The following is a 57,671-nucleotide window of genomic DNA, read 5'->3' as shown; positions in this document are numbered from 1 at the left end:
CTGTGGCAGATCGCTACAACCTGCGTTTCGGAAATAGTGGCAAACGTTGTCCACTTTGAGGTACTCTCTCCGGGACGGAAACGTTCCGGCACGAATCAAGGGAGATCACATGCACGAGGAAGCGACGCGGGCAGGGGTGCGCGCCCGGCTGGGCCGCCGTTCGCACTGGCTCGCCGGAGGGGCGGCGCTGGCCGTCACGGCGCTCGCACTCACCGGCTGCACCGGTGCGGCGAGCGGCGACGGAGGCGCGGCATCCGAGAAGACCACCATCCGGTTCCTGTACGCGACCGGCGACGAGACCTGGAACTCGGTCGTCGATGCCGTCGTCGAGGCGTTCAACGAGCAGAGCGAGACCACGACGGTGCAGCTCGATCCGCTTCCGGCGGGCAGCGACTACGCGACGGCGCTCAAGACGATGGATGCCACGGGCAACTGGCCGGCCGTCGTCGACATGCGCGACACCCTCACGTACATCAACGCCGGCAAGCTCGCGCCGATCCCCGAGTCGGTGACCGAGCTCATCGAGCCGGAGGCCGTGGGCAGCGCGTCGGACGGAAACGTCTACACCGTGCCGTACAGCGCGCTCAACGGCGAGATCGGCATCAACATCGTCTACAACAAGGACTACTTCGAGGAGAACGACCTCGAGGCGCCCGAGACCTACGACGACTTCATCGACCTGATGGCCGAGATCAAGTCGAACGGCGACGCCCCGCTGGCGACCGCGGCAGCCGAGGTCTGGCCGAGCGACCAGCTGTGGAAGCTGCTCGCCGCGCCGACGTTCGCCGAGTGGAGCGACCAGGGCGGGTTCTGGACGGCTGCCGAGAACGGCGAGGCGACCATCGAAGACCTGCGCGAGCCGCTCCAGGAGCTGCTCGACATCACGAACGAGTACGTGCTCGAGGGATGGCAGTCCACCGCCGACGCGCAGACGACCACCCTGCTGGTGAACGACATGGCCGTCATGGCGACGTCGTCAGCCGGAATCGGGCGCCTGAACGACATCAACAAGGTCGACGCCGACTTCAACGCCGGGCTGTTCATCGTCCCCGACGAGGACGGCGCGATCAACGTGCTGAAGAACGCGGTGAACGGCGACACCGCCGGCGGCCTCGCCATCTCGGCGCAGGCGGCCGAGGACGACGCGCAGTACGAGTCGGCGACGGAGTTCCTGGAGTTCTTCTACCAGGTCGACACCGCCAACCTCATGGAGGAGAACGGCTGGCTCGCGCCGAACATCGTCGCGGCCGACGAGATCGAGCGCAACACGTCGATCCCCGGTGCGGAGGACTACTTCGCCCTCCTCGAGAACCCGAACCTCGTCTGGTACGAGAACGTGTCGGACCTCTCCACCTTCAGCGCGTTCAACACCTTCTTCCGCCAGGCGCGGATCGAGATGCAGGACGGCCAGAGCTCGATCGACGACACCATCGCCAAGGTGCAGGCCGAGTTCGACAAGACGGTCGCCGCGGGCTGACCCACACGTGTCGGGGTGCCCGGGCGTTGCCCGGGCACCCCGGCCGGAGCCGAGGAGGTCTCCATGACTGATCAGAGCGCCCTGCAGGGGCAGACAGAGGTGGTCGGCACCGCCGTCCGCCTTCGGGGCGAGGCCCCGCTCGACGGTGCGCCCGATGGTGCCCCCGACGACGTCTCGCTCGTGCCGACGGGGCCTGAGCGGGAGAAGCGGCGGACCGGGCGGTTCCGCTCCGCCCGCTGGATCATGCTCGGCTTCATCGCGCCGGCCCTGGTGATCTACCTGCTCATGGTGATCATCCCGTCGGTGCAGTCGCTGCAGCTGAGCTTCACGAACTGGGACGGCATCAGCCCCGGCTACGACTACGTCGGCACGCGCAACTACGAGGAGATCCTGACGAGCGGGCGCTTCTGGAACGCCGTCAAGAACACCCTCATCCTCGGGCTCGGCTCGGCGCTCATCATCAATGCGATCTCGCTCGGCGTCGCGCTCATGCTCGACAAGGTGACCGGGCGGTGGCAGGGGCTCTTCCGCACCGCGGTCTACCTGCCGTCGCTCGTCAGCGCCTTCATCCTCGCGACGGTGTGGAAGTACCTGCTGAACTACAACTTCGGAGCCGTCAACACGTTCCTCCGCGACTTCGGGCTGCCGGAGTGGGCGCGGGACTGGCTCGGCGACAGCAGCATCGTCGTCTGGGTCATCCTCTTCATCACGTGCTTCACCCTCGGCGGGAACACGACCCTCATCTACCTCGCCAACCTGCAGTCGGTGCCCCAGGAGCTCGTCGAGGCGGCGCGCATCGACGGCGCCAACAGCCGCCAGGTGTTCCGTCACGTCACGTGGCCGATGCTCGCCGGCGCGGTCACCGTCAACATGACGCTCGCGATGATCGCGGGCTGGACCATCTTCGACCAGGTCATGGTGCTGACCGCGGGCGGTCCCGGGTTCGTCAGCGAGACCATGGCGTTCTTCATCTACAAGGTCGGGTTCGGCGAGTACCGCGCCGGCTTCGGCAGCGCCGCCGCCATCGTGCTGTTCCTGGTGGTCATCGTCAGCACCGTCGCGGCCAACGCCTACATGCGCAAGAGGGAGATCCAGGCATGAGCACCGAGACAGAGCTCGTCGTCGCGCCGGGGCGGGCGCAACGTGACACGCGCCGCGCCGAGCGCCGCGCCGAGCGCAAGAAGAAGGTGACGCCCGGCCAGGTGGTCGTCATGATCGTGCTGGCGGTGCTCGTCGTGATCGTCGCGAGCCCGGTGCTGTACGCGCTGCTGAACTCGTTCCGCTCGTACTCCGAGATCACCGTCGACCCGATGGGGCTTCCCACCGCGTTCACCCTCGACAACTACGTGCAGCTGTTCCAGCAGACCGACTACGGCGAGGCGCTGGTCAACACGCTGATCATCACGGTCGTCACGGTCGTGCTGCTCGTCGCCATCGTGCCGATGGCCGCGTACGGCATCGAGCGCATCGGCGGGCGCAGCGCGCGGTGGCTCTACATCCTCTTCATCGCGGGTCTGATGATCCCCTTCCAGGTGCGCATGATCCCCCTGGTCAAGGGCTTCGACGACGTCGGCCTGTACAGCACGCTGACCAGCGTCATCCTCGTGCACCTCGGCGGGGCGGCGAGCTTCGGCATCCTGCTGTACTGCAGCTTCATCAAGGGCATCCCGGTGGAGGTCGAAGAGGCCGCGTTCGTCGACGGCGCCGGACGGTTCCGCACGTTCTGGTCGATCGTCTTCCCGATGCTGCTCCCGGTGACGTCGGCGTTCGTCATCATCCAGGCGCTGGGACTGTGGAACGACTTCTTCATCCCGCTGGTGTTCCTCGACTCGTCGTCGGCGGGCACGATCAACGTCGCCATCAACCGCATGGTGGGGCTGCTCACGTCGCAGTGGCAGCTGATCTACACCGGGGCGATCCTGGCGATCATCCCGTCGGTCGCGATCTTCGCCGCCTTCCAGCGGTACTTCATCAAGGGCATGTCGATCGGGGCGGTGAAGGGATGACCGCCCACTCCACCCCGTCGCGTCCGGGCGGCCTCGTGGGGTACATCCGCACGGTGCTCGCGCTCGACGGTGCACTCGCGACGACGGCGCTCACCGTCTTCCAGTACTTCGTGGTGTCGGTGTCGTTCTTCGGATGCCTCGTACCCACGGTCGCCTTCACCCTGCTGGTGGGCTGGCAGCCGACGCATCTCGCCCTGTGCCTGGGTGCGGCGTCGCTCCTGCCGCTGGCCCCCGCGGTCTTCGCGCTCCTGCGGAGCACCCGGGCACTGCTCGAGCGCCGCGCCGACGCGCGGGGCGGGCGGAGCTTCTGGCTCGCCTTCGGGGCAGGGTGGCGCAGCCTGTGGTGGGCGGCGGCAGGCACCAGCCTGATGACGCTCCTGCTGTCGTACGACCTCGCGCTGTTCGGCGCCGCCGACGCCATGCTGCTGTTCGTCGCCGCGGCCGGCGCGGTCGTGGCGGTGCTGCTCATCGCGGTGTGCGCCGCCGCGGCCGCGAACCCCGGCCTGCGCCCGGTCGCCGCGCTCAGTGTCGCCGCGGCGGCGCTCGCTCGCCGCCCGCACGTCGGGCTGAGCTGGCTGCTGCTGATCGGGCTGGGCATCGCAGCGGCGTCGCTGCCCCTCATCGGCTCGGCGCTCGCACTGTTCCTGCCGGCCCTCCTCGGCGCCGGCATCCACATCTTCAACGACGCCCTGCGCATGCCGCTGACCGACGAGACGAGACGAGCTTCGTGACCGACACCTTCCCCCCTCCCGCCACGATCGACATCGCGAGAAAGGAAGACACCGCCGAGGCCGTCCCCGCCACGCGGCGCGCCCGCGTCGGCGCGTTCGAACTGCGGTGGTCGGCCGACGCCCCGCTCTCGCTCGTGGCGCTGTCGTCGACGCACGCCGGGCGTCAGGGAATCGGTCTCGTGGAGGTGTTCACCTCGGCCGAGCAGCGGGCGCGCACCAGTCAGGCCTACTGGCGGTCCGCGGTCGGCGAACGCCTGCGCGTGCAAGGATCGCAGGTCACCACCGACGCCGGCGCGACCCGGGCGATCGTCGTGCAGGCCGACGCCGTCAGCGGGCTCGAAGTGCGCACGACCGTCACCGCGCCCGTCGGGACCGCCGCGGTGCGGATCGAGAACGAGGTGCGCAACGCCGGGGAGGAGCCCGTGGTGGTCACCGCGGTCAGCTCGGCGACGATCGGGATCGGCGCCACGGCTGCCGACCTCGACGGGGTCGTATGGGGGAGGGCTGCGAGCGAATGGCTCGCCGAGGCCCGGTGGCAAGAGGTGCCGCTGCGCGACGAGCTGCCCGAGCTCGCTCTCGACCTCCACGGCCAGGACGGCCGCGGCCACGCGAGCCTCTCGAGTCACGGCGCATGGTCGAGCGGGGAGCATCTGCCGTGCGGCTACCTCGCGCGTCCCGACGGCGAGGCGCTCGCCTGGCAGCTCGAGACCAGCGCGGGCTGGCACGTCGACCTCTGCCAGACGCGCGGCGGTGGGGTGCTGTCTCTGCTCGGCCCGACAGACCAGGAGCACCAGTTCGCCAACGAGCTGCTCCCCGGCGAGACCTTCGCGGCCGTGCCCGTCGCGGTCGCGGCATCCGCTCACCGTCGCGACGGCGCGATCGCGGAGCTGACGCGCTACCGGCGCTGGCTGCGGGGGTCGGCCCAGGATCAGCACCTGCCCGTCGTGTACAACGACTTCATGAACACGCTGATGGGGCAGCCGACCACCGAGCAGCTGCTGCCGCTCGTGCGACGCGCGGCCGAGGCGGGCGCCGAGGTTTTCTGCATCGACGCCGGGTGGTTCGCCGACCCCGCGATCGGCGATTGGTGGTCGACCGTCGGCGAGTGGCGCGAGGCGCCGTCGCGGTTCCCCGAGGGTGGGCTGCGCCGCGTCATCGACGCGATCCGGCTGGCGGGGATGGCGCCGGGGCTCTGGCTCGAGCCCGAGGTCGTCGGCGTGCACAGCCCCGCGGCGACGCGGCTGCCCGATGACGCGTTCTTCCAGCGGTTCGGCCGGCGTGTGCAGGAGGACCGCCGGTACCACCTCGACTTCCGCCATCCCGCGGCGCGCGCCCACCTCGACGCGACCGTCGACCACCTCGTCGAGGACTACGGCATCGAGTACCTGAAACTCGACTACAACATCAACCCCGGCGCCGGAACCGAGCGCGACGCGACGACCGCCGGCGACGGGCTGCTGGCCCACACCCGGGCGTTCCGCGAGTGGCTGGTCGGCGTGCAGCAGCGGCATCCGTCCCTGCGCATCGAGAACTGCAGCTCCGGCGCCATGCGCGCGGACTACTCCCTCCTCGCCGTGACGCACCTGCAGTCGACCAGCGATCAGCAGGACTTCCGGCTGTACCCGCCGATCGCGGCGTCGTCGCCGGCCTCGATCCTGCCCGAGCAGTGCGGCAACTGGGCCTACCCGGCGCGGGAGATGAGCGACGACGACACGGTGTTCACGCTCGTCACGGGCCTCAGCGGGCGGCTGTACCTCTCGGGCTTCCTCGACGACCTGCGCCCCGCGCAGCGGGCGCGTGTGGCCGAGGCCGTCGAGCTGCACAAGGCGCTGCGCGACGACCTGGCCGACGCGACGCCGTTCTGGCCGCTCGGCCTGCCGGCCTGGGATGCGCCCACCGTGTGCCTCGGCCTGCACACGAGCGAACGCGACCTGCTGTTCGTGTGGGATCGGGATGCCGCGCCCGCCGCCTTCACGCTCCCGGGCGTCGGCGAGGCCGAGGCGATCTTCCCCGCCGGCGGAGAGCCGTGGGCGTTCGCAGCGACGGGGGACGGGCTCTCGGTCAGCACCCCCGCGGGCATCGGCGCGCGCGTGCTGCAGGTGCGGCATGGCTGAGCGCGGCACGATCCGGCCCGGCCGCGTCTTCGTCGACGACCGCGGGCGGACGGCACAGCTTCACGGGATCGGCCTGCAGCGTGTCGACGACCGCTGGTTCGCGTGGGGAGAGGACAAGACGGCCGGCGACCGGTTCACCGCCGTCGCCTGCTACTCGTCGACCGACCTCGCCTCGTGGCGCTACGAGGGCGACGCGCTCCGCGCGGACGACGGCGACATCGGCCCGGACCGGGTGGTCGAACGACCGAAGGTGCTGCAGCGCCCCGACGGGCGGTGGGTCATGCTCCTCCACGTCGACTCCGCGGACTACTCGTTCGCGCGCGTCGGGTACGCGATCGCCGACCGCCCCGAGGGTCCGTACCGGTACGTGGGCAGCGAGCGGCCGCTGGGCAACCTCAGCCGCGACATCGGCGTCTTCCAGGAGGACGGCGTCGGCTACCTCCTCGCGGAGGATCGCGACAACGGGCTGCACATCTACCGCCTCCGCGAGGACCACCTCGGGGTGGAGTCGCTGGTGGCGACCCTCCGCCAGCAGGCTCGGCCCGAGATCGGGTACGAGTCGCCCGCCGTCGTCACCAGCGGAGGTCGCTACTACCTGTTCGGCTCGGATCTCACCGGATGGAGCATGAACGACAACGTGTGGACGAGCGCTCCGGCCCTCGACGGGCCCTGGGACGACTGGCGGCTCCTGGCGCCGCTCGGAACGAACACCTTCGAGTCGCAGGTGAGCGTCGTCGCGCCCGTCGGCGACGGGTTCGTCTACATCGGCGACCGATGGACGCCCGACGCGCTCGCCGAATCGCCCGCGGTGTGGCTGCCGCTGCACATCGAGGGCGGACGGGTGCGCCTGGAGTGGCGCGACGCCTGGAGCATCGAGGAGCTGAACGCATGAGAGCCGCACTGCTCATGGATCCCGCGCTGGTGCCGTTCGTCTTCGGCGACGACGAACGGGCCCGGCTCGCCGAGATCCTCGAGATCGACATGACGGATGCCGCCACCTCCCTCGCCGGCATCGCCTCGCCGTCGGGGGTCGAGGTTCTCATCACCGGGTGGGGCGTGCCCGTGATCGACAGCGAAGGGCTCGACGCCTTCCCGGCGCTGCGCGCCATCGTCCACTGGGGCGGCGGGATCGGGTTCCTGGACGAGGCGGCGTCGGCGCGCGGCATCCGCATCTCGTCCGCCCGCTCCGCCAACGCCGTCCCGGTGGCGGAGTTCACGCAGGCGATGATCACGCTCGCCGCCAAGGACGCGTTCTGGCTCTCGCGGCAGTACTGCGCCGAGCAGAGGTTCATCGACCGCGAGGCGACGGCGCCCCATGCCGGACTGTTCCGCACGACCGTCGGCATCGTCGGCGCCTCGACGATCGGCACCATGGTGATCGAGAAGCTCCGCGCGAGCGACGTCGAGGTGCTGCTGTACGACCCCTACGCGACGCCCGAGACCGCCCAACGGCTCGGCGCCGAGCTGATCGACGACCTCGAGGAGCTCGCCCGGCGAAGCCGCATCCTGTCGGTGCACGCCCCCGAGACGCCCCGCACCGCCGGCATAATCTCGCGCGCGGTGCTCGCCGCGCTGCCCGACGGCGCCACCCTGGTCAACACCGCGCGGGGCGCGCTGGTCGACCAGGACGCGCTGGTCGACGAGCTGCAGCGCGGCCGCCTGCGCGCCGTGCTCGACGTCACCGAGCCGGACGTGCTCGAGGCGGGGCATCCGCTGTACACCCTCCCGAACGTGTTCCTCACGCCGCACCTCGCCGGATCGATGGGGGTGGAGCTGCGCCGCCTCGGTGAGTCCGCCCTCGCCGAGGTCGAGCGCTTCGTCGCGGGCGCGCCGTTCGAGAACCCGATGCAGCCGGCGGCGTCCTGATCGTCCGACCCCGTGGAGGAGAGACCGCCGTGCCGGTGATCCGCAACCCCGTCCTGCGGGGGTTCAACCCCGACCCGTCGATCCTCCGGGTCGGCGGCGACTACTACATTGCGACGAGCACCTTCGAGTACCACCCGGCTGTCCGGCTGCACCACTCGACCGATCTCGTGCACTGGACGACGCTCGGTCACGCGCTGGACGGCATCGATCTGCGCGGGGTCCCCGACTCGGGAGGGGTGTGGGCGCCGAGCCTGTCGCACGCCGATGGCCGGTTCTGGCTCGCGTACTCGATCGTGCGCACCATGGACGGCGACGACAAGGACATCGACAACTACCTCGTCACCGCCGAATCGGTGACCGGACCCTGGAGCGAGCCCGTCCACCTCGGTTCGCGAGGATTCGACTTCTCGTTCTTCCACGACACCGACGGCACCCACTGGATCGTCGGCGTACAGTGGGACCAGCGGCCGGAGCATCCGTCGTTCTCGGGTCTCGTCGTCGAGCAGTACCTGCCCGGCGAGCGCCGCACCACCGGCGAGGCCACCGTCATCTACCGCGAGGACGGCCTCGTCGAGGGGCCGAACCTGTATCGGATCGGCGAGTGGTACCACCTGCTCATCGCCGCGGGCGGCACGGGGTGGAACCACGGCATCACCGTCGCCCGCTCGCGCAGCCTGCTCGGGCCCTACCAGCGCGACGAGCGGGAGGCGGTGCTCACGACGCGCGATGCGCCGGGGCATCCGCTTCAGAAGGCCGGCCACGGCGAGCTCGTGCAGACGCCCGGCGGCGACTGGGTGCTCGCGCATCTGGCGAGCCGCCCCGCGCTGCACCTCGGGGAGCGCTACTGCACCCTCGGGCGCGAGACGTGCCTCCAGCGGGTGGTGTTCGACGACGACGGGTGGCTGCGTCTCGCCGATGGGGGCCATCACCCGAGCGTCGACGTGGAGCTCGCCGCCGGGTCGGGGGAGCGTGCGGCGACGGGCCGCGGTGATGCACCGGCACCGGGAGGAGACACGGATGCCGCGGCCGGCGTCCGTGCCTGGACCGACGACTTCGACGCGCCCGGGCTGGATTCCCGGCGCTGGTCGACGCTGCGCCGCGCACTGCCGCAGGACGTCGCGGATCTCGGCGCGAGGACGGGATGGCTGCGATTGCGGGGCGGCCACTCGGCGGCATCCGTCTTCGATCAGTCGATGGTCCTCACGCGCGTCGAGGAACGGCAGGCCCAGTTCGAGGCGGTCATCGACGCCGAGCCGAGGACCCCGCGCGAAGCGGCCGGAGTCATCGCGTGGTACGACCGGTCGGGGTGGATCTGGCTGCAGGTGACCTTCGATGCCGAGAACGGCCGGCACCTGCGGGTGGTGCGTCGGGACGGCGCGGTCACCACGAGGTCCGCGCCGGTCGCCGCGCCGGAAGGTCCCCTGCGGCTGCGCGCGTCGCTGGACGGGCCCTGCCTGGGCTTCGCGGTCGCGGGCGACGACGGGGCGTGGCGCGAGGTGCCGGACGTTCACCCGGCGTGGACGCTCTCGGACGACCATGGGGCGCGACTGCGGTTCACGGGGATGTTCCTCGGCGTGCGCGCCGATGACCTCGACGGTCGCGGATGGACCGTCGACATCGATCGTGCGGGCGTGCGGTTCCTCCCGTCGCAGGCATCCTGACGTCTTCGCAGATCGGGCCTTGACGTCGCGCGGCGATGCCGTCATCGTTAAGTGGCAAACGCTATCCACCTCCCCACCCGCCGTCGGTGACGCCGGCGGCGAAGAGAAGAGAGATCGATGAGGATCGAGCAAAGACACCGCACGCGCCGCGTGATCGGGGTGCTCATAGCCGGGGTGCTGGCAGCCGCCGGCGCGCTCACCGCCACGCAGCCCGCCGTCGCGCAGGAGACGCCCGCACCCCCGCAGATCGTGCGGACCGTCAGCGAGGCCGGCTTCGCCCACCCGGGCGTCGGCTTCAGCGCGGACCACCTCGAGAACATGCGGACCCAGGTGCTCGCGGGCGTCGACCCCTGGACGGGCTACTACGACGCGATGACGCAGACGCGGTACGCCGCGCGCGACTTCCGGGCCGAGAACGCCCAGCCGGGGACCGACACACCGAAGAACGACGCGTACGCGACGGCCGGGATGCGCGCCAGCGCCCTGCGCGACAGCCTCGGCGCGATGGCCCAGACGCTCGAGTACGTCGTTACCGGCGACGAGCAGTACAGGGCGAACGCCCTGCACGTGCTGCGCACGTGGAGCAGCCTCGACCCGGCGAAGTACGCGTACTTCGCCGACGCCCACATCCACACCGGGGTGCCGCTGTACTACATGCTGATCGCGGCCGAGGTGCTGCGCGGCACGGAGCCGGCGACGGAGTCTCTGAACGGCTACGACCTGCGGTGGACCGCCGAGGACCAGCAGCGCATCGAGGACAACCTGGTGCGGCCGGTCCTCGAGACGTTCCTGTACTCGAAGAACCGCCTGTGGAACCAGCACCTGTACGGCGTCATCGGCATGGTCGCCGCGGCCATCTTCCTCGACGACGCCGAGCTGTACGCCGAGCGGGTGGAGTGGTTCACCGTCAACGCCGGGTACGAGAGCGAGCACGACCTCTACGGCGGCGACGTGAACGGTGCGCTCGCATCGATCTTCCGCGAGATCCCCGCCGACGACCCGCGCAACACCACCGGTGAATCCTTCGTCCAGCACATGGAGATGCTGCGGGACCAGGCGCACGGGCAGGGCGACGTCGACCTCCTCGTGGCGCTCGCGCGCCTCGTCGACACGCAGGGCACGACGATCGACCCCGTCGCGGGGACGGTCTCGGACGCGCCCGACGCGGTGTCGCCGTATCACTTCCTCGACAACCGGATCCTCGCCGGAGCCGACACGTTCTACGCCTTCATGATGGGCGAGGAGGTGCCCTACGTACCTGCGAACGAGGGCGGCATGATCTCGCAGGCCTACCGAGGGCGCCTGCAGGACCCGCTCAGCGAGACGTACCTCCAGTACCGGTACGTCGCCGGCGTGGACGTCGAGGCCGAGGCTCCGCACGTCGCTGAGCTGTATGCCGACCGCGACGGCCCGCTCTACTACTACGGGAGCGGCATCCAGAACTTCTGGAACGACCGCGGCTCGGACTACACCGGCGCCGAGTACTGGGTGGCCTTCCCGCCCGAGCTCGCAGACGTCGAGGGCTCGGTCGCGCCGCTCGCCGACGGTCCCGAGCTCTCGGTAGAGACGTTCGGCACGACCCTCGGGTCGGGAGCCCAGCACCAGGAGGACGCCGACGGCACCGCCTTCGTGCGGCTCGACGCCGCAGCCGACGACGCGCAGCTCGCGGTCCGCCGGGCTGTCTGGGGCGACCGCACCAAGACGTCGCTGGTCGGGGTCAAGGTGCGCAGCGACGGCGCCGCCACGCTCGAGGCATCCCGCACGTCGGCCGAGGCGCCGTTCGCCGAGATCGTCGTGCCCGACACCGGCGGCCAGTGGCGATACGTGTGGCTCGACCTCCACGTCGAGAAGACGCCCGGAGCCGTCGGCGACGCCATCGTGTTCCTGCGGGCGACCGGGTCTGCCGCCCAGGTCGACGTGGCCGGCGTGCTCGCCCAGGCCAACGGCGTGCTGACGCCGCCGGTCTTCGCCGACGCGCCGTCGGTGGACGTCGTCGTCGTGAAGGGCGAGCCGTGGAGCCGCGGCTTCCCGGTGACGGATGCCGCGAACGACCCGGTCGAGCTCTCGCTGCAGAACGGCCCGCAGGGTGCCCAGCTGTCGGGCGACGAGCTGACCTGGACGCCGGCGAAGCCCGGCGTGCACGAGGCGCTCGTGGTCGCGACGGACGGCACCGCCGTCACGGCCCTGCCGGTCACCATCACGGTGGCGGCGACCCGCGCCGCGGCGATGGGCACGCTCTTCGACCGCATCGGCGACGAGGCGAGCTTCACGTCGGCGACATGGGACGCGGTGGCGGACCTCGTGGAGCAGGTGAAGAAGGCTCGCGCGACCGCCGGTGACGCGGAGTTCGCCGACCTGCTCGCCCGGCTCGGAGAGGCGATCGACGCGCTCGAGCCGCTGAGCCCGCGACTGGCGGACGGCTCGCTCGACTTCACCGGGATCGTGAGCGCACCCTCGCTCAGCAGTTCGCAGCTGCGCGCCCTGACGGACGGCGACAACCAGACGTCGTGGGGCGACCAGCGGGTCACCGGCATCGTGTTCGACTTCGGGTCGGCATACCGGGTGAGCGCCGACCGTTTCGGCTTCCAGGCTCGCGACACGTTCCCCAACCGCGCGGAGGGCACGAACGTGTACGGGTCCGATGACGGCGCCGAGTGGACGCTGCTCACCGAGCATCCGAACACCGGCCAGGACGCGGACGTGGAGTGGATCGCCTCGCGCGACGAGGTCCGCGATCAGCGCTTCCGGTTCCTGAAGTTCCAGGTCGACGAGCCCGGTGTGCCGTCGGATCCCGCGTACCCGGGGATCTGGAGCATCGCCGAGATCCGCATCGACGGTGCGCGGAGCGAGGCCGTGGGCGTGATGGACACCGTGTCGCTCTCGTCACCCGACGCAGTCGCGGGTCGCGTCGTCGCGGGGGACGTCGTCGAGGTCCGGATGACCGGGCCGACGGAGAACTCCGACGTGCACGTGACGCTCTTCGGGCGGCCGGCCGCGGTGACATCGCCGAATCCCGGCGAATGGGTGGCATCCGCACCCGTGCCGGAGAGCGCGGAGGCCGGCGGCGTGGTCGACTTCGCCATCGGCTTCACGACGCCGGACGGGAAGGCCGCGGACCCCATCGCCGCCACCAGCGACGGGTCGAAGCTCTTCCTCTCGAGCGATGTCGGGCTCGTCGATGCGGCGTTCCGCGCCGCGGTCTCGCTGCGGCCCGACGGCGCGGTCGACGCCGGGTGGACGCAGTACGCCGCTCGCATGCTCGACGGCGATGCCGCCACGCATTCGGACACGCGGCTCAACTCCGGGATCTACGCGAACGTGTGGGACTTCGGAGCCGATCGCGTGACCCTCACGGGCGCGGAGCTGCTCGTGCGCCAGGACGGCTACGGCACGTCGCGCATCGCGGATATGCGGCTGGAGGGCTCGAACGACTTCCAGACGTGGACCCGGCTCACGCCCGCCGTGCCCGCGAAGACGCTCGAGTGGCAGAAGTGGACCGTGACGGCGGGCGACTCCTACCGTTACATCCGGATTGCGAACGGCCAGATCCTCAATGTGGCCGAGCTTCGCCTGTTCGGGGAGGTCGTTTCTGCAGAGTGAGCCCTTGCGACGAGGAGGCCGGTCGTAGGACCGGCCTCCTCGTCGTTTCCCCCCGCATGGGAACAGAGCTACGAATGTCTGAGGTCGATGCCATGATCAGATATGGCATTCTTCTCCGATCTCGCGCAGCATCTCGAGGTGCTGCGCGATGCCCTCGGAGGTGATGTCGAAGCCGAGCTGCTGCCCCTCGCACTGGATCGCCTCAGCGACGACGGGGTGGTCGCTGCGCTCGAAGCCGCGACCGGTCTGGTGCGCGCCGGAGAGAAGGTGCGTATCGCGGCGTCGGGTGCGGCCGCTGCGCGATCGACCCGCGAGGCGGGTCACACCGGGCTCGCGCAGAAGCGCGGCCACCGCAATCCGGCGTCGCTGATCCAGGAGATCACCGGGGCCACGAGAGCCGAGGCGGCCAAGCACGTCCGGCTCGGCGAATCGCTGCGCACGCTGGCCGGCATCGATCCCGGGCGCGATGCGATGACGGATGCCTCGGACCCGGCGGTTCCGCCGTGTGAAGGGGCGGGAGCCGGGGTCGGCGTGGGACCGGGGCCGAGGGCCGGGGTTGGGGCCGGCGGGGAGCCCGAGCCGTGGCACGCTCCGCTCGGACGGGCGCTGCTGGCCGGAGCGATCGGGTCGGCCCAGCACGACGCGATCCTGCGGGGACTCGGCGAGCCACCCGAGCCCGATCCGCTCGCCGCCTCCAGCCAAGACGACGGGCTCGACGCCGTCGCGCGGGCGCGCGAGGCTTGGCGCGAGGCGTGGATGCTGGCAGCCCAGCAGCTCATCGCCGAGGCGCGGGAACGCACGGTCGAAGAGCTCGGCCGAGCCGCCCGGACGATCCGCGATCAACTCGACCCGGCAGGCGCCCAGCGGCGGTTCGACCAGCGGTTCGAGGGACGCGCCTTCCGGCTGTGGCGCGATGCCGACGGTGTGCGGCGCGGCTCGATCGTCTTCGACGACCTCGGCGGCGCGTGGGCGCAGACCATCTGGGATTCGGCGCTCCGGCCCCGACGAGGCGGCCCGCGGTTCGTCGACTCCGAAGAGAAGGCGCGCGCCGAAGAGCTCGTCGCCGACCCGCGCACGAACGACCAGCTCGCGTACGACCTCTTCCTCGACCTGCTGTGCGCCGGCGCCCTCGCCGACGCGGCGACGGTGTTCGGCGCCCGCCAGGCCGGCGTGCGCATCGTGGTGCCCGCCGACGCGATCGTCCAGGAGCGCTCGGGTGCGCCGACGGTGGCGCTGATCGAAGACGACCAGACGGTGCTGCCAGCCTGGCTGGCCGCCCAGCACATGTGCGACACGGCCACCCGTCACGTCACCGTCGACGGAGGCGGCAATCCGCTCGACCTCGGGCGCGAGGCGCGGCTGTACCGCCCCAACCAGAAGATCGCCCTCGCGATCCGCGACGGTGGGTGCCGGTGGCGAGGCTGCGACCGGCCGGCGTCCTACTGCGAAGCGCATCACATCGATGAGTGGGTGCGTGACGAGGGCAGGACCGACATCGACCGCGGCATCCTCCTCTGCAGGTTCCACCATATGGAGTTGCATCACGGTGGCTGGCGCATCACCCGCGAGGGGCTCGGCGACTTCGTCCTTCATCCGCCGCCGGGGAGGGGCGATCCGCTCGTGCTGGTCCCCCGGCTCGCGCTCCGCCTTGCTGTGTTCGACATCGAACCGCCTCCGAGAAGGTTCCGCCTGGCCGGCTGAGCCATGCCGGCTGAGCGTGGCTGGGCCATGCTCAACCGGGCGTCCTCAACGTCGCTCGCCGCGTCGTCTCCGCATCGATCCAGACTTCGCACTTGACGCCGAGCGCGACAGCGGTTCATAATCAGTTTCGTTCGATAAATCGATTTAGCACGAGGGAGTGTCGACGATGGCCCGGGCTCGGATCTCAGACGTGGCGGCGGCAGCCGGTGTGTCTGTGACGACCGTGTCCCTCGTCATGAACGACGTCGAATCCCGCATCTCGGAGGAGACCAGGGCACGCGTCCGCGAGGCCGCCCGCTCCATCGGATACGCTCCGAGCTCGGTCGCCCGCGGGCTGCGCACCCAGCAGACCCGAACCGTCGGACTCATCTCGGACCAGATCGCGACGACGCCGTTCGCCGGCGACATGCTCGCCGGCGCGCAGGACGCCGCGCGCGAGAACGACCACCTGCTCTTCCTCATCGACACCGGCGGCGACAGCGCCATCGAAGCGGACGCGATCCGCGCACTGTCCGCGCAGCAGGTCGACGCGATCATCTACGCGTGCATGTGGCACCAGATCGTCCCGGCCCCGACCGGACTCCCTGCGGCGGCGGTCTTCCTCGACTGTCGGCCCGAGGGCGGGGGATTCCGCTCCGTCGTCCCCGACGACCGCGCCGGGGGCGCGGCGGCCGTGCGCGAACTGGTCGCCGCGGGGCATCGGCGCATCGCCTACATCGACACCGACGACAACCCCATCGCCTCGACGCTGCGCCACGAAGGCTACCTCGAGGTCCTCGCCGAGGCCGGCATCCCCGTCGACCCCGCGCTCCACGTGCACGGTGAGACGACCGCCCGCGGCGGACGCGCCGCATTCGAGCGGCTGCTCGAGCTTCCCGAGGAGCAGCGCCCCACCGCAGTCTTCTGCTTCAACGACCGTATGGCGGTGGGCGTGTACATCGCCGCACACCGCCGCGGCCTCGACATCCCGCGGGATCTGTCGGTCGTCGGGTACGACGACCAGCAGCTCGTCGCCGCGGAACAGGATCCCCCTCTGACCACCATCGCGCTGCCCCATTACGACATGGGTCGCTGGGCGATGGAGGTCGCACTCGGCGTCCGTGCGGAAGGGGATGAGGACGCCGCGCACCTGATGGAGTGTCCCGTCATCCGACGAGACTCCGTGGGCCCGCCGCCGGCACACGTCGGCAAACAGAACCGGCGACGGGCTTGACACAACGAGCGGCCGCCGAAGGCGGCCCCCGACCGATGACCTACGCAGGCGTAGGTCACAAGAAAAGGAAACCACAACCATGCGCACAAGGACCCCGATCCTCGTGTCTGCCGGACTGGTCTCGGCCCTTGCCCTGACCGGCTGCGGGCAGGCCGGTGAAGGCGAGACCACGACCGATGACGGCCGCACCCAGTTGACGATGTGGACCCACTCCGCCGGCAACCCGGCAGAGCTCGAGGTCTACGAGCGGATCATCTCGGACTTCAACGACTCCCAGGACCAGTACCAGGTCGTGCACGAGTCGTTCCCGCAGGGCGCCTACAACGACGCGATCGTCGCGGCCGCGGCATCCGGCGATCTTCCCTGCCTTCTCGACCTCGACGGGCCGATCATGCCGAACTGGGCGTGGGCGGGCTACCTGCAGCCGCTCGAGCTGCCCACCGAGCTCACCGACTCGCTGCTGCCCACCGCGGTCGGCGTGTGGGACGGCGAGATCTACTCAGCCGGCTACTGGGATGCCGCGCTGGCGATCTTCGCCCGCCAGTCGGTGCTCGAGGAGAACGGCATCCGCATCCCCACCATGGAGGAGCCGTGGACGCAGGATGAGTTCGGCGAGGCCCTCGCCACCCTGAAGGCGAGCGGCTACGAGACGCCGATCGACATCGGCGCCGAGGACACCGGCGAGTGGTGGCCGTACGCCTACTCGCCCCTCCTGCAGAGCTTCGGCGGCGACCTCATCGACCGCGAGAGCATGCTGACCGCCGACGGTGCGCTCAACGGGCCCGAGGCGGTCGCGTGGGGCGAGTGGTTCGCCGGTCTCTTCGCCGACGGGTACGCCGACAACGGCGGGACCGTGGGCAATCAGGAGTTCGTCGACGACGAGGTGGCGCTCAGCTACACGGGCGTGTGGAACGCCGTCGCCGCGCTCGACGCGGTCGGAGACGACCTGCTCATCCTGCCCCCGCCGGACCTCGGCAACGGACCTGCGATCGGCGGCGGCTCGTGGCAGTGGGGCATCTCCTCGGAGTGCAACGACGCCGACGGCGCCCGCGAGTACCTCGAGTTCAGCTTCCAGGACGAGTACATCACCGAGTTCGCCGACAAGCAGGTCGTGATCCCCGCCACCGAGGCGGCCGCGCAGGCATCGGAGTACTTCGGCGACGACGGCGCCCTGCGCCCGTTCGTGGAGTTCTCGCAGGAGTACGCGGTGCTGCGTCCCGAGACCCCCGCATACGCGGTGATCTCGGCCACGTTCGAGACCGCTGCGAAGGACATCATGAGCGGCGCCGACGTGCAGGAGACGCTCGATCGCGCGGTGTCGGACATCGACGCCAACATCGAGTCGAACGACGGCTACGGCTTCCAGTGATCCGCCGCGCCGGCGGGGGCCTCATGCCCCCGCCGGCGCATCCTCAGAGAGACCTGCCATGACTGTCACTCCACCGACGGTCGCCGCCGAAGAACCTCGGCGCGAACTCCGTCGCTTCCGCTCCATCAAGGGGCGCGAGACGTGGGCAGGACTCGGGATGATCGCCCCCGCCGGCATCCTCCTGGTCCTGTTCCTGATCATCCCCGTGATCCTCGCCTTCACGCTGTCGTTCACCAACGCGCGACTCATCTCACCCAACCCCCCGCGCTTCGTGGGGATGGACAACTTCGTCCGCGCTTTCACCGCCGACCCGCTGTTCGTGCAGTCCGTCGGAAACACCGCGATCTTCGCGCTGGTCGTCGTGCCCGTCCAGGCCGCCCTGGGGCTCCTGCTGGCGGTGCTCGTCAATCGGCGCATGCGCGGGGTCACCGCCTTCCGTGTGATCTTCTTCATCCCCGTCGTCACCTCGATCGTCGTCGTGTCGATCCTGTGGAAGTTCATGTATCAGCAGGACGGCCTGATCAACTCGATGATCGACGCCCTCACCTTCGGGCTGTGGTCGGGCGTCGACTGGCTGAACGATCCGCAGACCGCACTCGGCGCGATCATCTTCATGTCGATCTGGCAGGCCGTCGGATTCCACATGATCATCTGGCTCTCGGGTCTGCAGACGATTCCCGAGGAGCTCTACGAGGCCGCCCGGATGGACGGCGCGAGTCCGTGGCGCCAGTTCACGAACGTCACCTGGCCCGGCCTTCGCCCGACCATGGTGTTCGTGCTCGTCACGATCACGATTGCAGCGCTCGGCCTGTTCGTGCAGGTCGACGTGATGACCCAGGGCGGCCCGCAGGGCGCGACCTCCACCATCGTCTTCCACGCGGTGCGGAAGGGCTACGAGCAGCAGGAGATCGGCTATGCCGCCGCGATCTCGCTCATCTTCTTCGTCGCCGTGCTGATCATCGCGCTCATCCAGCGACGGTTGACGCGAGAGAAGGACTGAGCCATGTCCGAAACCCGAACCCTCACCACCGCATCACGCGGGTCGGAGCGCCCTCGACGCGTCCGGACCACGGCGAGCGAGAAATCGCATCGGCTGCGCGGCAAGATTTTCGTGTACGTCGCGATGTCGCTGTTCGGCGTGCTGTTCCTGTTCCCGCTCGTGTTCATGTTCGTCTCGAGCCTCAAGCCCGACGCGCAGATCCTGCAGGACATCGATTCGGTGAACGCGTTCCTCCCCACCGGAGACATCAGCCTCGCCAACTACTTCGGCGTCTTCGATCGTGTGCCCGTCGCGCGGTTCCTGTTCAACTCCGTGTTCGTCACCGTGCTCACCGTCGGGTTCGGCCTCATCGTGAACTCGATGGCGGGGTTCGCGCTGTCACGCCTGGAGTGGAAGGGCCGCATCGTCGTCCTGGCGATCGTCATCGCGACGCTGATCGTGCCGTTCGAGACCATCGCGGTGCCGATGGTCTACTGGGTCGCGCAGCTGCCCACCCTCGTCATGGAGGGCGGCGTGCTGAAGTACGACTTCGGCTGGCTGAACACCTACGAGGTGCAGATCGTGCCGTTCATCGCGAACGCGTTCTCGATCTTCCTGTTCACGCAGTACTTCTCCACGATCCCGAAGTCGCTCGACGAGGCCGCCCGCATCGACGGCGCCAGCTGGTTCACGATCTACCGCCGCATCCTGGTGCCGCTGTCAGGCCCCGCGTTCGCGACGGTCGCGATCCTGACGTTCCTGCCGGCGTGGAACCAGTACCTCTGGCCGCTGATGGTGGTGCAGAAGGAGGAGCTGCGACCGGTGATGGTCGGCATGCAGTACTTCTTCCAGCTCAACACCGCGTGGGGCGAGGTGATGGCGTACACGTCGCTCATCACGATCCCGGTGCTCATCGTGTTCCTGGTGTTCCAGCGGGCGTTCGTGAGCAGCATCGCGGCGAGCGGGGTGAAGGGATGACGACGGATGCCGCGCCCCGCGGCGGCCCCGGACACGTGGGCGCCGCCTCACCCCGCGTCTTCGTGATCGGCGAGGCTCTCGTCGACATCGTCCATCGCGCGATCGGTGCCGTGGACGAGGCCCCCGGCGGAAGCCCGGCCAACACGGCGCTCACCCTGGGCCGCCTGGGCCGGCGGCCGGCGCTCGTCACGCGCCTGGGCGACGACGAGCGGGGGCGGCGGATCCGACGCTGGCTCGAGGTATCCGACGTGGAGGTCGCCGCCTCGGCGGCCCCGCGCACGGCGACGGCGACCGCGCACCTCGACGCGGCCGGGGCCGCCACCTACTCCTTCGACCTGGAGTGGGACCTCGGCGCCGAGGTGAGCGGGCTCGAGGGCGCGCTCGCCGCGACGGCGGACCTCGTGCATGTCGGCTCGGTCGCGACGGTGCTCGCCCCGGGGGACGCGCAGGTCGTGGCCCTGGTGCGGGCGGCCCGCCCGCGCGCGCTCATCACGTACGACCCGAACATCCGGCCCTCGCTCGTCGACGACCCCGCGCGCGTGCGCGCCCGGGTGGACGACCTCGTCGCCCTCGCCGACGTCGTCAAGGCGAGCGACGAGGACCTCCACTGGCTCGCACCCGGGCGCGATGCCGTCGAGATCGCACGCGAGTGGGTGGCCCGCGGTCCGGCGCTCGTCGTCGTCACCCTCGGCTCGCAGGGCGCGATCGGGGTAACCGCCGACGGCGAGGTGGTGGTCCCGGGGATCCCCACCGACGTCGTGGACACCGTGGGCGCCGGCGACACGTTCATGGGCGCGCTCATCGACGGCCTGCTCGAGCGCCGCATCACCGGAGCCGACCTGCGGGCGCCCGGGGGCGGCATCCGCTCCGCCGAGGTGGCGGCGCTGCTCGAGCGGGCCGCGCGCGCCGCCGCGATCACCGTGTCGCGCCCGGGCGCCGACCCGCCCCGGCGCGACGAGCTCACCGTCGCGCGCACGGCGTGACCCCTCCTCTCACGGCCGCGCCGTGACCGACCTCTCACGGCCGCGACGGCCGTGAACCGACCGCATGTCGCGCGATCGACCGACCGCGCGCAAGACCTCGAAGGATCACTGTGTTCGACCTCCCCGGCTCCTGGGTATGGGACTTCTGGTTCGCCGACGACGGCGACCGCTACCACCTCTTCTTCCTCTACGCCTCGCGCGCGCTGCGCGACCCCGACGCCCGGCACTACCGCGCCTCGATCGGTCACGCGGTCTCGACCGACCTCGTGAACTGGACCCAGGTGGAGGACGCGCTCGTGCGCAGCGACGCCCCCGCGTTCGACGACCTCGCGACGTGGACGGGCTCGGTGGTGCGGCATCCGGACGGCACGTGGTTCCTCTTCTACACCGGCGCCACGGCCGCTCCGGACGGCAAGAACATCCAGCGCATCGGGTACGCGACCTCGCCCGACCTCCACGTGTGGACCAAGGCCCCTGGCCCCGTGCTCGAGGCGGAGGGGCCGTGGTACGAGAAGCTGTCCAGCGGCGCCTGGCACGACGAGGCGTTCCGCGACCCGTGGGTGTTCCCCGACCCCGAGGGGGACGGCTGGCACATGCTGCTCACCGCGCGCGCGCCGGAGGGCCCGGTCGACGGCCGCGGCGTCATCGGGCACGCGTGGTCGGCCGACCTGCGCGCGTGGGAGCTGCGCGAGCCCCTGTCGGCGCCGAGTCCCGAGGGGTTCGGGCAGCTCGAGGTGGTGCAGGCCGAGGTCGTCGACGGCAGGCCCGTGCTCATCTTCTCGTGCCTCGGCGACCAGGCCACGGCCTCGCGCCGCGGCAGCCACGGCGGCACGTGGGCGGTGCCGGCGGAGAGTCTCCTCGGGCCGTTCGACGTCGACGCGGCGTACCCGCTCACCGATGAGTCGCTCTACGTCGGCCGGCTGCTGCGCCGCCGGTCGGACGGGCAGTGGCTGCTGTTCGCCTTCCGCCACGTCGGCGAGGACGGCCTCTTCGTCGGAGGCGTCACCGACCCGATGCCGGTGCGCTGGGAGGGGGACCGGCTGGTGCGGCAGGTCCCCGAGCGCGTGGACGAGGCGCCCCTGGCGGGCGGCTGACCCCGAACGGGAACGAGGCTGCGCGGACGTCCCGGGAAGCTCGACTTGAGATATGAGACTTCCAGTCTCTAGAGTGGCGAGGGCGCGCGGCCATTGGGGTGGCCTGCGTGCTGATCCGACCGACGGCTCCGTGCCGCTTCGTGGGTCTCACGGTGCCGGGTTGTGGGGACCCGGCACCGCGACCCCCGCGGACGCCGGTGCGGCGCGCGGTCGCGGTCGGGGCGATAATCGAGGCGTGCACCCTCCTGATCCTCCCCGGACGCGTCGGCCTGCGGGCGAGACCCGCGCGCTGATGCTCGAGACCGCGGTGAAGCGGGTCGAGGCCGAGGGGCTGCTGCTCGACTACTCCAACATCGCGCTCGAGGACCTCATCCGCGTGGCGGGGGTGCCGCGGTCCACCGTCTTCCGGATCTGGCCCGACCGGGGGGCCTTCGTCGCCGATCTCGTGCGGGCGCTGTTCGACGCCGACCCAGGGTTCGACACCGGCTTCGACGGCGAGACGCTGCAGCTGCTGCAGGGGGCCATCGCGCAGGGCGCGGCGGACACCGACCAGCCCGCCGGCGTCGGCCGCGGCGTGGCGCTTCGCAGGGTCGTCCGACTCGCCGTCGCCCACAACGTGGTCGCGGTCGAGCACTCCGTGGCCTACCGGGCGTACAAGACCATGTCGGCCGCACTCGCGAGCGGCGACGCCGTTCCCGGCGGGCACGAGATCAGAGCGCTGCTTTCCGAGATCGAGGACAGATACTGCGAGCGCATGGCCGAGCTGTACCGGACGCTCAACGGCGCGCTCGGCGTCCGGATGCGCCCCGGAGTCGACGAGCGCGACCTCGCCGTGGCGATCATGGCCACGATCGACGGCATGACCGATCACCGGCGCATCAACCCGGCGATGATCGACGCGCCCCGCATCGTCACCATGGGCCCGGAGGGACCCGAGGAGTGGCACGTCGCAGCGCTCGCCGTCTACGGCATCTACGCGGCCTTCACCGAGTTCGACGAATGACCCGCCGCTGAGCGGGTGACCCGCCGCTGAGCGGGTCGGGCTACCAGCCCAGCTCCTCGATGTAGCGCAGCAGGACGCCCTCCCGCAGCGCCCACGGCGACACCTCGAGCTCATCGACATCCAGCGCGCGCATCGCCTCGTGGAGCACGACCGCGCCCGCGACGATCTGGAAGGTGCGGTCCGCCGTGATGCCGGGCAGCTCCTGGCGGGCGGACGCGGGAATGCGCGCGAGCCGCGGAATCCACGAGCCGAGGGCGTCGCGCGGGAGCAGCATCCGCTCGATCCCCGACCATCCGGGCACCGGATAGCCGACCAGCTTCGCCAGCGACCGGATCGCCTTGGAGGAGCCGACGACGTGATCGGGCCGGGGCAGCGCGCCGAACGACTTCGCGACGGGCGCGAGGGTCGCGCGCGCGTGGTCGCGGAGCTTCTCGACGGCGGCTTCGCCGGGCGGGTCGTCGGGCAGGAAGCGCACGGTCATGCGGCCCGCGCCGAGGGGGACGGATGCCGCCGACTCGGGCAGCTCGTCCGCTCCGGCGGCGATCTCGAGCGAGCCGCCGCCGATGTCGAAGAGGAGGATCTGGCCGGCCGCCCAGCCGAACCAGCGGCGGACGGCGAGGAAGGTGTAGCGCGCCTCGGTCTCGCCGCCGAGCACCTGGAGCGGCTGGCCGAGCGCCTCCTCGATGAGCCGGATGACCTCGGGGCCGTTCTTCGCCTCGCGGACGGCGGAGGTCGCGGTGGCCAGGAGCTCGTCGACGTTCTCCGACGCCGCGACCTTCCGGGCCTGCGTGACGGCGTCGACGAGCGCCGTCACGCCCTCGTCGGTGATCGAGCCGTCGGGCGCGAGGTAGCGCATGAGCCGCAGCACGGTGCGCTGGCTCGTGGTCGCGAGAGGCCTGCCTCCCGGACGGGCGTCGGCCACAAGCAGATGGACGGTGTTCGAGCCGATGTCGAGGACTCCGAGGCGCACCCGTTCACCCTAGCGGCGCGGCCCCCCGCGCCGTTCCCGCCCTCGACCCTTCAGGGCATACACCGCATCGGCGACGAGGCACCGCGGGGCGGCGTGGTGTCTCGTGCGGGATGTGGTGTTTCGCAAGGTCGTTCAGGGCATACACCGCATCGGCGACGAGGCACCGCGGAGCGGCGTGGTGTCTCGTCCGGGATGCGGTGTTTCGCAACGGGAACCCGGGCGCCGGGGCGCCGGGGCGGCGGGGCGCGGGGCGGAGCAGGGGCGCGGCATCCGTCACGCGTGCACCACCGGATACGATGGGCGCGATGTCCGCCGATGAAGCGACCCTGCACGAGACGGGCGTGGTCGCCCCCGCTCTGTCCCTCTACCGCGAGATCGAGCGCGCCGACTGGGCGCGACTGGCCGCCGGGGTGACGCAGCCGCTCAGCGAGACCGAGATCGTCCAGATCCGCGGGCTCGGCGATCGCCTGGACATCGCCGAGGTCGCGCAGGTCTACCTGCCGCTGTCGCGGCTGCTGTCGCTGTACGCCGAGTCCACCAAGCGCCTGGGAGCCGAGGAGTCGGCGTTCCTCGGCGAGACGGACTCCACGACGCCCTTCATCGTCGGCGTCGCCGGCTCGGTCGCCGTCGGCAAGTCCACGATCGCCCGCCTCCTGCGCGAGCTCACCAGCCGCTGGCCGGGCACGCCGCGCGTCGAGCTCATCACGACCGACGGCTTCCTGTACCCCAACGCCGAGCTCGAGCGGCGGGGGCTCATGGAGCGCAAGGGCTTCCCCGAGTCGTACGACCGCCGAGCGCTCGTGTCGTTCCTCACCGAGGTGAAGAGCGGCGCCCCCGAGGTGCGCGCGCCCTTCTACTCGCACATGCGGTACGACATCGTGCCCGATGCGGTCATCACCGTGCGCCGCCCCGACATCGTGATCGTCGAGGGGCTCAACGTGCTGCAGCCGCCGCCCACGCCCAACGACGTCGCGGTGAGCGACCTGTTCGACTTCTCCATCTACGTCGATGCGGATGCCGAGCACATCGCCCAGTGGTACGTCGAGCGCTTCCTCGCGCTGCGTCGCGCCGCGTTCAGCAACCCGAACTCGTTCTTCAACGTGTTCGCGCAGCTGTCCGACGAGGAGGCCGTCGAGCGCGCCCTCGGGTTCTGGAACTCCATCAACCTGCCCAACCTCGAGGAGAACGTGCTGCCCACGCGGCACCGCGCGAACCTGGTGCTGCAGAAGGCGGCCGACCACACGGTCGAGACGGTGCTGCTGCGCAAGCTCTGACGCGCGGCCGATCGAGCGGATGCCTCCAAGGGAGGTGCGCCCGCGCCCGGAGGGTGGTTGACATCCGACCCGGGCAGGGCCAAGTTCATAGATGACACCGCCCGATGGGGTGGGCGGCGTTCGAGTCTGGCGCTCTTCGCACCGCCGTGCCGCATGCGGCGCGACGGTCCGTGCGGTTGCACGTGCTGTCACACCACGCTCCATCCGTCGTCCCAGGGGGTGGGATGGACGAGTTGCCCGCCCGGCTCCTCCGGGCCGCGCTCCAGTACATCGTCGGGCGCCTGCGCGCGATCCCGACGCCGGCGAAGCTGCAGGAGCTCGTCGGCGGCGCGCTGCCGCCCGACACCGCGCCCGTCGCCGCGCGGCTCGCGGCAGGCCTCGCCCAGGCCGACGTCGCGGAGGCAAAGGCGACGGCCGGCGACATCGCCGGTGCCGCGACCGCGGCGTGGGCCGCCGTCAAGGAGTTCTTCGCCGCAGCCGCACTGCTCGGCGTGGACGCGACCGCCGCTGCGAAGAAGGCCGTCGACGCCCGGCCGCCGGGGGCGCTCGTCAGCCGACTCGGCCTGGAGCAGCCCACGGCCACGGCCGCCCCCACCGCGGTCGAGCTCGCGTGGGCGCGGCGTGACGTGCGCGTCGCGCTGTTCCGCGCCGGCACCATCCGCCTCGCCGTCGGGCTGTCCGACACCGGTCTGCGCATGTCGGTGCGCGGCGGCGAGGTGCGCATCGACCTCGGGGAGCGCACCGACGGCGTGCTGAAGATCCTCGTCGGCGCCGCGGGAAGCGCCGCGGCCGACCTGGAGCTCACCGTGGACCACCGCGGGCTCACCGCCGGCGGCAGCCTCGGGCCGATCGAACTGCCCGCGCGCCTGGAGGCGCAGGTGGTCGACCTCGAAGGGATGGAGCTGGCGCTCGAGCCCTCGGGCGCCACCGTGGCGCTGACCGTGCGCAGCCGGCTCGCCGTCGACGTCGCGGGGGTGATCGGCGCCCGGGTGGACGGCTCCGGCGTGCTGCTGGTGCTCGACCCCGGGCGCATCCTCAGCGGCGCGCCGCCCTTCGGCGAGGGGGCCGGTGCCATCGTGCCGGTGCTGCCGCGGGGCATCGGCCTGTCGCTCAGCGCGGGCCCGGTGAAGGGCTCGGGCTACCTCCTCGTGCTCCCCGACGGCTACGGGGGCGTGCTCGATCTCGTCCTGGGGCCGGTCACCGTGACGGCGTTCGGCCTGCTTCGCTCGCGCGGCGCCGACGGGATGTCGTTCGTCGCGGTGATGTCGGTCAGCTTCGCCGTGCCCATCGAGCTCGGGCTGCTGTTCACCCTCAACGCGGTCGGGGGGATCGTGGGCCTCGGGGTGACGGTCGATCCGGCCGCGATCTCATCGGGGCTCAAGGACGGCGTGCTGGACAGGCTGCTGTTCCCCGAGGACGTCCGCAAGGCCGCCCCCACGATCCTGCAGACCCTCGGACGCGTGTTCCCGCCTCGGGCCGGCGGCTTCGTCATCGGACCGATGCTGCGCCTGGGCTGGGGCCGTCCCGTCACGCTGATGACCCTCGATGTCGCCGTCCTCCTCGCCGCCCCCGATCCCGTGATGATCGTGCTCGGGCGCGCGCGCTGCGTGATCCCGAGCGAGAGCGCGGCGATCATCGACCTGCGCGCCGCCGTCATGGCTCAGGTCGGCCGGGGCATCATCCTGCTGCGCGCCGAGCTGTACTCCTCGCGGATCGGGTTCTTCTCCGTCTACGGCGGCATCGGCATGCTGGTGCGCTTCGGCGACGACCGCACCGTGGTGCTGAGCGCCGGCGGATTCCACCCGACGTACACGCGCAAGCCGCCCGAGCTCGCCGACCTCGGCAGGATCGGCGCCGAGATGTCGCCGCCGATCGGGCTGCAGTTCCGCGTGCAGGGCTACGTCGCCCTCACGCCGAACACCGTGCAGTTCGGCGGCTCGATCGAGCTCGCCTACTCGGTCGGGGTCGCGGCGGTCCGCGGTGGGCTCACGCTCGACGCGCTCATCCAGTTCGACCCCTTCGGCTTCGAGGTCGACGCCACCGCGCGGGCGCACGTCGAGGCGCTCGGGTGCTCGCTGTTCGGCGTCTCGCTCTCGCTGCACCTGTCGGGTCCGAGCCCCTGGCGCGTCCGCGGCACGGGCAAGGTGTCGCTGCCGTGGCCGCTGCCCGACCCGAGCATCTCGTTCGGTCCCGTGCAGTTCGGCGACGCGGCCGCTCCCCTCCCGCCGCCCACCGTGCGTCCGCTGGCGCTCGTGGCGGAGGCGCTGCGCGATCCGCGGGCGTGGCAGCGCATCGACCGGCAGGGCGTGCGGTCACCGGTGCGCCTGGCCGCACTGCCCGACGGCGCCCTGGTGATCGAGCCGTGGGGCCTCGTGCGCGCCAGTCAGCGGCTCGCGCCGCTGGACATGACGCTCGACCGGTGGGGCGCGGCATCCGTCCAGCCCGCGGGGTGCCGTCTGGCGCTCTCGGGCGCCGTGAAGATCGGTCCGGACGGACCGGGGCGCACGGATGCCGATCACTCGGCCGTCGCCGAGACGTTCGGGGTGGGCCAGTTCATGACGCTCACGAAGGACGCGCAGCTCGCCGCCCCGGAGTTCGAGGAGCGCACCGGCGGCTTCGCGATCGACCCGGCGGACGCCACGACGCAGGCCGGCGTGCTGCGCGGCTTCGCCACCGACGCGACGATGACCTACGACGACTCGTGGCCGGGGGCGCCCGAGAAGAAGCGGGCCGGCGTCGGCTTCTTCGACCTGTCGGGGTGGGCGCGCGTCGTGCTGGAGGCGGGGCCGGCCGGCGCGACCGGGCTGCGCATCGGCGACCGCTACCGCGCCGACGACCTGGAGCGGCGCATCGCGGTGCGGCCGGTGAGCGAGACGCGGGTCACCGACGTGCGCACGGGTGCCGTCATCGCCGAGTTCGCGCCGTGGACCGACGCCGTCCACACCGCGAGCGGAGCGCTCGGCGGCCTGGCCGCCATGACCAAGGTGGCAGCGACATGAGGGCGGCGGAGTCATGAAGGTCTTCGACGTCACCGCCCGGATCCCAGCGATCGCCCCGGAGGACGCGGGCGCGGCGAGCTTCACCTTCCTGCCGTACTTCCGCACCGGCGCGGCCGCCGGCATCCGGCAACCCGTCTTCACCGAGGGCGCGCGCGCCCGCACCACCGTCGACGTGTCGTTCGCGCTCACCGACGGCTCGGGCAGCGAGACCGTCTCGCAGCCGATCACGCTGCGGGGCCCGGGAGACGTGCTGGGGATCGATCCGGCGCAGATCATCCGGCGCCACCCGGCGCCCGGCACGGGCAATGCTCCCACCGGCGACCTCGTCCACGTGGAGTTCGATGCGCCCGACCTGCCGTGGATGTTCACGCCCGCGGCGCCCGCGTCCGGCCGCCTGCCGCCGTGGCTGCGACTGGTCGTCGTGCCCTCCGCATCGATCGTGCGACAGGTGGCGCCCGCGGGTCCCGACCTGCCGCCGGCGGTCGAGGTGCCGGTCGCCGAGCTGCCGCCGCCCGAGGACGCGTGGGCGTGGGCGCACGCGCAGGTGTCGGGCAAGGGTCACGACGACCAGGCGCTGACGCGCCACCTGGGGTCGCCGCAGCTCAACCTGTCGCGCCTGGTGAGCCCGACCCGGCTGCGTCCGCACGAGCGCTGGACCGCGCTCGTCGTGCCGACGTTCGAGGCCGGACGGCGCGCCGGCATCCGCGGCGGAACGATCGACTCGCTCGCGTGGGCGTGGGGGCCGGGCGGCGCCGACACCGTCGTGCTGCCGGTGTACGACCGGTGGGAGTTCGCGACCGGCGACGAGGGCGGCTTCGAGGAGCTCGCGCGCAGCATCGTGCCGGTGCCGGCGGCCGACGGGCTGGGCCGGCGCTGGGTCGACACGTCGCAGCCCGGGAGCGGCGTCACCGTGGCCGCCGCCGACGGCCCTCGCGCGGTGCATGGCGCCCTCATCGCGCCCACCGCGTCGGGCGAGCCCGAACCGTCGGATCAGGGACGGTGGGATGCCGCGGCCACCGCGCGGCTGCGAGCGCTCGTCGATGCGAGCACCGACCCCGCGGCGGACCCCGAGGTGGGGCCGCCCCTGTTCGGCGGCGCGCACGTGCTGACGGACGTGCTCCCGGCCGATGCCGGCGAGCCGCGCTGGCTCGCCGAGCTCAACCTGGACCCCGCCCACCGCGTCGCGGCGGCACTCGGCACCGCCGTGGTGCAGATGGACCAGGAGCCGCTGATGGCCGCGGCCTGGTCGCAGCTGCAGAACGTGCGGGAGGCCAACGAGGTGCTGCGCGCCGCGCAGTTCGCCCGCGTCGTGTCGACGGCGCTGCACCGGCGGACGATCGAGCGGATGCCGTCCGCTCCGCTCCTGGCCGCCACGGCGCGCGCGCACGCCCAGGTCGACCTCGGCGGGATCACCGTGCGGGCGACGGTCGCGGCCAGCGCCCTTCCGCCGGCGGCGCTCGGCGGCGCGCTGCGCCGGATGGCCCGCCCGCTCGGGCGCACCGCGCGGTTCACGGCAGCGGACGAGCGCGTGGCGCAGAGCGAGCGCCTCATCGCCGACGGCGACGCCGGCGCCGACTGGGTCCTGCCCGTCGCCGGGCCGGCGACAGGCGCGACGAGCGAGCTGATGGCGCACCTCGAAGAGGAGGACGTCTCGCTGCTGAGCGGGGTCACCGACGACGACGAGACGACCGCGCTGCTGTCCGAGCTCCTCGACGCCCTGCCGACCCCCGACGAGGTGCGGGCGCTCGAGGACACCCCGGGGCTGCGCGTGCACCTGCGACACCTCGGCATCCTCCTTGGCACGGCGTGGCAGCTGTCCCGCACGCGTGACGAGTGGGAGCTGCCCGGCCCCGGCGTCGCCCGCTTCCCGAAGACGGGCACCGACCCCGCAGATGTCGGGCCGTTCGAGACGCGGCTGCTCGAGGAGGGCGTGTTCGAGCCGCTGTTCGCCGCGCTCGACGAACGCGGGTACGACGGAAACCACCCGTTCGAGACCACCCCCACGCCCGACCACCTCATCCCGATCATCGAGCGTCCCGGAGAGGACCTGATCGCCACCTTCGGCGAGGCCGCGACGGGCGGCGCGCCCGAGCCGGTCGAGCCGCCGCGCGAGCGCCTGGACATCCCCGCGCTCGACCTGGTCGGCCTGCTTCGGCCGCTGTTCACGGTGCCGCGGCGGGCGCGCACGCGCCTTCCCGGTCTCGCCGGACTGTTCGGCCGCGACCCCGACGACCTGGAGCGGGTGCTCGCGGCGCCGGAGTTCCGGCATCCGCTCTACGAAGCCCTCAGTCGGTACGACCGGGAATGGCTGATGCCCGGCGTCGCAGCCATCCCCGAGCCCGACATGGTGACCGCCCTGCAGACCAACGCCGCCTTCGTGGAGGCCTTCCTGGTCGGCGCCAACCACGAGTTCGCCCGCGAGCTGGTGTGGCGGGAGTACCCCACCGACGGCCGGGCCACGAGCCTGCGACGATTCTGGACGCCGGAGCCCGACCTCCTCGGCGGGGTGCATACGATGCGCACCGGCCAGCTCGGCTCCCACCTCGACCCGGCGCGTGCCGGGAAACTCGTGTTCGTGGTGCGCGGCGAGCTGGTGCGGCGGTTCCCGAACGTGCTCGCGAACGTCGCGGCGTCCACGAACGTCGACTACCCGGTCGAGTACGCGTCGCGCCCGGTGGCGAGCCTCTTCCGGCTCGCGCTGACGCCGAACCTCCTGCTCGTCGCGGTCGACCTCACCGCCGTCGCCGCGGCCGCCGCCGACACCGGCGGGGAGGCCCCGAACGCCGGAGCGTTCTGGTTCACGCTCGCCGAGCACGTCGGTGCGCCGCGGTTCGGCCTCGACGAGATCGACCCGCCGGCGGGCGTGACGCCCCCGCGCGACGGTCTGACCTGGGGGCACTGGCTGCCCGCGGGCGCGCGGCACCTGCCGGCCACGGTGCCCGCGACGACGGACGCGCCGGCGGTCGCCGAGACGGCGGCGAAGGTCGCCTGGGCGCTGTTCCAGAAGCCGGCGCGCGTGGGGTTCCGGGTGCGGACGCTGATCGACGACATCTCCACCGAGCGCGAGGACGACCATGGGTGACGTGTGGGCCGAGGTGGATCCGTCGGTGCCCGTGCTGCTGGTGCCGGTGCGCGTCGAGACGCAGTCCCGGCACGCCACCCGCGACGGCGAGACGGTCACCGAGCTGCGGGTGCGCCTCTATCCCGACGACATCGCCGTCGACGACGCGACCGGTCGCGCGGCGCTGCTCCCAGACGCCTTCCGCGTGGTCGCGTGGCAGGACGGCGTGCCGTCCGCGGCGGACGGCGAGCCGGTCGACCTCGGCGACCTCGGCGTCCGGCTCGGCCACCTCGGCGCGCCCGGCGAGGATCGCCTGCAGGCGGAGGCCGAGTTCCGCGAGCGCGCGCTGGCGCTGCGGGCGCTCGCCGAGGAGGCATCCGGTCCCGCCGACTGGATGCGCGACTACGACGTCGCGGTGCAGCGCGGGCTCGCGGTCACCGTGAGGCTCGAGCGGGGGGACGCGACCGTCGATCGGCTGTACGTGTGGGGGGTGCGCCAGGCGGACCCGGATGCCGAGCCCGGCGTCGTGCTCGCCGCGCTGCGCGCCCACGGCGATCGGGCGCTCGTCGGCCCGGGGACGCCCACGAACAACACCGAGTCGGCGCGGTCGGGCTGGAGCGCGGGGGCGACCCCGCCGGCGCCGAGCCCGGGCACGGGCGCCGCCGTCGCCCGTGCGCTCGGCATCGACGACCCGGCCGCGTTCGACGACTGGCCCGCCGGCGCCGACGACGGCGAACCGGCCAGAGCGTTGGCGGAGGTGCTGTGGCCGGTCACGTGGGAGACGTGGCTGCGCGATGCGCTGCCCGCCCGTGCCCTGTCGCCCTTCGACCGGTGGGACGTGCGCGAGCATCTCGCCGACTGGGTGCGTCCGTCCGGTCCGCTTCCGGCGGTGCGTGCCGGGCGCCAGCCGTACGGACTGCTTCCGGTCACGCTCACCTCCCGGTACGAGCCGGTCGCCCCGCGGCGGCCGGGCCGCCCGGATGCGCTCGTCGCGTTCGCGGTGCGGGCCGCCCGCGGATGGTGGACCATGGCGGCACCCCCGCCCACCGTGATGGACGGCGACCTCGCCGCGGCGCTTCCGCGCATCCTCGGACTCGCCCCGGCGAGCCGCAACGTGCGCGTGCGGCGGGTGCTGCGCACCGACAACGCGCTCGGCGCCTCGCTGAAGCGCTCTTCTCCGGGCCTCGAGGAGGAGCGCGCCGACATGACCCGCGTGCTCGAGGAGCGGCTGCGGATCGGACTGGGATCGCTGCGCCGGATGCCGCATCTCGGCCGGCCCCGCATGCTCGGCCTGCCGCTCGTCTCCGAGAGCGACGAGGACGCGCTGGAAGCGCTCGTCGACCACGACGACCTCACCTTCGAGGACAGCGTGCTCCAGGTGCTCATCACGGTGGCTCGCTCGACCTCGCTCGCCGCCGCGCGCGCGGCACTCGCCGCGATAATGCGCCCCATGGACTTCGGCGAGGAGGAGATCGGGATCGTCCTGCGCGAGCCGCAGAGCGGGCTCGGCACCCAGATCCGCGAGCAGCTGGCGGAGCGGCTGAGAGGGAGCATGCAGCCGGGGCCCGACGCTTCGGAGGAGGAGCTGCGGCTGGACGCGGTCATGGCGGAGATCACCGTGCCCGACATCTTCGACCTCGAGGGCATGACCTCGAGCGACCGCCCGCGGCACGAGCTCGGACTGCTCCGCGAGCGCGAGCAGGAGATCATCGAGGCGCTCCGGCGCTCGCCGCTGTCGGATCGGCTCTTGTTCGCGTTCGGCGACGCGCACCGCGTGCGGGAGCTGGCCGCCATGATCCTCGACTACCTCTTCGCCGCCGACACCGCCTCGCGCGTGCGACTCGGGCTGGCGCGGCTGCGCGGGCAGGAGCAGACCCAGCGCGAGCGGGTGTTCGCCGGAGCGCTGGATGCCGCATCCCACCGGCTGGACGCGTGGGCGACCTCCCTCGCGACCTGCCGGCTCGACCGCCTGCGCACGGACCGGCCGCGCGGGCTCGCCGTCGCGTCGTACGCGTGGCTGGAGGACATCGCGCTCACGCCCCGCCCGGAGGACCCGGACGAGGCCGTGCGCTCACCGGGCGCGGGGTGGCTGCAGGCGCCGTCGCCCCAGCACGCCGCGACGGCCGCGGTGCTGCGCAGCGCACGCCTGACGCACGCGCCGGGCGACGGCGCGGGAGCCGCCCTCGAGATCGACCTCAGCAGCACCCGGGCGCGGGAGGCGATCGACGTCGTGCGCGGCATGCGGCAGGGGCAGCAGCTCGGAGCGCTGCTCGGCTACCGCTTCGAGCGCTGGCTGCACGAGACCGACCTGTCGCTCAACCGCTTCGTGCCGGCGCTGCGCGCCCTCGCCCCGCTCGTGGTGGGCCGCGAGACGCCGGCGACGGCCGGCGGCGACGACGCGCTGGCGTACACCGGCGCGGTGGTCGACGGCGTCGCGCTGCGCGACAAGCCGGCGTCGGCGGTCGAGGCCAAGCTCGCGAGCCCCGGACCGGGCGTCACGCCCGCCGCGCCCGGCGAGGTGGCCGACGTCCACGCGCTCATCGCGCGGCTCGACGAGGTGGCGGATGCCGTGGCCGACCTGCTCCTCGCCGAGGGCGTGCATCAGCTCGCGGGCGGCGACGCCGCGCGCGCGACGGCGGCGATGAACGCGATGTCGGGTGACACGCTGCCGGAGGAGCCCGAGGTGCCGCGGTCGCCGCTCGAACGGCACGGCGTCACCGCGCGCGTCGCGGTGATCGGCGGCACGGGCGCGGGCGGCCTCGAGGCGGCGGGCGGGTGGGTTCCCGGCATCCGCTCCCGTGCCCATCCCGTGCTCGAGGCGTGGTGCCGCGACGTGCTCGGCCCCGCCGACCGCATCGCGATCCACCTCCGCGGCAACAACTCCGTCTTCCTCTCGGCGCTGCGCCTCGGAGCGCTCGATCTGGTGCTCGCGGCGGACGGCAGCGCCGACGGCCTCGCCCGGTTCTGGGCGCGCTGCCGGCGCGCCCGGCCGTCGCTTCCCGCCGAGCCCCCGACCGGGAACGCCGCGCTGCGCCCAGGACGCATCAGCCTCGGCGACGCGTGGGAGCTCGCGACGGCCGCGCGCGCCGTGCTGACCACCGCGCGACCCGTCGAGCCGCGGGATCTCGTCGCCGCCGGCGGCGCGGCCGCACCGGCCTTCGCCGTCGACGAGGCCGAGCTGACGGCTCGCGCCCAGCGTGCGCGCGACGACCTCGCGGCACTGGTGGGTTCCGTCCCGACCACCCGGGCCGCGCTGCTGCGCCGTGCCGACGAGCTCGCACTCGTCGGGATCGGCGACGGCACCGACCCGGCGGCGCTCACCGGAACCGCCGAGGAGGGGCGGGTGGTCCTGGAGGCGTACGTGTCGGGCCTCGATCAGCTCCTCGCCGGGCGGCTCGCCGCCGCCGCGACCGCGCCGCCCGCTGAGGCGCTCGCCGAGCTGCTGGGCGGCGTGCCCGTCGTGCCGCAGCTCGACCCGACCGGCCCGCCCGAGCTCGCCGGGGCGCTGCTTCCCGTCGCGGGACTGCCGGTGCGGCGGTGGATGGCACGCCTGAGCACCGTGCGCCCCGGCGTCGCGGCGTACGCGACGCTGTCGGCGCTGCGTTCCGCGACCGAGCGCGCCGGAGCACTGCGGGCGGCCGTGTTCGGGGCGGACCGGTGGGTCGGCGACGCCGACCCACCCGCGGCATCCGTCACCACCCTCGTCTTCGAGCCCACGGCGCGGTTCGCGCCGACCGGGACGATGGCGGGCTTCGTGGTCGACCAGTGGGCCGAGCACCGGCCCGCGCGCCGCACGATGAGCGAGGGGGCCGACCCGACGCGCGAGGACCTGGTCTCGACCGGTCTCGCGGTGCACGCGAACGCTCCCGGCGCCCGCGCCCCGCAGGCGCTGCTGCTGGCCGTCTCGCCCGACGGCGGCGGCTGGACCGAGGAGCGCGTGATCACGCTCCTCGACGAGGTGCGCGAGCTCGTGCGCATGCGGCTCGCGACCCCGGCCGACGTCCCGGAGCTGGGGGAGCTGCTGCCGGCGATCGGGGTGCCCCACTGGTCGGTGTTCGACGAGCACGTCGTGGACCCGCGGCTGTTCCTGTCGCCGCAGAACATCGTCTCGACGTTCACGAAGGGAGGCTGACGGTGGCAGGCATGTTCCGCGCGGTGCCGTTCCCCGGACGCAGCGGCATCCGTCCGTTCACGACGAGGATCGAGCCCAACCCGGTGAGCGGAGACCCGGCGACGGGGCTCATGGCCCAGGTCTGGGACCCGCTGTGGCTGCTCGGCCGCCAGTGGCAGCTCGGCGAGCTCACCGGCGAGGACACCGGCACGCCGCTCGCGGTGACGGTCGACGCGCAGTTCGATCCGCTCGTCGCGTGGCATCCCGGCCCCTTCGACGGTGCGGAGTCAGGGTGGCGGGCGCTGGATCCCGGTGAGCTGCTCGAGCCGCTGGTCGAGGACGAGTCCGCGCACCCGCTTCCGCCTCGGGCGGCGGCCGCGGTCGCCTGGGCGCTGCAGGACGCGCTCGCCGAGCTGGGGGAGACGGCCGCCGTCGCGGCGCTCGTCCGGCGCTGCGGGGTCAAGAAGGACGTCAGCCCGGCCGAGGGCGAGCCGGCGGGGGACTGGGCGGGCGTGAACGGCGTGCTCGCCGGCGCGGCGCTGGACGCCGCGCGGGTCGCGGACGCGTTCTCCGGCAGCACGCCCGGGTGGTTCACGGCGGCGCTGCGCCCGGGGGCTGCCCGCCGGCGCGTCGCCATGGCCGCCGTGGCGGAATGGCTCGCGTGGTACGTCGCCGAGGTCGAGCCGTCGGCGACCCCGTCGAGCTGGATCCCCGGCCGGCTCGAGTACGAGTTCGCGGTCGCGACGACCAGCGCCGTGCTGCACGCGCCCGCGCACGGCGGGGGCGAGATCGGCTGGGCGGCGTTCGATCTCGAGCCCGACCGGGATCCGCCCGACGCCGGGGACGCGGAGACCGTCCCGCTCACCCGCCACCTGCTGGCATCGCAGCTGACGTTCCCGGGCATGCCGACCTCGCGCTTCTGGGAGTTCGAGGACGCCGACCTCGACCTCGGCCAGGTGTGGGCCGACCCGCACGAGCTGGCTCGCGTGCTCGTCGTCGAGGCCGCGCTCGTCACCGGCGACGACTGGCTCGTCCTGCCGGTGGACTGCCCGCCGGGAGGGGTGCTGCGGGTGCAGCGCGTGACGTGGCGCGACACCTTCGGCTCGCTGTGGTTCGCCGACGAGCAGCCGTCCCCCGTGCCGCCCGGCGGGTTCGCCGCGCCGTGGCGCATGTACGCCGTCAGCGAGGCCCGCCGCGGAGGGCCGGGCGGTCGCGCCGAGGTCGCCGGGATCCTGGTGCCCCCCGCGCCGTCCAGCACGCTCGGCGGCGCGCCCGTCGAGGACGTGCGGTTCGTGCGCGACGAGACCGCGAACCTGGTGTGGGCGATCGAACAGACCGTGCCCGCGCCGTCGGGCGATCCCGCGCCCGTCGTGCCGCCGCCGGCGCCGGCGCTGCCGCCCATCGACCCCGGCGACGAGCCCGTCGACCAGGTGCTCGGGTACGAGCTGGTCACGTTCGTGCCCGCGAACTGGTTCCCGTACGTCTCGCGCGTGGGCGAGCGCGGCGTCTTCCTGCAGCGGGCCGACCTCGACCGCGGCGACCAGACGGTGCAGCCGGCGGGCGTGCTGCTGTCGGAGGAGCAGCAGCGGATCATCTTCGCCGGCGAAGTCCCGCGGCAGGGCGTGCGGGTGCAGCGGACCCCGCGACTGGCACGCCGCGCCGACGGCTCGTGGGTGCAGTGGACCGCCCGCTCGGTGCGCCCCGCCGCCGGCGAGGGCGAGAGCGGACTGCGCTTCGACCGCACGCGACGCCCCACGGGCTGACGACGAGCCCCGCGACGCGGACGGTGACGGATGCCGCGCGCCGCGGCATCCGCTATTCGTTCAGTCTCCTCGCAAACCGCCGCGCTTACCATTGTCGGCATGTGTGGAATCGTCGGATACGTGGGCCCTCGCCAGAGCCAGGCCGTTCTGATCTCCGGGCTCTCGCGGCTCGAGTACCGCGGCTACGACTCCGCGGGCATCGCCGTCATCGACGGTGACGGGGGCCTGGGCATGCGCAAGCGCGCCGGCAAGCTGAAGGTGCTCCGCGACGACCTCGCCGCGCACCCGCTCGCCGACGGGACCACCGGCATCGGGCACACCCGCTGGGCGACGCACGGCGGCCCCACCGACGGCAACGCCCACCCGCACCTCGCCGACGACGACAAGCTCGCCGTCATCCACAACGGCATCATCGAGAACTTCGCCGAGCTGAAGGACGAGCTGCTCTCCGACGGCTTCACGTTCCGCAGCGAGACCGACACCGAGGTCGCCGCGGTGCTGCTGGGCCGCGAGTACCGCCGCACGCGCGACCTCGTCACCGCCTTCCGCGCCGTCGTCTCGCGCCTGGAGGGCGCCTTCACGCTCCTCGCCATGCACGAGGACCAGCCCGGTCTCGTCGTCGGCGCCCGCCGCAACTCGCCGCTGGTGATCGGCCTCGGCGAGGGCGAGAACTTCCTCGGCTCCGACGTCGCCGCCTTCGTCGAGCACACCCGCAACGCCCTGGCGATCGGCCAGGACCAGATCGTCGCGATCACGCCCGGCGGCGTCGAGGTCACCGACTTCTCGGGCAACCCCGTCGAGGTCGAGCCGTTCGAGGTCACCTGGGATGCCGCCGCCGCCGAGAAGGGCGGCTGGTCGTCGTTCATGGCCAAGGAGGTCTCGGAGGAGCCGGAGGCCGTGGCCAACACGCTGCGCGGCCGCGTGCGCGACGGCGAGGTCGTCATCCCCGAGCTCGACGGCCTCGACGAGCTCTTCCAGGGCATCTCGCGCATCATCGTGATCGCCTGCGGCACCGCGGCGTACGCCGGCCAGGTCGGCAAGTACGCGATCGAGCAGTGGACGCGGATCCCCGTGGACGTCGAGCTCGCCCACGAGTTCCGCTACCGCGACCCGGTGATCGGCGCCGACACCCTGGTGGTCTCGATCTCACAGTCGGGCGAGACCATGGACACGCTGATGGCCGTCAAGTACGCGCGCGAGCGCGGCGCCAAGACGCTGTCGATCTGCAACACCCAGGGCGCGACCATCCCGCGCGAGTCCGACGCGATCGTGTACACGCACGCGGGTCCTGAGGTCGCGGTCGCCTCGACGAAGGCGTTCGTCGCCCAGATCACCGCGCTGTACCTCATGGGTCTGCACATCGGGCGCATCCGCGGGGCGGTCAGCGCCGCCGACGCGCGCGACCACGTGCGCGAGCTCGAGGCGATCCCGGGCAAGATCTCGCAGATCCTCGAGCGCGAGCAGCCGCGCATCGAGCAGTTCGCGCACTGGATGGCCGACACCCGCTCGGTGCTGTTCCTCGGACGCCACGTGGGCTACCCGATCGCGCTCGAGGGCGCGCTCAAGCTCAAGGAGCTCGCCTACATCCACGCCGAGGGCTTCGCCGCCGGCGAGCTCAAGCACGGACCCATCGCGCTCATCGAGCCGGGCCAGCCGGTGTTCGTCATCGTGCCGTCGCCGCGCCAGTCGGCGGAGATGCACAAGAAGGTCATCTCCTCGATCGAGGAGATCCGGGCGCGCGGCGCCCGGGTCATCGCGATCGCGGAGGAGGGCGATGCCGCCGTGCTGCCCAAGGCCGACGAGGTGCTGCGCATCCCGCTCGCCGGACCCTTCTTCGAGCCGCTCCTCGCGGTCGTGCCGCTGCACATCTTCGCGATGGGCCTCGCCACGGCGAAGGGCCTCGACGTCGACCAGCCCCGCAACCTCGCGAAGTCCGTCACGGTCGAGTAGCGGCATCCGGCCCTCGCGGTCCGGTCCCGGCGTCGTCGCGTCCCGGCGTGTCCGCGTCCGGGCGTCGCGTCCTGTCGCGTCCGCCCGACCTCACACACCGTCGAGGAACCGCGTACTCGGCGAGATCGCACGCTATCGGCGCCGATGACGTGGTCGTTCGCCGAGTAACCGCGATGTCGGCGGGCAAAGGTCGGCGGGCAAAGGTCGGCGGGGGAGGTGCGGCCGTCGCGGCGCGATAGTCTGGCGGATGCCGCGTCCGCGGCGGCAGGAGGACCACATGATCGTCGGGATCGGCGTCGACCTGGTCGACATCCCGCGGTTCGAGCGGACCATCGAGCGCACCCCCCGGCTCGTCGAGCGCCTCTTCTCGGACGCGGAGCGCGTGCTCAAGCCGCACTCGCTCGCGGCCCGCTACGCCGCCAAGGAGGCGCTCATCAAGGCGCTCGGCGGCTCGGACGGCGTGCACTGGACCGAGATCGAGATCGCGTCCGAGGCATCCGGTCGCCCCGTCTTCTCACTCTGCGGCTCGACGGCCGCCGTCATCGCCGAGCGGGGGATCACCGCGCTGCACCTGTCGCTCTCGCACGACGCGGGCCTCGCGACCGCCTATGTCATCGCGGAGTCCGCGCCCGGCGTCGCGTCCGACAACACCGGCACCGACACCGGCACCGGCGACGCCCCCGACACCACAGGGGACCGCGCATGAGCCGCCTGCCCGCCGGCGCTCTGCGCGAGGCGACGGTCGACGTCGGCGCGATCGAGGACAACGTGCGGCACCTCCGCCGGCTCACCGGCTCGGAGATCATCGCGGTGGTCAAGGCCGACGGCTACGGGCACGGCGCCGTGCGATCCGCCAACGCCGCGCTGGCCGGCGGCGCCGCGCGCCTGGGGGTCTCCGACATCACCGAGGCGCTGGCGCTGCGCCGTGCCGGCATCGATGCCCCGATCGTCGCGTGGCTGCACGCGCCGGACGCCGACTTCGCCGAGGCGGCCGCCCTCGGCATCGAGCTCGGCATCTCGAACCTCGGCCAGCTGCAGAAGGCTGCGGCCGCGGCATCCGGCGACCGTCCCGTCGGCGTCCACCTGAAGCTCGAGACCGGCCTCTCGCGCAACGGCATCGCGCCCGACGACTACCGCGTCGTCTTCGCCGAGGCGGCGCGCCTGGAGCGCATCGGCCGCATCCGCGTGATCGCGCTCTTCAGCCATCTCTCCAACGCCTCGGCCGCCGACGACCGTGCGGCGCTGACGGCGTTCGAGGAGGGCGTGGGGGTGGCCGCCTCGCTGGGGCTCGCCCCGCCGCTGCGGCACATCGCGGCGACGCACGCCGCGATCGACCTGCCCGAGTCGCGGCTCGGGTGCGTGCGCATCGGCATCGGGCTGTACGGGCTCTCGCCGTTCGACGACCGCACGTCGGCCGACCTCGGCCTGCGCCCCGCGATGACCCTGCGCGGCGCGGTGGCGGCGGTGCGCCGCGTGCCCGCCGGCAAGGGCGTGTCGTACGGCTACGACTACCGCACCGACCGCGAGACGACGCTCGCGCTGGTCCCGCTCGGCTACGCCGATGGCGTCCCCCGCCAGGCGTCCGGCGCAGGCCCCGTGCTGATCGGCGGGCGCCGGTTCACGGTGGCCGGGCGGATCGCGATGGACCAGTTCGTCGTGGACGTCGGCGACCACCCGGTCTCGGTCGGCGACGAGGCGGTGCTCTTCGGCGACCCGACCCTGGGCGCGCCGTCGGCGACGGAATGGGCGGATGCCGCCGGCACGATCAACTACGAGATCGTGACGCGGGTCGGACCCCGCGTGGCGCGGCGGCAGGTGTCGGAATGACCGGCGACGACGCCATGACCGGGAACGACGACGGCGCACCGGTTGTTGCACCCGGCGTGAAGGCGACCCAGGGAATCGACGCATTGGCGGGCACCCGCGAGATCACCTCGCCCGAGGCGATGGAGGCGCTCGGCGAGGAGATGGGACGGATGCTGCGCCCCGGCGACATGGTGGTGCTCACCGGCCCCCTCGGGGCGGGCAAGACGACGCTCACGCGCGGCATCGGCCGCGGCCTCGACGTGCGCGGACCCGTCCAGAGCCCGACGTTCGTCCTCGCGCGCACGCATCCCTCGCTCTCCGGCGGCGCGCCGCTGGTGCACGTGGACGCCTACCGGCTCGGCTCCGCCGCGGAGCTCGACGACCTCGACGTCGACTTCGACGGCTCGGTCGTGATCGTCGAGTGGGGGAGGGGGCTCGTCGACGGCATCAGGGATCACTGGTGGGACGTCGAGATCGAGCGCGAGTGGCACGGCCGCGGCGTCGACACCGCGTGCGGCACGACCGCCCACGACGCCGAGCTCGACGCCGACAGCCCCCGGCGGGTGTCGATCGCCCGGCGCCCGTAGCCGACGCCCGAGGACGGCCGACTACCCTGGAAGGGTGATCCTGGGCATCGACACCTCGCTCGGCTCCGCCGTGGCGGTGGTCGAGCTCGACGGCGTCATCCGCTCGGAGGTGCAGAGCCCCGACCCGCGCGGTCATGCCGAGGTCATCGGCACGCTCATCGAGCGGGCGCTCTCGGAGGCATCCGTCGATCCCTCCCGGATCACGCACGTCGCCGCGGGCATGGGGCCGGGGCCGTTCACCGGCCTTCGCGTGGGCATCGCCGCCGCGCGCACGTTCGCGCTCGGCCGCGGCGTGCCGGTCGTGCCCGTGCCCAGCCACGACGCCGTCGCGCTCGAGCTCCTGCTGCACACCGCGCTGACCACGGACTGGGGATACGCCACCGGCGCCGAGGACGCCGACGCCGGCACCTTCGCGGTGGTGACCGACGCCCGCCGGCGCGAGTTCGCCTACACCGTGTACCGCGGCATCGACGACGACGGCCTGCCGATCCGCACCGCCGAACCCGCACTCGCCCCGCGCGACGATCTCGACGGCGTGCTCGCCGGCCTGGGCGCCGCGCGGCGCGACGCCGATCGCATCCCCGCCGCCATGCTCGCGCTCGCGGCGGCCCGCGCCCTCGCCGCCGGGCGCAGCCTCGCGTCCGCCGACGCTCTGTACCTGCGCTCGCCCGACGTGACGCCCTCGCTCGCGCCCAAGCGGGTGATCGCGTGACCCTCCGCGCCGCCACGGGCGACGACCTCGCCGCCATCATGGCGCTCGAGCGCGCCTCGTTCCCCACCGACGCGTGGTCGGAGGCGATGATGCGCGAGGAGCTCGCGTCGCCGCACGGCTGGTACGTCGTGGACGAGGAGGCCGGCCGGCTGCTCGGCTACGCCGGCCTGCGGGCGGTGAAGAGCGCGAAGGATGCCGACGTCCAGACCATCGCGATCGCCGAGGCGTCGCGGGGCCGTGGTCGCGGCCGGGCCCTTCTTCGGGCCCTCCTCGACGAGGCCCGCCGACGCGGCGTGGTCGAGGTGTTCCTCGAGGTCCGCGCCGACAACCCGGTCGCCCAGGCGCTGTACGCCTCGGAGGGCTTCCTCGAGATCGGACGCAAGCCCCGCTACTACCAGCCCGACGACGTCGACGCCGTGGTGATGAAGCTCGACCTGCGCGGCTGGGCCGCGGCGCGGCATCCGTCCGCTCCGGCTGAGTCCGCGATCCGGAATTCGGACGATCGCACGCTTTCCGGAGCGGATCGCCCCCAGGATCCGGAAAACGGCGCGACCTCCGAATTCCGGAGCGGCGGGGCCTGGGAGGGGGGAGTGTGCACGTGAGCGCATCGACGTTCCCGGCCGAGCCGCTCGTGCTCGGAATCGAGACGAGCTGCGACGAGACGGGCATCGGGATCGTCCGCGGGCGCACGCTGCTGTCGAACACGATCGCCAGCTCCATGGACGAGCACTCCCGCTACGGCGGCGTCGTTCCCGAGGTCGCGGCGCGCGCGCACCTGGAGGCGCTGCAGCCGGCGATCGAGGCGGCGCTCGCCGAGTCCGGCGTGGCCCTGGCCGACCTGGACGCCGTCGCGGTGACGAGCGGACCGGGACTGGCCGGCGCCCTCATGGTCGGCGTCGGTGCGGCCAAGGCGCTCGCGGTGTCGTTGGACAAGCCGCTCTACGCCGTCAACCACCTCGTCGGCCACATCGCCGCCGACATCCTGGATTCCGAGGCGCCGCCGCTCGAGTACCCCACCGTCGCGCTGCTCGTGAGCGGAGGCCACACCTCGCTCCTCCTCGTCCGCGATCTCACGAGCGACGTCGAACTGCTCGGCGAGACGATGGACGACGCGGCCGGCGAGGCGTTCGACAAGGTCGCGCGGCTGCTCGGGCTGCCCTACCCGGGTGGTCCCGAGATCGACCGCGCCGCGGCATCCGGCGACCCGCACGCGATCACGTTCCCCCGCGGGCTGTCGCGGGCGTCCGACATGGCGAACCACCGCTACGACTTCTCGTTCTCGGGGCTGAAGACCGCGGTCGCCCGGTGGGTGGAGCAGCGCCGTGCCGCGGGCGAGGAGGTGCCGGTCGCCGACGTCGCGGCGAGCTTCCGCGAGGCCGTCGTCGACGTGCTCGTCACGAAGGCGCTGGCGGCGTGCCGCGACCACGGCGTGCCCCGCCTGCTGCTCGGCGGCGGCGTGATCGCCAACCGCCGCCTGCGTGACGTCGCCCTCGAGCGGGCGGCCGCCGAGGGCGTGACGGTGCGGATCCCGCCGCTGTCGCTGTGCACCGACAACGGCGCCATGATCGCGGCGCTGACGTCGGAGCTCATCATGGCGGGCCGCCCGCCGTCGACCCTCGAGTTCGGCGCCGACTCCACCCTGCCGGTCACCGACATCCAGGTCGCGGAGCGGGCATGACAGGCGACGAGCGGATGCCGCCTCCCGCCGCGCCGGAATCCCCGGCGCGTCCCGCCGACGGCCGGGTCGTCGGTGGCGGTGCCGAGGCGGCGGCCGCGGCCGGTGGGATGACGACTGAGGCGCCGGCCGGGACCGGCGGGGCGACGGTGGAGGCGCCGTCGCCGGACGTCGAGCTCGCGCAGGAGGCGTCGCCGCTTCCCGGTGAGCATCGCGGCGGGTTCTCGCGCCTTCCGACGGCGCCCGTCCCGGTGACCGTCGAGACGGCGCCCGCCGAGCCGGGCGGCGAATTCTCGGCCGACGCCGGCGACTGGGTGGCTCCCGACGACGACGCGTTCAGCCGCGGGCTCGCCGGGTGGGCGCTCGCCTTCGGCATCATCGGGCTGATCGTGTCGCTGTTCGTCGGCTGGGGTTTCCCCATCGGCCTGGTCGCCGTCGTCTCGGCGATCATCGCGCTGCGCCGCCCGCTCGAGAGCCGGGCCGTCGCGGTGTGGGCGATCGCGCTGGGCACGGTCTCGATCCTCTACAGTGCGGGGTGGCTGCTCTTCGCCGCGATGCGGGCCAACCTCTTCGGCTGACGCGGCAGGGTCCGACGGAATCGGACGCTGACGAGGCCAGGCCCCGACCGGGCGGCCTGGCTGGGTCAGACGCGGTCGGCGAGGATCGCGGTCCGGCGGGTGCCGATCCGCGTCAGGATCAGCGTCGCCGCCTCGCCGCCGCGCAGCTTCAGCCGTGTCCGCAACGTCGCCGGGTCGACGTCGACGCCCCGCTTCTTGATCTCGAGGCGCCCGATGCCGCGCTCCCGCAGCGCCTTCGCGAGGGCTTTCTCATCGGCCGGGAGCGTCTCGCGCACGCGGAAGGTCGACACGAACGGCGACGTCAGCGCGGCGTCCGACGTCAGGTAGGCGATGTGCTCGTCGAGCATCCCCGCCTCCAGCGAGCGCGCGACGTCGCCGATGAGCCGCGCGCGGATCACCGCGCCGTCGGGCTCGTGCAGGTACGCCCCGAGCTCGCGGACCGGCTCGTCCGAGGCATCCGCCCCGCTGGTCAGCTCGTGGGCGGACTCGCCGCGCATGACCAGCGCCGCGCGTCGCACGCCCGCACGCGCCAGGGCGCCCGACCACAGCACGAGCTCGACCGTGGAGCCGTCCGCGCTCACCCACTGGGCTTCGACGTCGTCGGGGATGGACTCGCGGTCCAGCCCGGGGCCGAGCTTCACGCCGGCCGGCATGCGGTGCGCGAGGTCGAACACCCAGTCGAGCGGCGGCGACCAGTCCTCGGGGCGCGTGCGCGCCGTCTCGGTGTGCCCGGCGGTGCGACGCGCCGGGTCGAGCCACACCGCGTCGACGCCGGCGAGGTCGGCCGTCTCGGCGGTGCCGTGGCGCACCTCGGCGTCCGCGCCGAACGGAGCGAGGTTATAGGCGGCGATGCCGGCGGTCACCTCGTCGGCCTCGACGGCCGTGACCCTCAGGCCCAGCCCCGCGAGCCCGAGCGCGTCGCCGCCGATGCCGCACCCGAGGTCGGCGACGTGCGTGAAGCCCGCCTCGCGGAAGCGGGCCGCATGGCGGACCGCGATCGGCAGGCGCGTGGCCTGCTCGAGGCCTGCGCGCGTGAAGAGCATCCGGGCGGCGAGATCGCCGAACTTCGCGGTCGCCCGGGTGCGCAGGCGCGCCTGGCCGACGACCGCCGACACCAGGTCCGGGGAGTGCCCCTCGCGGCGCAGGCGCGTGACCGCGCGGGCGACGTCGTCGGAGGACTCCACCGGCGCCATCGCGTCGAGCAGCCGCAGGCCCTCGGGCGTCAGCAGCGCCTCCAGTTCGGACATCTCCACCCGCCGAGCCTACGGGCTCGAACCCCGGGCGATCCCCGAAGCCCCCGATCGGATCCCCCATCCCGGAGGGGGGAACTGCGGGATACCTCCGGATGTGGGCGGACGCGCCCAGGAAGAGACTCATCCCACACCGCCAACCTGGCTCAGCGAGAAAAGGATTGATCATGGCTGACGACAACACCAACGTGCTGGGTGTTCAGACGAACATCGAAGACGTCCTCTCCAACAACGAGGTCGGGAACACCGACGTCGAGGTCGAGGACAACGTCGTCGGCAACGACGGCAACGTGGTCGGCAACGACACGGACGTCGATGTCGAGGACAACAACGTCAACAGCGCGGTCGGCAACGACGACAACAACGTCAACAGCGCCGTCGGCAACGACATCGCATCCGACAACGAGATCGGCAACACCGACGTCGACATCGAGGACTCGGGCAACGAGACCGACATCGAGGACACCGGCAACGAGGACTCGTACAACGACACCGAGGTCGACATCGAGGACTCGGGCAACGAGACCGAGATCGACGTGGAGGACTCGGGCAACGAGGACTCCTACAACGACACCGAGACCGAGATCGAGGTGGAGGACTCGGGCAACGAGGACTCGTACAACGAGACCGAGGTCGAGATCGAGGACTCCGGCAACGAGGACTCGTACAACGAGACCGAGACGGAGATCGACGTCGACATCACGGACTCGTTCAACGAGACCACGCTGAACGACGATTCCGTCACCGTGGGCGTGCGTCAGTACAACACCGGCGTCGGCGGCGACCTCAACATCGGCGGCGTGCTGGGCGGTGGCGCTGCGGCGGCCGCTGCCGCAGCGGGTGCGGGCGCGCTGCACCTCGAGCTGGACAACCGCGCGACGGTGGTCGACAGCTCGGTCAACCAGAACATCGCCGCGGGCGACGACGTCAACCAGGCGTTCTTCGGCGGCAACGTCGTGAACTCCGGCGACGCCGGTGCCGCCGCCGGCGACGACGCGACCGTCGACAACTCGTGGACCAACACGGAGGTCGGCGACGTCTCGATCGGCAACACGTGGATCGACACGCACATCAAGGACTCGTTCCAGGACAACTCGACCAACGAGTGGAACGAGTTCGAGGTCGAGATCGACGACTCGTTCAACGACTACTCCGACCACACCGAGGTCGAGGTCGAGATCGAGGACTCCTTCAACGAGGAGTTCAACACCGAGGTCGAGAACGACTTCGAGTGGGAGAACAGCGGCAACTTCTTCAGCCCCGGCGGGGACGTCGCAGGCGACAACCTCATCGATCTCTGATAACCGACCACCTTGCCCGGTCGCCTCACCCGGCGGCCGGGCAAGACCGGTGTGCGGGATCGATGGCCCGCCGCCATGGGCGGCGGGCCGATGTCGTAGCGTGGTACCGGGGGAGACGCGTCGAGGGGGACACACGTGTCTGATGCTGTAGCCGTCAGGAGTTCGAGCGCGCAGGATGCCGAGCCCGCGGCGCCGTCCGCGGTGGAACGCGCGACGAGCAAGGCGCTCGTCGCGATCGTCGACAACGTGGGCCGGCTGGCCGCGTCGACGGGACGCGCGGACCTGGCGCGGCGCCTGGACCACACGCACGAACGGCTGCAGGACCCGAACGTGCGGGTCATCGTCGTCGGCGAGTTCAAGCAGGGCAAGAGCAAGCTCATCAACGCGCTCGTCAACGCCCCCGTATGCCCGGTCGACGACGACGTGGCCACCAGCGTGCCGACCTCCGTCGGGTACGCCCCGACCCCCGACGCGTGGGTGACGCTCGCGCCGTCGGACGACGGCGAGCCGCCCGTCCGTCAGCAGATCGCGCTGGAGGACATCGCCCAGTTCGTCTCCGAGAGCGGCAACCCGAGCAACGAGCGCAAGGTGGTCGCCGCCGAGGTCGTGCTCCCCAGGGAGCTTCTCAAGGGCGGACTGCGCCTGGTCGACTCGCCCGGCGTCGGCGGGCTCGACTCGACCAACGCCCTCGCCACCCTCGCCGCACTGTCGTCCGCGCACGCCGTCCTGCTGGTCTCGGACGCGTCGCAGGAGTACACCGAGCCCGAGGTGCAGTTCCTCAAACACGCCATGCGCGTCTCACCGAACGTGGCCGCGGTGCTCGCCAAGACCGACATCTACCCGCAGTGGCGCGACATCGAGCGCATCGACCGCGCGCACCTCGGCGATATCGGCGACGTGCCGATCTTCGCCGTCTCGAGCGATCTGCGCCTCATCGCCGCCGAGGCGCAGGACCGCGAGCTCAACAACGAGTCCGGCTTCCCCGCCCTCGTGGCGCACCTTCGTCAGGACGTCCTCGGCCGCGCCGAGCTCATCCACGCGCGAAGCGCCGTGCACGATCTGCTCTCCGTCGTCGAGCAGCTGAAGATGTCGCTCACGTCCGAGCTCGAGGCGATCCTCCACCCGGAGGACACCCCGAGGCTCATCGCGCAGCTCGAGGACGCCCGGACGCGCGCCGATGAGTTCCGCGGCCGCTCCTCGAAGTGGCAGGTCACGTTGAACGACGGCGTCGCCGACCTCATCTCCGACATGGAGCACGACCTGCGCGACCGGCTGCGCAAGGTGCAGCGGGAGGCCGAGGACGCGATCGACGAAGGCGATCCGGGTCCGATCTGGGACCAGATCACGGAGTGGCTCGACCAGCGGGTGTCGGCGGCCGTCTCGGAGACGTTCGTCTGGACCGACGAGCGCTCACGGTGGCTGTCGGAGGAGGTCGCCGAACTGTTCAACGAGGGCGAGGCGGACCTGCCGATCATCGAGGTGGGAGACACCGAGGGCGTCCTGGACCCGGTCGAGGGGATCTCCGACCTCGGTCACCGCCAGATGGGGGCGGCCGAGAAGATCTTCATCGGCGTCCGCGGCTCGTACGGCGGCGTGCTGATGGTGGGCCTGGCGACCGGTCTCATCGGCCTCACGCTCATCAACCCGCTGTCGATCCTGGCCGGCGTGCTCGTGGGCCGCCGCGCGTACCGCGAGGACATGAGCTCGCGGCTGACCAGGCGCAGATTCGAGGCCAAGACGCTCGTCCGGAAGTACCTCGACGAGGTGCAGTTCCAGGTGGGGAAGCAGCTCAAGGACCGCCTGCGCATCGTCCAGCGCGCCGCGCGCGACCACTTCGGCAGCATGGCCGACGAGATCCACCGCTCGCTGTCGGACGCGGTGCTGGCCGCCAAGCAGGCCGCCGGTGCGTACGCGGGCGAGAGCGACAAGCGCGTGAAGGAGCTGCAGGCGCAGGTCCAGCAGCTCGAGGCGCTGCGGGCGAAGATCCCCGCGCTTCCTCCGGCGCGGGCCGTGGAGGCCGCGAAGCGGTGAGCACCTCCACGGCAGCAGACACGGCCGCGCTCGTCCGCGCCGCCTCCGAGCTCTACATCGACGATCCCGCCGCCATGGCGGTGCTCTCCGACCTCGATCGCCGGCTGCGGGAGCCCTTGCGGCTGGCTCTGGCGGGGATGGTGAAGGCGGGGAAGTCCACGCTGCTCAACGCGATGCTGGGCGAGCGTCTCGCTCCGACCGACGCCGGCGAGTGCACCCGTGTGGTGACGTGGTACCGGTACTCGGCGACCCCCACCGTCACCCTCCACCCGCATGAGGGACCGCCGCGGCGGATGCCGATCCATCGCGAGGAGGGCCGTCTTGTCCTCGAGCTCGGCGACATCTCGCCGGAGGACGCGGCGTGGATCGATGTGGGGTGGCCGTCGACGGGCCTGCGCTCGCTCATCCTGATCGACACCCCCGGCATCGCGTCGCTCTCGCGGGACGTCTCGGCGCGATCCACCCGGTTCCTCGTCCCCGATACCGAGCCGTCGTCGGCCGACGCCATCGTCTACCTCATGCGCCATATGCACGCGTCCGATCTGAAGTTCCTGGAGTCGTTCCGCGACACGGCGGCAGGCGCCTCGCAGACGGTCAATGCGGTGGCGGTGCTGTCTCGCGCCGACGAGATCGGGGCGGGCCGCATCGACTCGCTGCTGTCGGCCGGCAAGGTCGCGCAGCGCTACGAGAAGGACGGCGAGCTCGCCTCGCTGTCTCTCGGGGTGGTCCCGGTCGCGGGGCTGCTGGCGGAGAGCGCGCGAACCATGCGGGAAGACGAGTTCAGCGCGTTCCAGGAGCTCGCCGCCCTCGATCGCACGGCGCGCGAGGCGCTGATGGTCTCCGCCGACCGCTTCGTCCGTCCCACGGACTCGACGCGGCTCAGCGAGGAGGAGCGCCGTCGGCTGCTGAGCCGCTTCGGCATCTTCGGCGTGCGTCTTGCCGGCGCCCTCATCCGCGCGGGCGCGACGGATTCGACGCAGCTCTCGGAGCAGCTGGTGCAGCAGAGCGGGCTGAACGAGCTGCAGCAGTTCATCGGGGAGCAGTTCCGCAGCCGTGCGGCGGCGCTGAAGATGCGAGGGGTGCTCGATGCGCTCCAGGCGCTCCTGCGCGACAGCCCTCGTACAGGCACCGAGGCGATTGTCGGGGGAGTGGAGCGGATCTACGCCTCCGCGCACGCGCTGCGGGAGCTGTCGCTCCTCGCCCGTGCGCGATCCTCCCACCTGCCGTTGAGCCGATCCGATGCCGTCGAAGCCGAGCGCATCATCGGCGGCCGGGGCATATCGGCGCCCGCTCGCCTCGGACTGCCGGACTCGGCCACACCGTCGCAGCTGCACGAGACGGCGGTGGAGCTGCTGGTCCGCTGGCGGAGGCTCGGCGCGTCTCCGCTGGCCGAGCGGGCGACCGTGGACGTGGCGCGCCAGGTGATCCGCAGCCTCGAGGAGGTGGCGTCAGAAGTCGCCCTCGCCGCCGGCACGGCGGACGTCGTACTTGCGGGCGGTCCACTGCAGGGCGCCGCGGAACGAGCTGAAGAGGAGCGCGAGCGCCGCTAGCGCCCACTGCGCGAACAGCACCTGGCGCAGCACGGGTCCGTGCTCTCCCGTGGCGAAGAACTCGGACGACAGCAGGAACAGGCCGATCTGCCCCAGCACCGTCGCCAGCTGCCACCACCTCACGTTCGGCTTGCGATTCGTGAAGGACACCAGCAGCACGATCTGGATGAGCAACAGCGAGACCATCACGGCGAACACCGACCAGTAGAGGATGTCGGCCGCCGCCGTGTAGGTCTCTTCGCTGCGGCCCTCCGCGACGCCCTTGACGACCTCGGTGATCAGCGGCACCTGGTCCTCGCGGATCACGAAGAGGTAGACGACCGCGATGCCGCCGGTGAGGAGGCTCAGCACCCACAGGAACTGGCTGAGCCGTACCGTGAAGGGCGGCGGCAGCTTCGTCAGGATGGGCGCGGCGTTCGGGCTCCCGGTAGGCGGACGCTCCGGAGCCTCTCGTCGCGACCGTGATGCGGACGCCGGCGGAACGCCGTCGCGCGGCCCCGCCGGCGGAGCGCCGTCGCGCGACCCCGACGGTCGGGCGGCCGACACCTCGGCGGCGGTCGCCTTCGCCACCGGCACCCGGCCGATGGCGGTGCCCGTCTGCTGCGGTGGGTCCCCGAACGTCGGCGGAGGGGGCTTCGGGCGCGCGCTCGCGCGCCCTGGACCGGCCAGGGCGCGCGAGCGGTCGTCGTCGGCGGGCTCGGACACGTCGGACCTCAGAACTCCTCCTCGGACTCCGGCTCGATGTACGTCTCGTCGATCGAGATCGCCGTCGCGTCCTCGGACGCGTAGTTGCCCTCGTTCGACATGTCGACGTCCGTCACCGTCTGCGTCGTCTCGGTGTCGGTGAACGACTCCTCGACGTCCACGTCGACCGCGACGTCGGTGGAGCTGTCGTTCACCGAGTCCTCGATGTCGACCTCGATGTCGTTCTCGGTGTTGGTGGAACCGTCGTTGAACGAGCCGTCGATGGTGGTCGTCGTCTCCTCGTTGCCAATGCTGACGTCGCCCACGGTCGTCGTGTCGTTCGAGTTGTCCACGGCGGCGTCCTCGCCCGCGGCGGCACCGTTGTCACCGCTGTTGACCACGGCCTCCTGGTCGAAGATCTGGTTGACGTCGCCGTCGGCCCAGATGTTCTGGTTGACCGACTGGTCGACGATCGTCGCCCGGTTGTCGATCGCGAAGGACTGGGTGATGTTGGTGATCTCGTTCTCGACGGTCGGCGGCTTCGGCGGGCCGGGAGGGGCGGGCGGGGGGGACGGCTTCACGTAGACGTCGGGACGGTCGACGATGACGGGCGCGACGGCGCGGACGTCGTCGACGCAGGCCTCGCTCAGCCCGTTGCGCGCGAGCGTGCCCTCCGGATCCTCTTCGAACTCCGCCGCGGCCGCTGGGTCGTTGAGCAGGCTGAGGATGAACTCGATCAGGGCATCGGCAATCGTTGCCAGCGGTGTTGTCATGACTCGGCTCCTGTCACTTCGAGGCTCATTGCTGAGGTTAGGTGGTCGTCGCTCCGGGTGAATCGGGGATTCCCCCGAAGCGGAGGTGAGGGTCTACGGGGTTCTGCGGCCGCGTGCGGGGTCGTCATACGTGCCCCTCGGAAGCCGGGTCCGGCTGGCTCAGGGCGACGCGCAGCTTGGCGATCAGATCGGAGCGCGATGTCGCGCCGAGCCGGCGCCGGATGCTGGCGATGTGGTGCTCGGCCGTCCGCGGCGAGATGAAGATCGTCTCCCCGATCTCGGCGTAGGTCTTCCCCTGCACGACCAGGCGCGCGACATCCGTCTCGCGTTCGCTGAGCCCGGGGGCGGCGCTCGGGCGCGCGGTGGCGCTCTGGGCCGCGGCATCCGTCGTCCGCATCTCCTGCGGATGCAGCTCGCGCGCGCACGCGAGCAGCCGGGCCGAGACCTTCCGGTCGTCCGAGCGGTTGGCGCCGTGCCGGGCGAGCCGCGCGGCGTCCCACTTCAGCCCGATGGCGCCGAGCGCCTGGGCGGACGCCTCGACGGCGTCGGCATCCACCGTCCCCGCCAGCACCGAGGTCCACAGCCGTCCCGCACTCGCCATGGTCGCCGCGACGCGACTGCTGGAGGCCGCATCCACGAGCGCGTGGGCATGGGGTCCGAGATAGTCGGGATGGTCGAGCAGGATGCCGCGCTGTATGCCGGCCCACCGCAGATGGGCCGTCCACAGGGGCGGCGACCCCAGCGACTCCACGACCCGAAGGGCCTGGGCGAACAGCGACTGGGTCGCGGTCTCGTCGCCGACGCGTGCGCCGGCGGTCACGAGCTCCGCGACCGGCAGCAGCGTGTAGAGGTCGACGTCGGCCTCCATCAGGCTGTCCCGGCCGCGCCGCCAGGCGACCGCGAGCCCCGCCGCATCCTCGTACCGCCTGGCGAGGCCGACGCGGACGGCCTGCGCCAGCAGGTCGTCCCGCGGCGACGGGGTAGGTGCCAGCGCGAGGGCGGCGTCGAGGGACTCGCGCGCCTTCCCTCCCTGGGCGAGACCGAGTGCGACCGCTGCGCGCCACAGCATCAGCCGGGACAGCATCCACGGCGTTCCCGTGTGACCCTCGATCGCGGCGTCGACGACCGACTCCGCCGTGGCGAGATCCCCCGCGCTGATCGCGGCGACCGCGGCGATCACGGCGGGAAGCTCCGGCATCGGCGCCGACGAGCGCGACGCAGTGTAGAGGTGCGACCCCCGCACGAGATCGGCGAGGGCGGCGCCCGGGTGCGCCGGTTCCAGCGAGGCGCGCAGTCCCCGGCGGACGAGCCCCATCGCGACGGTCAGGGTGGAGGGCGCCCCGACCGGGGCCGGCGGGGCTTCGCCGTCATCGGCGAGCGCCCGGCGGTCGCCGATGCCGATGCGGGCGATGAGCTCTCGAGCGGATGCCTCGGCCGACGTCGGCGGCAGAGCGTCGTAGACGGCGCAGCCGGTCTGGAGCATCCCCCGCATCGACCACGTCGCGGCGGCGACGTCGGCGAGCCGGGCGTCCACGGCGCCGTCGCGGTCGGGGGACGCCATGGCTTCGTCGATCCGCTGGGCGGCGTCGTCGATGTCGCCGGTCGCCCACGCCACCTGGGCGCGTTTGGCGTGGAGGTCGGCGGAGGACGCTCCGGCCTCGGCGGCGGCGCGGTAGAAGTCCCCGGCGCGCACGGGGTCCACGTCGATCAGCTGATCCCCGCGCTCGATCAGCGCCGCGCCGAGACGGGCGTCGCGCACGTCGGAGAGCCAGTCGGGCCCGCTCCGCCCGGCGGGATCGACCCCGCCGGGATGAGCGGTCACGAGCTCGACGATCCGGCGGGCGGGAAGGGTCGCGCAGACGGCGGCGCGCACGATCGGCACGGGCCGCCCGTTGCGCAGGAGCAGGCCGTCGGCGTATGCCTGTGCGATGACACCGTCGGGGTCGCCCGGCAGCTCGGCTGCGGGCGGGGTGTCATCCCCGGCCGCCACGCTGATCGTCTCCACCGCGCGCCGCACCTCCGGGTTCACGACGCCCAGCCGGTGCGCGACGCTCTGCCCGAGCACGCGACCCAGCGCCAGATGGCCGGCGTCGTCGGCGCAGTCGCGATCGTCGTGCGCGGTCAGCGCCGCGGAGACGAGCCAGGAGACGCCGCCGGTCGCCTCGAGGATGTGGTCCAGGCACGGCGCTGAGATCTCGCGGCCGGTGGCGGAGAGGTGGTCGAGCACGTCCGAGCGCGTCACGTGCCCGAGGACGAGCGCGGGCCGGCCGCGCTCCAGGTGGCGCGCGATGTCCGACAGCCGGCTCGAGGTCGGCCACGGCCTGCTCGCTGCCACGAGGGAGCTGTCGGGATCGGCGGCCCGCGCGCTGAGGCCGTCGAGCTGTGCCGACGGCAGCAGATGCAGGTCGTCGACGAGGAGCACGCTCCCGGCGGGGACGCGCGTCACGTCGGTGTCGGGACCGAGCACGTGCAGCGGCACATCGCTGCCGGCGAGGTAGCGCTGCGCACCCCGGAGGATCGTCGTCTTGCCCGATCCGGCGTTGCCCGAGATGAGCATCCGGGTCGGGGTCTCGCGCTCGGTGAGCACATCGATGAGAGGCTGCGCGTGGCGCGCACCCGTGAAGTCGGCGGCGTCGAAGTACGACGCCATGACGGCGGTCGGCGTTGACATCGGATCCCCAGGCGGTCCGGCGGCGTCAGGAGACGGTCTCGGGGGCAGGGGAGGGATCCGGTGCCGGCTGCACCTCGGTGGGCGCCGGCTCCGGTGCCGGGTCGGCCGGTGGCGACGTCGGCTCCGGCTCCGGCTCGGGCTGGGGGACCGGCTCGGGCTCCGGCTCCGGCGTCGGCTCCGGCTGCGTCGTCGGCTCGGGTTCCGGCTGCGTCGCCGGCCCCGGCTCGGGCTCCGGTTGGGTCGTGGGCTCCGGTTGCGTCGTCGGTGCCGGCTGCGTCGTCCCGCCGGTCGTGGGGCCCGGATCGGGCCGCGGGGCGCTGCCGGTCGGAGCCGGGGTCGACGATCCGGCGGCCGGCCGCGTGGACGTGCCTTCCCTCGTCGTCGTCGAGGTCGTGCGGTTCGGCGTCGCCTTCGAGATCGGCGCGCCCTGCCGGATGTTCTGCTTTCCGGCGCCCGGATCTGCCGCGCCGTCCGACCCGGGGCCCGACTCGGGCGCCGTCTCGACCGCATCGGCGTCGTCCGGCTCCGCGGGATCAGCTGCGTTGTCCTCGGCGGGTGCCGGCGTCGGCTCCCAGCCCGACAGCGAGAGGAAGCCCTCGCTGCCGTTGCCGAGCGTCATCGTGCTGCCGAAGACGATCGCCGCAGCGACGAGGACCGCCGCCGCCGAGACGGCGATGGTGTGCCGGAGGCCGGGTCCCGTCTGCGCGACGACCGGAGAGACCGGCGCCGCCGGTGCTGATGCGTCGACGGCGGCTGAGAGCTCGAGCACCGCGCTCGGTGCGCCCTCGAAGACGACGAGTTCGCCGCGTGCCGTGATCTCGCCGTCTATGGCGCGGATCAGCGCGGTGTGAGCTGCTCCCAGCGCGATGGAGGCCTTCGGATCGGCGTCGATGGCCGTGGGCCGGTCCAGGCGCTCGGAGAGCCGCTGGGTGATCAGCGGGATGCGGGAGGATCCGCCGATGAGCAGCACGGCGTCGAGCTGGGCGGGGTCGATCTCGACCGCGTCGAGCGCCCGCTCGAGCGCGTCGATCGTCCGCGACACGAACGGGTCGATCATGTCCTCGAACTCGGCGCGGGTCAGCCGGACGCTCGAGCGGCCGGCCGCGACCAGCACGGGGACCACGACGTCGGAGTCGAACGACAGCGCCTCTTTGGCGTCCACGCATTCACGGCGAAGCTGCGACAGCGCGACCCGCGCATCGGCGGAGGAGTCGTCGAGCGCCTCGCTGGAGACGTCGGCGGAGCGGAGCACGTGGCGCACCACCGCGTCGTCGAAGTCGGTGCCGCCGAGGTCGCTGAGGCCCACCGGCTCGCCGATGAGCTCGAACGAGGACTCCCTCTTGCGCAGCAGCACGCCGTCGAACGTGCCGCCGCCCAGGTCGTAGACGGCGATGGTCGCTCCGGGCGCGAGTTCGCGCGAGGCCTCGTAGTGGCGTGCCGCGGCCTCGGGCTCGGTCATGTACTCCACGTCGCGGATCCCGACGTCCGCCAGCGCCGCGCTGATCAGACCGAGACGGTGCGGTCCCCAGGTGACCGGATGCGTCAGGGTGACGCCCGCCGGCGCGGTGCCCTCCCGCTCGCCGACGATGGCGATGATGTCCGCGACGGTCCGCGCGTAGAGCTCTTCGGCGCGGATCGCCCGATCGCCCACGACCAGCGGGACCTCGTCTCCGATGCTGCGCTTGAACTCGCGGATCAGCCGTTCCGGCTCCGTCACGCCTCGCCGCTCGGCGGCATCGCCGAAGAGGAGGTCGCCCGCCTCGCCGACGAAGACGACGGCCGCGACGCTGTCGCCGCGGCGCCCCAGTGCGAACGGCGCCGATGAGATGCTGCCGTCCCCGGTGATGCGCGCTGTTGCCGCGCCGACCCTGCTGGTCCCGAGATCCACAGCAAGGTAATACTGCTCAGCCATGCGAAAACATGCCCCCACGTTTCGATGTGCGAGCTCCCCCGATCCCGCGTCGAAGCTCTCTTCCCCAAGAGAGGCCCGACAGTCGCCGATGATACGCCGTCATGCGATCGCGTCTCAAGGGATGAGTGGGAAAGCGAAGCGCCCCGGCGTTCCGGTCATCCGTTGGCACTCACGTTGCGTGAGTGCCAGCCGGTTGCCTAGACTGACATCAGCACTCTCAAGGGCAGAGTGCTAACGAGTCTTAGTCTCAAGAAGGAAGAGGTAGACCGTGTCGGTTTCCATCAAGCCGCTCGAGGACCGCATCGTCATCAAGCAGGTCGAGGCCGAGCAGACCACGTCCAGCGGTCTGGTCATCCCCGACACCGCCAAGGAGAAGCCCCAGGAGGGCGAGGTCGTGGCGGTGGGCCCGGGTCGTATCGACGACAACGGCAACCGCATCCCGATCGACGTCGCCGTCGGCGACCGCGTGATCTACAGCAAGTACGGCGGGACCGAGGTCAAGTTCGGCGGCGACGAGTTCCTCGTCTTGTCGGCCCGCGACGTCCTGGCGGTCGTCGTCCGCTGAGTCCCGCGCGCTGCGCGAACCGAGAGGGTCGGATGCTTCGGCATCCGACCCTCTCGCCGTGTGTCGGGCTCATCCCCGCGCCGCCCGCGTCGGGCGGGCGTAGGCTGACCCGGTGAGTCACGAGCAGTCCCGCCTCCCCGAACGCGCCGAGGCGGACGGGCTCGACGACTCGACGGCGCTGGACCTCGGGGTCACGACCAGCACCGGCGCCGTCCGCGTCGCCGAGGCGCGGGAGCGCTCGCTGGGCGGGATCTACACGTTCTCGGCGTACCTGCTGTGGGGTTTCCTGCCGCTGTACTTCCTGCTGCTGGCTCCCACCGGGCCGTGGGAGATCGTGGCGTGGCGCATCCTGCTGTCGCTCGCGTTCTGCGCGCTGCTGCTCACGGTGACGCGCACCTGGCCGCGGCTCGTCGCCATCTTCCGGCAGCCGCGGGTCCTCGGGCTGACCGTGATCGCGGGCCTGGTCATCTACGTCAACTGGCAGGTCTTCATCTACGGCGCGCTGACCGGGCACGTCATCGAGACGAGCCTCGGCTACTTCATCAACCCGATCGCCACCGTGCTGCTCGCGGTGCTCGTGCTGCGGGAGCGCCTGCGGCCGACGCAGTGGGTCGCCATCGGCATCGCCGCGGCGGCGGTCACCGTGATCGTCGTCGGCTACGGCGCCTTCCCG

The 57,671-nt window shown here is 72.3% G+C and carries 41 protein-coding genes (1 of these 41 cut by a window edge); 35 read left to right on the top strand and 6 right to left on the bottom strand.

The window, feature by feature from the left end:
* Nucleotides 1-109: 109 nt before the first annotated feature.
* The 17 genes from ACZBH1_RS03460 (at nucleotide 110) to ACZBH1_RS03380 (ending at nucleotide 22,775) form a co-directional block, all read left to right on the top strand.
* Complete coding sequence (locus ACZBH1_RS03460) at nucleotides 110-1,477, top strand: ABC transporter substrate-binding protein (protein ID WP_463645521.1); 1,368 nt, start codon at nucleotides 110-112, stop codon at nucleotides 1,475-1,477.
* Nucleotides 1,478-1,540: 63 nt separating this feature from the next.
* Nucleotides 1,541-2,578 (top strand): carbohydrate ABC transporter permease, encoded by a 1,038-nt coding sequence (locus ACZBH1_RS03455; RefSeq protein WP_463645520.1) that lies wholly within the window; start codon nucleotides 1,541-1,543, stop codon nucleotides 2,576-2,578.
* A complete protein-coding gene (locus tag ACZBH1_RS03450; RefSeq protein ID WP_336398135.1) occupies nucleotides 2,575-3,483 on the top strand; it encodes a carbohydrate ABC transporter permease in 909 nt (302 codons plus the stop codon). Before ACZBH1_RS03455 ends, ACZBH1_RS03450 begins: the two co-directional genes overlap by 4 nt.
* Entirely contained in the window at nucleotides 3,480-4,214 is a 735-nt protein-coding gene (locus tag ACZBH1_RS03445; protein WP_463645519.1) for a hypothetical protein, read from the top strand. The genes ACZBH1_RS03450 and ACZBH1_RS03445 overlap by 4 nt, the downstream gene beginning before the upstream one ends.
* Nucleotides 4,211-6,328, top strand: a complete 2,118-nt coding sequence (locus tag ACZBH1_RS03440) for an alpha-galactosidase (protein ID WP_463645518.1) — start codon at nucleotides 4,211-4,213, stop codon at nucleotides 6,326-6,328. The genes ACZBH1_RS03445 and ACZBH1_RS03440 overlap by 4 nt, the downstream gene beginning before the upstream one ends.
* Entirely contained in the window at nucleotides 6,321-7,220 is a 900-nt protein-coding gene (locus ACZBH1_RS03435) for a family 43 glycosylhydrolase (RefSeq protein WP_463645517.1), read from the top strand. Before ACZBH1_RS03440 ends, ACZBH1_RS03435 begins: the two co-directional genes overlap by 8 nt.
* A complete protein-coding gene (locus ACZBH1_RS03430; RefSeq protein ID WP_463645516.1) occupies nucleotides 7,217-8,194 on the top strand; it encodes a hydroxyacid dehydrogenase in 978 nt (325 codons plus the stop codon). The genes ACZBH1_RS03435 and ACZBH1_RS03430 overlap by 4 nt, the downstream gene beginning before the upstream one ends.
* A gap of 29 nt (nucleotides 8,195-8,223) precedes the next feature.
* Nucleotides 8,224-9,855 carry a glycoside hydrolase family 43 protein gene (locus ACZBH1_RS03425; protein WP_463645515.1) on the top strand — a complete coding sequence of 544 codons (1,632 nt, stop codon included), beginning with the start codon at nucleotides 8,224-8,226 and terminating at the stop codon, nucleotides 9,853-9,855.
* A 117-nt stretch (nucleotides 9,856-9,972) separates the two neighbouring features.
* Entirely contained in the window at nucleotides 9,973-13,455 is a 3,483-nt protein-coding gene (locus ACZBH1_RS03420; protein ID WP_463645514.1) for an alginate lyase family protein, read from the top strand.
* A gap of 102 nt (nucleotides 13,456-13,557) precedes the next feature.
* Nucleotides 13,558-15,156 (top strand): HNH endonuclease signature motif containing protein, encoded by a 1,599-nt coding sequence (locus ACZBH1_RS03415; RefSeq protein WP_463645513.1) that lies wholly within the window; start codon nucleotides 13,558-13,560, stop codon nucleotides 15,154-15,156.
* A 166-nt stretch (nucleotides 15,157-15,322) separates the two neighbouring features.
* A complete protein-coding gene (locus ACZBH1_RS03410; RefSeq protein WP_336398331.1) occupies nucleotides 15,323-16,369 on the top strand; it encodes a LacI family DNA-binding transcriptional regulator in 1,047 nt (348 codons plus the stop codon).
* A 79-nt stretch (nucleotides 16,370-16,448) separates the two neighbouring features.
* Nucleotides 16,449-17,738 (top strand): sugar ABC transporter substrate-binding protein, encoded by a 1,290-nt coding sequence (locus ACZBH1_RS03405; RefSeq protein WP_336398143.1) that lies wholly within the window; start codon nucleotides 16,449-16,451, stop codon nucleotides 17,736-17,738.
* Between the two features lie 58 nt (nucleotides 17,739-17,796).
* Nucleotides 17,797-18,738, top strand: coding sequence for a carbohydrate ABC transporter permease (locus ACZBH1_RS03400; RefSeq protein ID WP_336398144.1), 942 nt, complete (start codon nucleotides 17,797-17,799; stop codon nucleotides 18,736-18,738).
* 3 nt (nucleotides 18,739-18,741) lie between these two features.
* Entirely contained in the window at nucleotides 18,742-19,695 is a 954-nt protein-coding gene (locus tag ACZBH1_RS03395; RefSeq protein ID WP_452324107.1) for a carbohydrate ABC transporter permease, read from the top strand.
* The gene (locus ACZBH1_RS03390) at nucleotides 19,692-20,678 is read left to right on the top strand and encodes a carbohydrate kinase family protein (RefSeq protein ID WP_463645512.1); all 987 of its coding nucleotides are present in this window, start codon (nucleotides 19,692-19,694) and stop codon (nucleotides 20,676-20,678) included. The genes ACZBH1_RS03395 and ACZBH1_RS03390 overlap by 4 nt, the downstream gene beginning before the upstream one ends.
* Before the next feature lie 110 nt (nucleotides 20,679-20,788).
* A complete protein-coding gene (locus ACZBH1_RS03385) occupies nucleotides 20,789-21,772 on the top strand; it encodes a family 43 glycosylhydrolase (protein WP_463645511.1) in 984 nt (327 codons plus the stop codon).
* Between the two features lie 235 nt (nucleotides 21,773-22,007).
* Nucleotides 22,008-22,775 carry a hypothetical protein gene (locus ACZBH1_RS03380; RefSeq protein ID WP_463645510.1) on the top strand — a complete coding sequence of 256 codons (768 nt, stop codon included), beginning with the start codon at nucleotides 22,008-22,010 and terminating at the stop codon, nucleotides 22,773-22,775.
* A gap of 40 nt (nucleotides 22,776-22,815) precedes the next feature.
* Here the strand turns inward: ACZBH1_RS03380 and ACZBH1_RS03375 are convergent, their stop codons facing one another.
* On the bottom strand, nucleotides 22,816-23,745 hold the full coding sequence (locus tag ACZBH1_RS03375; RefSeq protein ID WP_336398149.1) for a Ppx/GppA phosphatase family protein: 930 nt from the start codon (nucleotides 23,743-23,745) through the stop codon (nucleotides 22,816-22,818).
* 305 nt (nucleotides 23,746-24,050) lie between these two features.
* On the opposite strand from ACZBH1_RS03375, the gene coaA reads away from it, so the two are divergent.
* The 13 genes from coaA to ACZBH1_RS03310 all read left to right on the top strand — a co-directional run bounded on the left by coaA (nucleotide 24,051) and on the right by ACZBH1_RS03310 (nucleotide 44,261).
* On the top strand, nucleotides 24,051-25,019 hold the full coding sequence (gene coaA / locus ACZBH1_RS03370; RefSeq protein WP_336398150.1) for a type I pantothenate kinase: 969 nt from the start codon (nucleotides 24,051-24,053) through the stop codon (nucleotides 25,017-25,019).
* Nucleotides 25,020-25,243: 224 nt separating this feature from the next.
* Nucleotides 25,244-28,018, top strand: a complete 2,775-nt coding sequence (locus ACZBH1_RS03365; RefSeq protein ID WP_463645509.1) for a DUF6603 domain-containing protein — start codon at nucleotides 25,244-25,246, stop codon at nucleotides 28,016-28,018.
* A gap of 13 nt (nucleotides 28,019-28,031) precedes the next feature.
* Entirely contained in the window at nucleotides 28,032-31,100 is a 3,069-nt protein-coding gene (locus ACZBH1_RS03360) for a hypothetical protein (protein WP_463645508.1), read from the top strand.
* Entirely contained in the window at nucleotides 31,093-35,211 is a 4,119-nt protein-coding gene (locus ACZBH1_RS03355; RefSeq protein WP_463645507.1) for a hypothetical protein, read from the top strand. The genes ACZBH1_RS03360 and ACZBH1_RS03355 overlap by 8 nt, the downstream gene beginning before the upstream one ends.
* Nucleotides 35,212-35,213: 2 nt before the next feature.
* Nucleotides 35,214-36,953, top strand: coding sequence for a hypothetical protein (locus ACZBH1_RS03350; RefSeq protein ID WP_463645506.1), 1,740 nt, complete (start codon nucleotides 35,214-35,216; stop codon nucleotides 36,951-36,953).
* Between the two features lie 99 nt (nucleotides 36,954-37,052).
* Entirely contained in the window at nucleotides 37,053-38,903 is a 1,851-nt protein-coding gene (gene glmS, locus ACZBH1_RS03345; protein ID WP_336398155.1) for a glutamine--fructose-6-phosphate transaminase (isomerizing), read from the top strand.
* 277 nt (nucleotides 38,904-39,180) lie between these two features.
* Nucleotides 39,181-39,609: a holo-ACP synthase gene (locus ACZBH1_RS03340; RefSeq protein WP_463645505.1), complete on the top strand. Its 429-nt coding sequence runs from the start codon at nucleotides 39,181-39,183 to the stop codon at nucleotides 39,607-39,609.
* Complete coding sequence (gene alr, locus ACZBH1_RS03335) at nucleotides 39,606-40,730, top strand: alanine racemase (RefSeq protein ID WP_463645504.1); 1,125 nt, start codon at nucleotides 39,606-39,608, stop codon at nucleotides 40,728-40,730. Before ACZBH1_RS03340 ends, alr begins: the two co-directional genes overlap by 4 nt.
* Before the next feature lie 14 nt (nucleotides 40,731-40,744).
* The gene (tsaE, locus tag ACZBH1_RS03330) at nucleotides 40,745-41,296 is read left to right on the top strand and encodes a tRNA (adenosine(37)-N6)-threonylcarbamoyltransferase complex ATPase subunit type 1 TsaE (RefSeq protein WP_463646652.1); all 552 of its coding nucleotides are present in this window, start codon (nucleotides 40,745-40,747) and stop codon (nucleotides 41,294-41,296) included.
* Nucleotides 41,297-41,330: 34 nt separating this feature from the next.
* Nucleotides 41,331-42,008: a tRNA (adenosine(37)-N6)-threonylcarbamoyltransferase complex dimerization subunit type 1 TsaB gene (tsaB, locus tag ACZBH1_RS03325; RefSeq protein ID WP_378884101.1), complete on the top strand. Its 678-nt coding sequence runs from the start codon at nucleotides 41,331-41,333 to the stop codon at nucleotides 42,006-42,008.
* On the top strand, nucleotides 42,005-42,610 hold the full coding sequence (gene rimI, locus ACZBH1_RS03320) for a ribosomal protein S18-alanine N-acetyltransferase (protein ID WP_463645503.1): 606 nt from the start codon (nucleotides 42,005-42,007) through the stop codon (nucleotides 42,608-42,610). Before tsaB ends, rimI begins: the two co-directional genes overlap by 4 nt.
* Nucleotides 42,601-43,686, top strand: a complete 1,086-nt coding sequence (gene tsaD / locus ACZBH1_RS03315) for a tRNA (adenosine(37)-N6)-threonylcarbamoyltransferase complex transferase subunit TsaD (protein WP_378884106.1) — start codon at nucleotides 42,601-42,603, stop codon at nucleotides 43,684-43,686. The genes rimI and tsaD overlap by 10 nt, the downstream gene beginning before the upstream one ends.
* Nucleotides 43,683-44,261, top strand: coding sequence for a hypothetical protein (locus ACZBH1_RS03310; protein ID WP_452324122.1), 579 nt, complete (start codon nucleotides 43,683-43,685; stop codon nucleotides 44,259-44,261). Before tsaD ends, ACZBH1_RS03310 begins: the two co-directional genes overlap by 4 nt.
* Before the next feature lie 65 nt (nucleotides 44,262-44,326).
* Here the strand turns inward: ACZBH1_RS03310 and ACZBH1_RS03305 are convergent, their stop codons facing one another.
* Entirely contained in the window at nucleotides 44,327-45,514 is a 1,188-nt protein-coding gene (locus ACZBH1_RS03305; RefSeq protein ID WP_463645502.1) for a THUMP-like domain-containing protein, read from the bottom strand.
* A 164-nt stretch (nucleotides 45,515-45,678) separates the two neighbouring features.
* Between ACZBH1_RS03305 and ACZBH1_RS03300 the strand changes: the two genes are divergently transcribed.
* The 3 genes from ACZBH1_RS03300 to ACZBH1_RS03290 all read left to right on the top strand — a co-directional run bounded on the left by ACZBH1_RS03300 (nucleotide 45,679) and on the right by ACZBH1_RS03290 (nucleotide 50,393).
* Nucleotides 45,679-46,812, top strand: coding sequence for a hypothetical protein (locus ACZBH1_RS03300; protein WP_452324124.1), 1,134 nt, complete (start codon nucleotides 45,679-45,681; stop codon nucleotides 46,810-46,812).
* Nucleotides 46,813-46,947: 135 nt separating this feature from the next.
* Nucleotides 46,948-48,843 carry a dynamin family protein gene (locus ACZBH1_RS03295; RefSeq protein ID WP_452324125.1) on the top strand — a complete coding sequence of 632 codons (1,896 nt, stop codon included), beginning with the start codon at nucleotides 46,948-46,950 and terminating at the stop codon, nucleotides 48,841-48,843.
* Nucleotides 48,840-50,393, top strand: a complete 1,554-nt coding sequence (locus ACZBH1_RS03290; protein ID WP_463645501.1) for a dynamin family protein — start codon at nucleotides 48,840-48,842, stop codon at nucleotides 50,391-50,393. Before ACZBH1_RS03295 ends, ACZBH1_RS03290 begins: the two co-directional genes overlap by 4 nt.
* Here the strand turns inward: ACZBH1_RS03290 and ACZBH1_RS03285 are convergent.
* The 4 genes from ACZBH1_RS03285 to ACZBH1_RS03270 all read right to left on the bottom strand — a co-directional run bounded on the left by ACZBH1_RS03285 (nucleotide 50,292) and on the right by ACZBH1_RS03270 (nucleotide 56,433).
* On the bottom strand, nucleotides 50,292-51,098 hold the full coding sequence (locus tag ACZBH1_RS03285) for a hypothetical protein (protein WP_452324127.1): 807 nt from the start codon (nucleotides 51,096-51,098) through the stop codon (nucleotides 50,292-50,294). The two genes, ACZBH1_RS03290 and ACZBH1_RS03285, sit on opposite strands and share 102 nt — an antisense overlap.
* A gap of 8 nt (nucleotides 51,099-51,106) precedes the next feature.
* Complete coding sequence (locus ACZBH1_RS03280) at nucleotides 51,107-51,850, bottom strand: IniB N-terminal domain-containing protein (protein WP_463645500.1); 744 nt, start codon at nucleotides 51,848-51,850, stop codon at nucleotides 51,107-51,109.
* 124 nt (nucleotides 51,851-51,974) lie between these two features.
* Entirely contained in the window at nucleotides 51,975-54,521 is a 2,547-nt protein-coding gene (locus tag ACZBH1_RS03275; RefSeq protein WP_463645499.1) for a helix-turn-helix transcriptional regulator, read from the bottom strand.
* Between the two features lie 25 nt (nucleotides 54,522-54,546).
* Complete coding sequence (locus tag ACZBH1_RS03270) at nucleotides 54,547-56,433, bottom strand: Hsp70 family protein (protein WP_463645498.1); 1,887 nt, start codon at nucleotides 56,431-56,433, stop codon at nucleotides 54,547-54,549.
* A 268-nt stretch (nucleotides 56,434-56,701) separates the two neighbouring features.
* On the opposite strand from ACZBH1_RS03270, the gene groES reads away from it, so the two are divergent.
* The gene (gene groES / locus ACZBH1_RS03265) at nucleotides 56,702-56,998 is read left to right on the top strand and encodes a co-chaperone GroES (protein ID WP_463645497.1); all 297 of its coding nucleotides are present in this window, start codon (nucleotides 56,702-56,704) and stop codon (nucleotides 56,996-56,998) included.
* A 241-nt stretch (nucleotides 56,999-57,239) separates the two neighbouring features.
* Nucleotides 57,240-57,671, top strand: the start of a protein-coding gene (gene rarD / locus ACZBH1_RS03260; RefSeq protein WP_336398333.1) for an EamA family transporter RarD. Its footprint extends 450 nt past the window's final position; 432 of the gene's 882 nt are visible here — the first part of the coding sequence; it begins with the start codon at nucleotides 57,240-57,242; the stop codon falls past the right edge of the window.

The organism is Microbacterium sp. ZXT2-5, from assembly GCF_055329545.1.
Note: the sequence above shows the minus strand (reverse complement) of the source record. Positions and strands in the feature narration are given on the sequence as shown.

What these genes read in the sequence shown, in the direction of transcription:
- ACZBH1_RS03300 (WP_452324124.1), top strand. Translation starts at nt 45,679, where the DNA reads ATGGCTGACGACAACACCAACGTGCTGGGTGTTCAGACGAACATCGAA.
- ACZBH1_RS03275 (WP_463645499.1), bottom strand. Translation starts at nt 54,521, where the DNA reads ATGTCAACGCCGACCGCCGTCATGGCGTCGTACTTCGACGCCGCCGAC.
- ACZBH1_RS03455 (WP_463645520.1), top strand. Translation starts at nt 1,541, where the DNA reads ATGACTGATCAGAGCGCCCTGCAGGGGCAGACAGAGGTGGTCGGCACC.
- ACZBH1_RS03340 (WP_463645505.1), top strand. Translation starts at nt 39,181, where the DNA reads ATGATCGTCGGGATCGGCGTCGACCTGGTCGACATCCCGCGGTTCGAG.
- ACZBH1_RS03430 (WP_463645516.1), top strand. Translation starts at nt 7,217, where the DNA reads ATGAGAGCCGCACTGCTCATGGATCCCGCGCTGGTGCCGTTCGTCTTC.
- ACZBH1_RS03395 (WP_452324107.1), top strand. Translation starts at nt 18,742, where the DNA reads ATGTCCGAAACCCGAACCCTCACCACCGCATCACGCGGGTCGGAGCGC.
- alr (WP_463645504.1), top strand. Translation starts at nt 39,606, where the DNA reads ATGAGCCGCCTGCCCGCCGGCGCTCTGCGCGAGGCGACGGTCGACGTC.
- ACZBH1_RS03310 (WP_452324122.1), top strand. Translation starts at nt 43,683, where the DNA reads ATGACAGGCGACGAGCGGATGCCGCCTCCCGCCGCGCCGGAATCCCCG.
- ACZBH1_RS03360 (WP_463645508.1), top strand. Translation starts at nt 28,032, where the DNA reads ATGAAGGTCTTCGACGTCACCGCCCGGATCCCAGCGATCGCCCCGGAG.
- ACZBH1_RS03405 (WP_336398143.1), top strand. Translation starts at nt 16,449, where the DNA reads ATGCGCACAAGGACCCCGATCCTCGTGTCTGCCGGACTGGTCTCGGCC.
- glmS (WP_336398155.1), top strand. Translation starts at nt 37,053, where the DNA reads ATGTGTGGAATCGTCGGATACGTGGGCCCTCGCCAGAGCCAGGCCGTT.
- tsaE (WP_463646652.1), top strand. Translation starts at nt 40,745, where the DNA reads ATGACCGGGAACGACGACGGCGCACCGGTTGTTGCACCCGGCGTGAAG.
- ACZBH1_RS03270 (WP_463645498.1), bottom strand. Translation starts at nt 56,433, where the DNA reads ATGGCTGAGCAGTATTACCTTGCTGTGGATCTCGGGACCAGCAGGGTC.
- ACZBH1_RS03445 (WP_463645519.1), top strand. Translation starts at nt 3,480, where the DNA reads ATGACCGCCCACTCCACCCCGTCGCGTCCGGGCGGCCTCGTGGGGTAC.
- ACZBH1_RS03415 (WP_463645513.1), top strand. Translation starts at nt 13,558, where the DNA reads ATGGCATTCTTCTCCGATCTCGCGCAGCATCTCGAGGTGCTGCGCGAT.
- ACZBH1_RS03450 (WP_336398135.1), top strand. Translation starts at nt 2,575, where the DNA reads ATGAGCACCGAGACAGAGCTCGTCGTCGCGCCGGGGCGGGCGCAACGT.
- ACZBH1_RS03355 (WP_463645507.1), top strand. Translation starts at nt 31,093, where the DNA reads ATGGGTGACGTGTGGGCCGAGGTGGATCCGTCGGTGCCCGTGCTGCTG.
- ACZBH1_RS03410 (WP_336398331.1), top strand. Translation starts at nt 15,323, where the DNA reads ATGGCCCGGGCTCGGATCTCAGACGTGGCGGCGGCAGCCGGTGTGTCT.
- ACZBH1_RS03280 (WP_463645500.1), bottom strand. Translation starts at nt 51,850, where the DNA reads ATGACAACACCGCTGGCAACGATTGCCGATGCCCTGATCGAGTTCATC.
- ACZBH1_RS03435 (WP_463645517.1), top strand. Translation starts at nt 6,321, where the DNA reads ATGGCTGAGCGCGGCACGATCCGGCCCGGCCGCGTCTTCGTCGACGAC.
- coaA (WP_336398150.1), top strand. Translation starts at nt 24,051, where the DNA reads ATGTCCGCCGATGAAGCGACCCTGCACGAGACGGGCGTGGTCGCCCCC.
- ACZBH1_RS03365 (WP_463645509.1), top strand. Translation starts at nt 25,244, where the DNA reads ATGGACGAGTTGCCCGCCCGGCTCCTCCGGGCCGCGCTCCAGTACATC.
- ACZBH1_RS03460 (WP_463645521.1), top strand. Translation starts at nt 110, where the DNA reads ATGCACGAGGAAGCGACGCGGGCAGGGGTGCGCGCCCGGCTGGGCCGC.
- ACZBH1_RS03400 (WP_336398144.1), top strand. Translation starts at nt 17,797, where the DNA reads ATGACTGTCACTCCACCGACGGTCGCCGCCGAAGAACCTCGGCGCGAA.
- ACZBH1_RS03390 (WP_463645512.1), top strand. Translation starts at nt 19,692, where the DNA reads ATGACGACGGATGCCGCGCCCCGCGGCGGCCCCGGACACGTGGGCGCC.
- ACZBH1_RS03420 (WP_463645514.1), top strand. Translation starts at nt 9,973, where the DNA reads ATGAGGATCGAGCAAAGACACCGCACGCGCCGCGTGATCGGGGTGCTC.